Origin of the sequence: Bacillus sp. FJAT-50079, from assembly GCF_018343515.1 — a bacterium.
GTDB lineage: Bacteria > Bacillota > Bacilli > Bacillales > Bacillaceae_C > Lederbergia.
This window is the reverse complement of sequence record NZ_JAGYPD010000004.1, coordinates 461,371-519,041: the sequence shown is the minus strand read 5'-3', so window position 1 is coordinate 519,041 and position 57,671 is coordinate 461,371. Positions and strand designations below refer to the sequence as shown.

The window sequence follows — 57,671 nt, the reverse complement described above, 5'->3', positions numbered from 1 at the left end:
CGTTTCCTTTGTTTTCTTCGCAGCTATTTTTGCAATTGGAACTATCATCGAGCTGCTCGGAAAATAACAACAGAAAAAAGGAAGAAAAGGAAGTTTGCCATCGCAAGCTTCTTTTTTATTTTTTAGAGCACCTTTTTCTTTTAATCGGGCGCTTTTGTTATTATCTTACGCCATTTTGCTTTAAAGGTTCCTTTTTTCTCAATAAACTCGTAGTGAATGGCTCCATCTTTATCCGTGCGCAATACATTAACATGATGCTCCGCTAATATTGAAAGAACTTCATCATGCGGATGCCCATATCGATTATTTTCTCCGGCCGAAATGATTGCATATGCTGGCATGACTGTTTGTATAAATGGTACTGTCGTTGAGCTACGACTCCCGTGGTGGCCGGCTTTTAACACATCAGCCTTTAGCTCTTGATAAGCTTTAAGCATTTCTTCCTCTCCTTCTTTTTCTAAATCACCCGTAAATAACCATGTTAAGCCACCTAATTTCGCATATAGAACAAGTGAATCATTATTGCCTTCATATTGATCATCAAACGGATAAATCAGTTGAAATTGTCCCGACTTATTATTCCATCGTTCCCCGGCTTTTTCCTCCTTCACTTTAATCCCAAGCTCGTTAGCTCTTACGACGATTTCTTTCATGATCGGTTTTTCCCATGAATAGGGAGAGATGATGATCTCTTTCAATTTTATTTTTCCAAGCAATTCTTTGGCTGCACCGATATGGTCGACATCACTATGAGTTAAAATTAGCTTATCAATTGTAGTGATTCGTTTGCTTTTGAATAATGGCATTAAAATACGATCACCGAGCTGAAAAGGTTTACTTCGTTTTTGCCAGTCCTCAACAGGAAAGGAAAGCGTCCCGCCCGTATCAATTAAATAGATGCCACGATTGTATGGAAGGCGGATTAATATGCTATCCCCTTGTCCAACATCAATAAATATGACTTCCCCTTTTGGTGAAAAGGTTACAAATAAACAGTGGACTGTTACGATTATGATGAAAGGAAGTGTCGCAATGACATTTGATTTTCCCCGTTCACGCAGTAACCCAAACGCAAATACACCAATGATAAAACAACCGAGGGAAAGCAACGATGGCTTTCCTGTTACAATTGTCGCAAATGGAAAGGCACTCATTCGTGTAGCGATTGACTCTGAAAAGGAAATTAAATAGTGTCCGAACTCCAATAAAAGGAAAAACAATGGATGAAAAAGAAATTGAAAAATAAAAAGCAGGAACACGAGGGGGACGATAATAAGTGAATAAAAAGGAACGAAAAAGATATTCGCGATAATACTGAGTAAGGAAAATTCATAAAAATGAAAGGTAATGATTGGAACCGAAGCAAGCATGGAGACATATGAAATATTCGTTAACATTTGGATGTACGGGGTATTTTTTCTAAAAATTTGCTGCGAAGAAACGATGAGGGCAAAACTTACTGCATACGTAAGCTGAAATCCAATATGATAGATCCAATAAGGTTGAATGAACAATAAGATAAAAAAGCTGATCGAAATCGCGTCCAGCCCCGTTATTGGAAGGCGCCAACGTTGTGCAGCAAGCAAAGCGAGAGACATAAAAACCGCCCTTACGACGGGTGGATTACCGCCGCTAATAACTGCATAGATCGGTAGCGTATACACGAGCAACCAAAAAATCGTTTCCCTTTCAACCCCACTTCTTAATAATAAAAAATAAATAAAGCCAATAAGCAAACCGATGTGTAAGCCGGAAATGGCAAGCAAATGAACGACACCAATCCGCTGATAAGCAGTATACACATCATCTGTAAACGCAGTGCGATCACCAAAGATTAATGCAGATACATACGCAGCTAACGGATCTGGGATATTCGCTGCTACTTTGTTAATCCAGGCTGCCCTTAAATTTTGCAAATGAGCAATCAAGGAGTTTGTTGAAAATTGACATGCATCTAAATGATTTACTTCATACAACCAATGAACCTGCTGTCGAAAAAGATAGTTCTCATAATGAAAAGCATGTTCATTGCTGTTTCCCTTTGGCTTAATAAGCGTTCCATCAGCAACACATGACATCCCCGATTTCATATTTTCTTCTAGAAATTGTTTCTCAGCTTCACTTTGAATTCGATACGTGAGCAGCATCTTTTCCTTTTGATGATCAACGATAACTGCTTTGAGCTGATCGCCGTCAATAAGCGGAAATTCCTTAAATGTAACCGATAGCTGCACCTTACCTGCTGCATAGTTTGTTATGTTTTTCATTTCGGTATGATTCGTCCAAAAATAAGCGCCGATCGTAGCAACTATACAGATAATGAGTAATCGGCGGTTCTTTTCCGCGAATACTCTAATAAACATAAGCATTGCGATAAACAAAGTTAACAAATTGAATTCAAATGCAAGCAAGATTCCGCTTAGCGCCGCAATCGCAACAAAAAACCATTTACTTGCCATCCTTCCCTCCTTTTGAAGAAAAGCTCATGCCAGCCTCCCTTCCTTGTTATCTGACATATAAGATGCCGCAATTCCCACTTAAAGATTTGGCAATAAAAACAAACTTTAAGCGGGAAATAACGACAGCTAAATGTCCGATTAGTTCAAGCCCGAACGAAGCAGGTCACAAACGGTGTTGACGGCGTTTTTAGCCATTGATTCCTTCTTAATGTACATCTTCAGCGTCATCGAGGTCAGGACCCTACAAAAGGCATTACGCCGTTCATCCCCTACTTATCTAATTCGGGTAGAGGTTTACTTTATTGTTCTTCTGATAACTTTAGAAATATGTCCTTATCAAGCGGAACATGCTCCACCCTCACATTTGCTTGTTCGAATAGTTCAATGGCGTGTGGATGGTTTTTATAATCCTCCGCATAATAAACAGCTTTAATTCCCGCTTGAATGATTGCTTTACAGCATTGCAGACATGGGAAATGCGTTACATAAATTTCTGAGTTATCCGTTGGCACACCAAATTTTGCACATTGAATGATTGCATTCATTTCCGCATGAATCGTTCGCACGCAGTGATTATCAATAACATAGCAGCCCTCATCAATACAATGTACTCCACCAGCAATCGATCCATTATAACCGCCGGCAATGATTCGTTTGTCCCTAACAATCGTTGCCCCAACAGTCAATCTTGTACACGTACTGCGAAATGAAAGCAAATGGCTTTGCGCCATAAAATATTGATTCCATGAAATTCTTTCCATCTTTCTTTCCCCCTATCACTTTCTCCAGTGTAGCGAGATTCACTGCATGCCGTCAATCCATTTTCTATTTCACTTTAATTAAATCTTTAAATTTTTCAAATGTCTTCGCCCCAATTCCAGAAATATTTTGCATCTCTTCAATTCCCTGAAATGGACCATGCTCCTCACGGTACTGGATGATCGCCGCCGCTTTTGCTGGTCCAATACCTGGAAGTGTTTCCAGCTCGGCCGCATCTGCTTTATTAATATTGATTTTTCCAGATTCCTCCACGCTTCCTTCTTCTATGATTTCAAGCTCTTCTAAAGATTCCCCGATCTTTGGAATGTAAAGCACCATTTCATCATATACCTTTTGAGCCAGGTTCACTTGATTTTCATCTGCATCGGCAAGGAATCCCCCCGCAAGCTCAATCATTGCAAACACTCGATCTTCGGCACCTGCCTCATAAATTCCCGGCCGGTTCACTGCCCCTTTTACATCAACGAATACACGCGTATCTTCTTCAATCTCAACTTGTTCATCAGGCACGGGCATTTCGGTTGTTACACTTGCTTGGAACTCTTGATTCGACGAGTCTTTAGATTGGAAAAAGAATAGGATAACGGCCAAGATAGTGACAATAGCGGCGATACCTATCGTTTTATATTTCTCAATCCATACGTTCAAGTTCTTCACCTCTGGAATATTTCTTTGATTTGCGCATACATTTGGTAGGAGTAGGAAGTAGGGGGGAGCAGCATGAAAATCGGAATTATCGGAACTGGAAACATGGGGACAATACTCTCTGAAGCATTGCTAGATGGCAAAGCCGTTTCTCCTTCAGATATGATTGTAACGAATCGAACGAAAGACAAAGCTGAGATGCTTAAACATAAATACAAAGATGTCATCGTTACAGCAAGTCCCGCAGACGTTATTCACCATTCAGCACTGATCTTTCTTTGTGTCAAACCTCAAGACATGCATGCAGTCATCGCTCAAAATAAAGCGAGTTTAACAGCTGATAAATGCCTTGTGTCAATTACAAGCCCAATCCAAGTAAGCTGGTTAGAAAGCATGGTGAGCTGTTCTTGTGCAAGGGTTATTCCTAGCATTACAAACCGGGCATTATCTGGCGTCTCTTTAGTTACCTTTGGCAAGAAATGTAGCGCTCAATGGCGGCGGACAATCCAATCATTATTGTCGCAGATTTCTGCCCCTGTTGAAATTGAGGAAAAGATCACGCGTGTGTCCTCTGATATTGTAAGCTGCGGACCAGCATTCTTTAGTTATATAACGAGAAGATTTATTAATGCGGCCGTAGCAGAAACAAATATTGATGAAGCAACAGCTACAATATTAGCGGAACACATGTTAATTGGACTTGGTGAGCTTCTAAAAAAAGGGTATTATTCGTTACCGACATTGGAGGAAAAAGTATGTGTAAAAGGTGGAATTACCGGAGAAGGAATCAAGGTGCTGGAAGCAGAATTAGATGATGTGTTTGAAAAAGTATATCAAACGACACATAAAAAGTATGCTGATGAAGTGACACATCTAAAAGGGACATTCGGTCACTAACACCACTTATTCGCCATTTACGACAAAAATCCTCTATTATTTTAAAAATAAAAGCAGATGAAGATTTTTCTCTTCACCTGCTTTTTTCGTCAATTATTAAACTTACCTATTTTTTACATATAAAAAATAGTCGCTTCGCTTCCATGTCTGGCGCATCTTCTGTAAAATCGGCTGTCACCGATAAGATTGTAAAGCCTGCTTCTTTAAGCCAATTGGAATAATCCGCTTGTTCATATGTACGTTGCTTATGTATTTCTTCAAAACGTTCAAATTGTCCAGACGCTTCATCTAAAACAAAAAAGGTTAATTCATGTTCAACGGAATATAAATCTTCGCCTGGAAAACAATTCCATATATACGCAACGTCTTCTTCAACTAAAGCAAATGTTTCATTTTCATACACAGATTCCATTTGAAATGGTGTATGCACATCGAATAAAAATAAACCATCTTCATGTAAATGCTCGTGCACACGTAAAAATGTTTGTTTTGTTTGCTCTGGCGTTTCCAAATAATTTAACGAGTCACAAAAAATTGTAATGAGATCAAACGTACCAAGTCCATTTAATTCACACATATTTTGCTGAAATAAATTGAGCTCCACCGAGGCATGATCAGCTTTGTCTCTCGCAACCGAGAGCATTTCATCTGATAAATCAACCCCGGTGACAGCAAATCCTTCTTTCGCAAGCAAAATCGCTAACTCTCCTGTCCCACACGCTAATTCAAGCAGACGATTTCCTTGCACATGATATCGATCTTTTTGCATAAGGACATGCTGTAACCACTGTTCATATGGTACATCTTCCATTAGTAAGTCATAAACATACGCTAATTTTCCATAGCTCACTGTGCAAGCTCTCCAAGAACATCCTCGATTGGCGCATCGCCCCAAAGACGTTCAAGATTGTAATAGCTTCGTTCATCACGGTGAAAAATATGAGCGATAATATTGCCCATGTCAACAAGAACCCATTTCGCTTCATCAAAGCCTTCCATACTTTTCACTTCAATCCCTGCTTCATGTGCCGCTTCACGCAGCTCACGGGCGATCGCTTGTACTTGCTTATCTGAGTTACCGTGACAAATCATAAAATAATCAGCAATTAATGAAATACCTTCCATGTTTAATACAACAATATCTTCTGCTCTTTTATCATCCGCTGCTTTCACTACTGTCTTAAGCAATTCTTTTGTGTTCATTTGCTGCTGCCTCCTTTTTTTAAAACGATGCTGTTGTATGCCGCAAAGGTGTCGGGAAAAACGGCCGCCTGTTTTGTTAATAAAAACGTAATCGTATTGCCTAATGCCTTTAATAATGCCGCATCAAGATCAATATGCGCTAAATCTCGAACTTCCTCTACTCCCGGAAATTGACGTCCGGGCTCAATATAATCAGCAATATAAATGATTTTTTCTAATAACGACATATCCGCTCGACCGGTCGTATGGTATCGAATCGCGTGAAGTATTTCCCGATCGTGGATGTCAAATTGTTGACTTATTATATATGCGGCAGCCGGACCATGCCAAAGTTCTGGATGATAATCAAGCAAGCGAAGATCTTCTTTGCCTTTCACAATCATCTTCTGCAACTCGGCAATGGGGTGAAGTTTTGCATAATCATGAAAAAGCGCGGCGAGCTCTGTTTTCATTACGTCCACTCCATAGGTTTTCGCTAACTCAACAGCTGTTTCCGTTACACGAATTGTATGTTCATAGCGAGGTCCATTGATTTGCCGCTTCACAATCGCCAACGCTTGTTCACGCTTCATATAATCCCGACTCCTTTATATACTCAATGACACGATCAGGCAATAAATATTTCACTGAATCACCATGCTTCAGTCGACTGCGGATGACCGTGGATGAAATATCAATTTGAGGGATACTCACTTCAGTTACCGAATAGGCGCTTTTCATCGCATAGCCTGGCCTTCTTACACCTATGAAATCAATCATGTGAATTAACTCATCAATCCCATACCAATTCGGTAAGTATTCAACCATATCCGCCCCAATAATAAAATGATACTGATGATTCGGGTGCATTTCTTGTAAAATTTTGATCGTGTCGATCGTGTAAGACGGACCTGTTCGATTGAGTTCCAATGTTTCGATAAAAAACTGATCGTTTCCCGCAATGGCTCTTTCTAACATCGCAACGCGTTCTTTTGCTGTTGTTCCAGAAACCCGCTCTTTATGAGGTGGCTCTTGATTCGGCATAAAATGGATTTCATCTAGTTGAAGTTTATGCATTACTTCATTTGCAATAATTAAATGCCCTAGATGTGGCGGATCAAACGTCCCACCTAAAATCCCGATGTTTTTTTTCATGCTCATCAACCTTTATAAGCGTGTTTAAAAAGTTCGGTAAAAATGACACATCGAATGGTTAAAAGCGCCCAACCGGGAAGTTCGTACATCCTGTACAAACCCGCTGCTCAATGCTGCGCCGCCTCGAACTTCTTTGTCCTTTTTATCCTCGTTTTCAAACACGTATTTTATGGTAAAATAATTGTTTTCTTTTCAACGGACTCTTTATAAAGTACGATAATTTTTCCAATTACTTGCACAAGCTCTGCGCCTGTTCCTTCGACTAAGGAAGCAGCCACAGTCTCTTTATCCTCTTCACAGTTTTGCAAGATACTCACTTTAATAAGCTCTCTTGCCTCTAATACATCCTCAATTTGTTTGATCATATTTTCGTTCACTCCACCTTTACCGACTTGAAAAATCGGGTCAAGATGATGAGCTTTTGAACGTAAAAATCGTTTTTGTTTTCCTGTTAACATAATTCGCCTCCAAGTTGCTTTGTTACAATCTTTGTCATTCTATCGACATCAGGTTTCATATTCGTCCATTTTTCAAAAGCTAGCGCACCTTGATGGATGAACATACCAAGTCCATTTTGTGTATGCGCTCCACGTTTTTTCGCTTCTTTTAAAATTGCTGTTTCAAACGGATTATAAATAATATCGGAAACAAAAGTGTCCACAGATAAATTTTCCATCGACATCGGGCTGTCAGAAATATCAGGATACATGCCAATCGAAGTCGTTTGAATGATTAGCGTATAATTAGCTAATCTTTCTTCGGCATCGTCAAGGGTTAAAGCTTTGGACACCCCATTATACGGACATTCCGCGATCATCTTTTCTGCGTTCGCCACGGAACGATTACAAATATCGACGTTTACAACGTCTCTTGCTAATAAAGAATAGTAAATCGCCCTAGCCGCACCGCCAGCACCAATAATTAACACTCGCTCATTAGAAAGGTCTTCCTTCCAAGCGGTTTGAAGTGCCTCAATAAATCCATACCCGTCCGTATTATACCCCCAAAAGCCGCCACTCTCTCGAACAACCGTATTCACCGCCCCAATCGCTTGCGCAAGCGGATCAATCCCGTCTAAAAACGGCATGATCGTTGTTTTATGTGGAGCCGTCACATTAAATCCTTCGATTCCGATTGCTTTCATTCCTTCTACCGCCGTTTTCAAATCCTGATGGATGATATGAAAAGGTTGATAATGCGCATCAACTTTCAATTGTTTAAACTCTTCATTATGCATAATCGGCGACATCGACTGCGCAATCGGGTCACCAATCACCCCATATAATTTCATCATTCTTCCTCACCCTACCCCCGATTGAATTATGTCTATATGAGCGATGGACGCAACATGACTGTAACGCCTTTTGGGACGTACGCAGCCACTTTTGCCCCTGGCTCATTAATGGTTACCCAACCTAGGCCTGAAAAAACAATATCCGTTTTTCCTTCCTTAATCATAAACTCATGACGAACAAGCTTTGGAAACTGATCGAGTTCATCTTGCCTTGGCGGAAAAAGCATTTCTCCCACATGATTTTCATATAGGGAGCTGGCATTTTCCATTTTTGTTCGATGGATCGTTAACTCATTTGATACATGGCAAACTAATGAACGGCGCCCCCCACTTATATAATCAAGTCGAGCTAAACCACCAAAGAAAAGTGTTTGTTCTTCATTTAATTGAAAAACTTTCGGTTTAATCTCTTTTTTCGGGGTAATGATTTTTAAATCATTTTTACTCACGAAATGCGCCATTTGATGATGATTAATAATCCCCGGTGTATCAATCAATGCCTTCCCGTCATCAAGTGGAATTTCTATCATATCAAGCGTCGTCCCTGGAAAATGCGAAGTTGTGATCACATCTGTCCCACCAGCAACTTCTTTTATAATTCGATTGATGAACGTCGACTTACCGACATTTGTACATCCAACAACATAGACATCCTTCCCATGACGAAGCTGATCAATTTGTTGAAGTGCTTCTTGGATATGAAAACCTTTTGTCGCACTCACCAATAATACATCAATTGGCTGAAGACCAAGCTCCTTGGCCTGCTTTTTCATCCATTGAATAAGACGATTTCTTTTCGTTGATTTCGGTAGAAGATCTGCTTTATTTCCAACTAACAAGATTGGATTTTTCCCAACAAAGCGATGTAAGCCCGGTAGCCAACTACCATTAAAATCAAAAATATCGATGATTTTCACGATTAAACTGTCAGTGTTACCAAGTTGGTTTAAAATGTTGAGAAAATCTTGATCTGTTAAAGAAACATCTTGAACTTCATTATAATGTTTTAGCCGGAAGCACCGTTGACAAATGACTTCCTCTTTTTCTAACTGAGACGATGGCGCATAACCAATTTCAGTTGGATCTTCCGTTTGTATTGTCACTCCGCATCCTATGCAGCTAATTACTTGCTTGCTCACTTTTCATCCTCCCATTTTATCAAGCCTTTTCGTTTAAAACGAGCCATAATTCTTCTTTCAATCATTCTGTTGAATTTTGTAAAAAAACCATCCGATGATGCGACTGGAACGACCAGAATCGTGTAAAATTGCGCACGGTTCCCCCCAAGAATATCCGTTAAAAGCTGATCACCAATAATGACTGTATTTTCATTATTCGTTCCCATTATTTTCGTTGCTTTTTTAAATGCTGCACTAAGCGGTTTACGCGCTTGATGAATAAACGGAATTCCGAGCGGATCAGAGAAAGCTTTTACCCGCTGCTCATTATTATTCGAAACAATCGTTACTTTAATATCATGTTCCTTCATATCCGCAAACCATTTAATAATATTAGGAGTTGCTTCTGGCCTGTCCCACTCCACAAGCGTATTATCCAAATCAGTAATAATTGCTTTTATTCCTTTTTCAACAAGCGCTTTTGGATGAATATCAAAAACACTTTTTACATATTCATTTGGCAAAAAATTTGTTAACACGTATATTACACCTCATTACAATGTCATTGTTTTATTTTAACCAATCTTCCATTCTTACGCATCTTTTTCCCCTTTTATAAACGGTAAAAAGATGAATAGGAATTACACTTTATTTCATTGAAATGCGAAAAAGATTTCGACATATTTTTCATTTTCACATTTTGTGGATAACTTTATAAACAAGTATATGCATGTCAAACACTATATTTCTATGCCCGAAAGATTATTTACCCACAAGTTATCCACGTGACACTGTGGATAACGGAACGCTTGTTCCACAGCACTTAATCTGTTAAGGTATGAGTAGACAAAGGATAAATGAATAGTTTATGCATCAAAAACAGTATTTAGAACTCGATTTACTGGAGGTGAAGCTGATGAGAAAGTTATCTGATGAATTATTGATCGAATCCTATTATAAAGCAAAGCAACTCCATTTAAGTACTGAATTTATCCAATTGATCGAGTCAGAGCTTCAGCGACGATCATTAGCAAAGCACATTCAAGTGAAAGTTATGAATGGATAACGAATATCAAAATAAATATATTTTCAAAGCGCCTGATAATAGGGCGCTTTTTCTTGCTTTAAGAGCGTGTGATTACAGCTTTGTCTCCTTTTCCCATGTAAATCCATTCATTTGCCTTTGACAAGAGTTTTTCGGCGACTTGGAAAATCATTCAACCTTCCATTTACCCTCGGCATCGATTTTTCGGTGATTCGAGTAATCGAAACTCAATATGCGCAGTATTACGATTAAGATGATTGTAATCGACCGATTATTTCTCCTATTCGAATATTAGCTGGAACTTCGAGCTTCTCATTTATTCGAAATAAGTCTTTTTCAAATAATAAGACGACGGTTGATCCGAACGAAAAGTAAGCGACCTCTTCGCCTTTTTCCCATTCCTGCTTATGATTAAGCATTTTAACAGAATTGATAAACATTGCTCCAACTTTTACCATCGCCATCGCATGTTGTTTATGTGTTAACTCCGTAACCGTTCGAAAGTTTTTTGCTAGAGGAGCATCACCATATTTTAAGCCCATTCGATTAACTGGGTATGACTTTTTGCCAAGTGTGTACGTGCGGATCACTTTCGCTTGAAGTGGTGAATGGATGCGATGATAGTGGGACGGGCTTAAATAAAGGATTAAATATGTTCCTCCCGAGTACTTCGCTGCTTCATCCACTCCACCGAGCATTTCAGAAATCGAATAAACTTTATTTTTCACAATGATTTCGCGATCTGGCGTAATTTCTCCCCAATCCTCTAATACCCCATCGACGGGGCTTATGACAGAATCCTCCATCATATCTACGGAACGAATGCCATCCTTTAGCTTTCGAGTAAAAAATTCATGTAGGTTTTCATATGTTTCAATGTCTTCAAGCGCTTCTTCTAGGTTTATTTTATAAACTCGTGCATATGGTTTAATAAGGGGTTTACTAAGACGCGAATGGGCAAATGCATATAGCGCCTTCGCAATCATAGGCCCATTTAACAAGCACATAACGAGCCGATACATCCTTCGTCTCAAAATTTGGAACCTCCTCTGGCATTTTCCTCTTAACTTTCACATTAAAAAAGCATATAATTAAGTAATTACAAGTTCATAATCGTAACGGATAAGGGGGAGTAAACGTGTTATTATCCGATGTCTTCGACAACACCGTGAGAAAGATTAAAACGCAAACGGCAAATGTATTAACACTCGCAAATCTAGGATTAGGTGGATTTGCTATTATCGTAGGAATACAGGGCCAACTGCATCTTAGTCTCATGCTCATCTTTATCGCTGCACTAGCTGACCGTTTTGACGGAATGGCTGCAAGAAAATTGCAAGTTGAATCAGAGCTTGGTAAACAGCTTGATTCGATGAGCGACATTATTTCATTTGGCGTCGCACCGGCATTGTTATTATACCAAGGAATTTTACATTTGTTCGGTTATCCAGGTGCATTTTTTACAATTCTTTATATCGGATGCGGTGCATTTCGTTTAGCTCGGTTTAATATAGCAGAAAATAACGGTTACTTTACTGGGCTTCCTATTACTGCTGCCGGCTGCCTATTAACACTTAGCTATCTTGCGATTCCATTTATTCCAGCGTACTCATTTATTTTTATTATTTTATCCTTATCACTTTTAATGATTAGTACCTTTACATTAAAAAAGGTATGACGGCTTTCTTCATTAGAAAAGACGCCTGCAGTTGCAGGCGTCTTTTGCGTTTGCGGCGAAAGACCACATGTTCACATCATGTGTGCAATTAAGCAATGTCAGTCGACTTATGCAAATCAGCTCATCGCTTTTTAAATATAGCATGAATGGAGGCGGTTGGCTATCATTAATTTTCAAATCGCTTCGTTTTTTCTCCGTCAATAACCAATGTCCATATTCCTTGTTTCGGGAAAGTGATGGTTCCGTCAAATGTATACAGCGGCTTTAATGTAGCTGTATCGGTAAATTCTCCACTTCTATGAAAAGTTTGCTGCTCTACAATTCGACCTAGACGGTCCTTTAATTGAACGTCTATCTCCCTTTTATCCTCACCAATGCTTTCAATAACCACCTCCGACTTTTCTCCAACTTTTATTTCTTTCGGTGACGTCCTTAATGTATAATGCTCCGTTTTTGGAAAAGGAGGCAAAACGTTAAGAGTGAATTCTTCGAATAAAGCATCGTTCACATAAAAAGAAAGCTGCCATTCTCCTGCTTCCGGGAAAGGGGAAAACTGTGTCAATAGATGAGCGTCTTCATTATAAAGCCCACCATGCTCAATCGTTCCTTCGGATAATATTATTTTTTCATTATGTCGATTCATTGCCTCAATTCGATAATCTTTCCAAATAAATGTATCTGGATCATCCCAGAAATAAATCATCAACTTACTTCCTCTTCTTTCATCCTCGGCAACGAAATGATTAAAAACATTTAAAATACCAACCTTTCCTTCAATTCCAATCAACTCTTGGTTCGTATCTGTATGAATAAATGCAATTCCCGCCTTTGCTGTTAATTCGATTTGTGGTTGTTTCGTTTGAAACTCTGATAAAACAAGGAAAACCAAGATCATTCCTAACCCTACGATTGCAATCAGCGGCTTGAATGAACGCTTATTTCTTGTATTCCGTTTTCGTAATTGAAATAGAATTTGTTGTTTTTGCTCTTCAGCCAATGAATATTTTGGAAGGTCTTTAAGTGATTCTTCGATCAAATTTGTTTCCTTCAATAGATGTTCCCTCCTGTTCTAATTGTTCTTTTAATTTTTTTAGCGCGCGATGATACGTAACATTCACTTTATTTTGGTTCCATCCCAATACATCGCCCACTTCTAGAGGCGAGAGTTCTAAAATCCCTCTTAAAATGACGACTTCCTTATATGGGGGAGTGAGTTGATGAATCGCTTGATGCAATTCAAGCTGCTCGGAATGTCTTACCATCCGCTCCTCTAATTCGTTACTAAGCGGTTGCTTAGGAGTAAGCAGATGCCGAATTCGTTGCCAAATTTTTCTTCGTCGAAAGTCATCGTTAACAAGATTTCTCGCAATCGAAATTAACCAAGTTTTCGGATGTGACTCAGCCCGAAAGCGCGACAAATTTTTAAATGCAAGCAGAAACGTTTCTTGTACAATATCTTCCACATCGATCATCCCAGTATAATAAACGAGGAAACTAGTTACGTCTCGTTCGTATTGATGAAACCACTCTTCAATCACATGTTCTTTCACATGATCCCCCCTCTCTTACTAATTAGACGATTATGTATTCATTAAATTACAGCCGTTCGAAATTCTTTACTTAAATCAGCATTTATCCTTTCAAAATTCTATAAGTGGCGGGATAAAATTAGTGTTGAGACTCAAAAACTGGATGCAATATCGCTAAAGAAAAAAAGGCAGTGTATGAACACTCCCTTTACATTATTATGAAGTAATACATGAGGACGGCTACGACAATATTTGGAATTGCTATAAGCAATAGCTGCGCACTGCTTTTTAATCTGACACGCTTCTCTCCTCTTATTTCCGTATTCAAATCAATTCTTGTTCGCTCTCCGTCTGCCAATGCACCCACTGATAAAGCACTAAGAGCCAATGAAATGAGACCTGCTATGCCACAAATTTTATACATCATCTTCCAATCATTCATGGATAAAGAAACAACGATCGCAATAACGATGATGATCAGCCCTACATAGAATGCCCTCATTCTCACTCCCCCTTAATGATAGTATACAATAAGAAAAAGCCTCGGCGCTAAAACATACTAACCCGAGACTTTCATCGTTCCATCATTCATTTTTCTTCATTTTTTCTTTCTCTGCTCGATAAAATTCATGGAACATTTTCATCAATGCTCTTTTTTCAATGCGTGATACGTAGCTTCTTGAAATGCCTAGCTCTTTGGCAATTTCCCTTTGGGTTCGTTCTTTTTCTAGGTTTAAGCCGAAGCGTCCAATAATGACTTCCTTTTCACGTCCATCAAGTACATCGATGTACTCCTTCACTCGTTCCAATTCCATATTTAATTGAATTGTATCAAAAACATCTTCGACTTCTGATTTTAGAACATCGATTAATGAAATTTCATTCCCTTCCTTGTCTTGCCCGATCGGATCATGCAGGGAAACGTCTTTTTTCGTCTTTTTTAACGCCCTTAAATGCATGAGGATTTCGTTTTCTATACAGCGAGCTGCGTACGTGGCAAGCTTTGTTCCTTTTCCAAACGAATAGCTTTCAATTCCTTTGATCAGTCCAATTGTTCCAATCGAAATTAAATCTTCGGGGTCTTCTCCCGTATTTTCAAATTTTTTCACGATATGAGCAACGAGTCGCAAATTATGTTCAATTAAAAGATTCCGAGCATTTTCATCTCCCTTAGCCATGAGCCGTAAATATTTTTGTTCGTCTTCAGGTGATAGCGGCTGCGGGAATGCGTTGTTTTTTACATAGGAAACAAGAAAAACAAGTTCCTTTAATACATAGCCGATTGCCGTTAAAATACCGGACAACTCCTCACCTCCAGCGATTTTGGCTTTATTCATATATATGCTTGTCGCAAGCTAGTCATTACCGATACTACGGCGTAAAAAAAGTAGGAAAGTTTCCATTTGTCCCTTATAATGGAACTAGATTGAAATGGAGGAGGGGTTTATTTGGCAACAAATACATATGATTTGACTTGGGATCTTGATGTGTTTTTTGAAGGAGGCAGTGCTTCCCACGCATTCACAGAACATCTGGAAAATGTGAAGAAGCAATTGGATGCATTTGAATCGGTTGTTGAGACTTGGAGCATCCCATCCGCATCTGATGATCAATCCCTAACAGAACTTTTGCAGTTTTTTCAAACGACTGCACAAAATATTCGACAAGCAGGAGCGTTTGTCAGCTGCTTGCAGGCTCAAGATACGTCCGATACGAGAGCAAATGAATTGCGTGGCATGGTAACAACATTAAGTTCCAAATTAAGCACCATTTTAACTGGCTTCGATGAGAAACTTTCGAGCATTGATGAGCATACTTGGAATGGACTACTAGAACAAGAAGCATTAAAGGAACTTCACTTCATATTAAATGAACGCCGTAAAAATGCAGCAGAGAAGCTTCCAAAAGAGCAAGAAGCGTTAATTAATGCATTAAGCATTGACGGTTATCATGGCTGGGGAGAAATGTATGACACGATTGTCTCGCAAGTGAAGATACCATTTGAAGATGCGTTGTTGTCCGTTGGCCAAGCAGAAAATAAATTTTCCAGCCCCGACCGGAAAGTAAGAAAAGAGATTTTCGCAGAATGGAAAAAGGCATGGGATCAGCATTCCGATACACTCGCAGCGACATTAAACCATCTGTCCGGTTTTCGTTTATCTGTTTATAAGCAACGAGGCTGGGATCATATTCTTAAAGAAGCACTGACATATAACAGAATGAAGCAGGAAACACTCGACGTCATGTGGGAAGTGATTTCCGATCATAAACAACCGTTTGCTGACTTCTTGAAAAAGAAAGCAGAGCTGCTCGGTGTAGAAAAATTAAGCTGGGCGGATTTAGACGCTCCAGTTGGCAATGTCGAAACGACATACAACTATCAAGAGGGCGCACAGTTCATTTTAAAACATTTTGAACAATTTGGTGATGAGCTGACGAGTTTTACAAAAAAATCATTCGAAGACCGCTGGATTGAAGCCGAGGACCGTCCTGGAAAGCGCCCCGGCGGATTTTGCACATCGTTCCCAGTGAGCAAGCAATCAAGAATTTTTATGACCTATTCGGGAACCCCATCGAATGTGTCAACACTTGCACATGAACTAGGCCATGCATTCCACTCTTTTGCAATGAAAGATACGCACCCATTGAACAGAAGCTATGCGATGAACGTCGCAGAAACAGCATCCACTTTTGCGGAAATGATTGTATCTGATGCCGCTGTGAACAATGCAGAGAACGAGGAAGAAAAACTCGCCTTACTCGAAGATAAAATTCAGCGTTCTGTTGCTTTATTTATGAACATACATGCCCGCTATTTATTTGAAACCCGCTTTTACGAGGAAAGAAAAAATGGCATGGTCAGCAAGGCGCGGCTGAATGAGCTAATGGAATCTGCGCAACGTGAAGCGTATGCCGATTCCTTATCCGAATACCATCCTCTATTTTGGGGATCTAAGCTCCATTTCTTTATTACCGGTGTGCCATTTTATAATTTCCCATACACTTTCGGCTATCTTTTCTCGCTTGGCATTTATGCACAAGCAGTTAAAGAAGGCAAAGGCTATGAGAAAAAATATATGGCGATGCTTGAAGATACAGGTTCCATGATGGTAGAGGATCTTGCTATGAAACATCTTGGCGTCGACTTAACGAAGCGCGAATTTTGGGAAGAAGGCGTCAAGCTTTGTATAAAAGATGTGGAAGAGTTTATGGAGATGGTTGGGAAATAATAAGTTTGAACACTTTGTAACAGGGGGCTGTTCAAGGTCAGTCTTCAACTGACCTTGAACAGCCCCTCTTTATTATTTGAATCATTTGTGATTGACGTTCGATCAACTATTTTCATTATTAAGGGCATTCGAACCACATCCGATTTACCCTCGACCACAAATTATCGTCTTTGTGGTCAATCGGAGCGCATTCGATTGACGTTTGATCACTAATTATCATTTCTACGGTCATTCGAACCACGCTCGATTTACCTTCAATCATAAATTTTCACCCTTATAGGCATTCGAATGAACAATGCTTCAACAGATAGCCTTACCAATTCCAAAAATCCACTTCATCCACCTGAATGTAACTGATGAATGGATCATCTTTTAATGCTAAGATTTCTTTTGTCGGACCTGTTACAACGATTCCATAATGATTGATTCCATTCTTTTCAACGTAGTTTAGGCGCTCTTCCAAATGCAGCCGATATCCGTGATACAATTTTTCCGCTTTCTTTTCATGTTGTTCGAGAAAGCTTAATGTTTTTAAAAACTGCTTATGAAGAACGGTACTATCCCCTTCTTCGTAATCAGGGGAAGAAAAACTTTGTGAAACGATTTTTCCGAACAAAAAGCCTTTTTGTTCATCGCGTGGTCCCGCAATCATATCGTTGTCATGCCAGAGAGGGAATTCAGGAAAACCAATCGGATTGAATACCGTTCCATGATCCCACTCTTCTTTTCCTTCGACACCTGTGTCGACCGCAAACCAAATGATATCTAAATCCTTTTCACCAAATTGATCAAATACTGCGCTTGTTTCCATTAATTGATCGAAGGAAATATAAGCAGAAACAACCGTTCCTTCAGGCAGTTGCTCTAATTTATCCCATTCGGACATGTCGGGGTCAGCAAAACCCGGGTATATGAAATGCGGCTGGTTTTGCGATATTTTCCCTGTGTAATTGCGTTCTGGATAACCCATAAGTGAAAAAAGAAAGTCTACTTTTAGGTCCCCTACTTTTTCACGCTCTCTCCCAATTCTTTTATTCAGGTCCCTCGTCATTTCCACCTTGAAAAATGGTTTTGCATTTGTGCTTGTGTGTCCAAAACCTTCATCATATGGTTCTGTGACCGCTAACGTATAATCAATTACATCCGCGAAAACTTCACTGCGGTCGGGTTCACCCCATGAGTAGTAAACAGCCGTCAGGATCGATGATACGATTGTAAACAGAATAAGGATCACGACCGCTGTCGCAGCCGTTTGAAAACGCGCCTTCCACTTACTTGTTCTAAGCATCCGTTTTTGTTTTTTTTCATTCATGGGCGCATCGTCTTGTTTATTTTCTTCAAGATATTCTTGGTATTGTTCCAGCTTTGCTAATTCTTCTTCAAAAGTTGTTAACTCATCACCGTCTAATTGACCATTTTCATATGCTTCAAGTTTTCTTTTAAATTCATCACTCATTACCAGATTCACCTTTCTTTCTACGAATCGCTTGCCTGCCGCGATATAAAATGACTTTGAAATTCGCTAAGGAAATATTCATTACCGAAGCCGCTTCGGCATAACTCAATTCATGAAAATCATGTAATAGCACCGCATATTTTTGTTTTTCCGGCAACCCTTCTATATGTTGAATGACCGCTTGAATATCTTCATGAATGACAACCGCTTCCTCGGGCGTTTTTCTTTTATCAAATATTCTTGAAAAAAAGTTCTGCTTTTTCAATTCGATTCGTTTTTGTTTACGATAATGATCAATGAAAGCATGATGAGCGACTGTGAAAAGCCATGATTTAATGCTCACATTTTCATAATCATCTACATGCAAATATGCCCGCAAAAACGTTTCCTGCACCAAATCCTCCGCTGTATGATGATTTTGGCATAGTGAGAGGAGGAAACGATATATATCATGAAAATATTCATTATAAACTGACTCGATGGACTCCTTCATTTCCTCCTCCTTTCACTAATAGCACGAACGAAATACGAAAAGGTTACAGTTTTTCATTTAAATTTAAAGCATCCCATAAAAAAATGCTCAAGTTTATTGAGCGTCATACTGAATCATTGTGTTTTTTTAGATTGGATGAGCTTAATTACTAAATAGAAGATCAGCATATTCACTACTAATCCCGATCCTAAGTTTACCCCTTCATTCCCTGTGAATAATTAAGTAATCAACCAGTTCGTACACATGTCCATATATACACCTATATATTTGTACGGAAAGCCATAGGAATTTTGACAAAGATGATTAAATTGAGTTGGTTGTAAGTCGGGATAATAACGGTAAGCAAGATGGTTAATAATAGCGCCGTTTTTATCATAACTTTTTTTGTCAAAAACTCCATCTCCCCAATTACTTAAGTTAGCGATTAATCATATTGTATTGCATTCCTAAGTTTGTCTTATATTTCTTTCCTTTTCGTAAAGACTCCTATTGCAGTGATAACGATGCCATTCAATAAAAATAATGCTGTATATAAAATAGAGTACATCGCCGTTCCAAATCCACCGGTATCATAAGGAATAACGATTGAAAATGTAGCAAAGAAAAGAACTGGTGCTAAAAAAAGAATCAATACCCCCATGAAAATTCTTTTATGTCTTGTTTTGGAAAATTTAAAAGCAATAATATTCAGAAATAATAATCCCATTAAGATGAACAACAGAAATGATATCCACATAATTATTTACTCCCTTTCTAGTTTTCCCCCACCCATAAAAGATGACGCTCATTCATAATATTTCGTTTCGTATTAGGCCTAGAAATAAAGGTTTGGAGGCAGTTTTCCTCATAGCCTTTAATGTGACAATTACTTTAGCAATGATTTCATTTCATCTATGATCTATTCAATCTCCCTAGTCACTCGATCGGCCTTGTGGAACTCGCTTCAATCATCGCACAGAACTGTTCAAACTGATGATTTCCTGTCTTCTATATCTGTTTTACCGTAATTCTTTGTTGTCCTGTTTTGAACTCTTTCCAAAAAGGTATGTAATGGAGCGGATTAATAGATGATTTCATTAAAATATGAGTGAACTTCCCTTGATTAGAAACCCAGCGATGAATCAAACTCCTAATACTTATTTCATCCCATATCCATCCAGCCTCGTCTGCTTTATATTTATATTAATTTTACTGATACACAAAACGAACGATCAGATTTACTATCTTTGCAAATAAATCAAGCGCCGAAATTATTGTCACATGATCCTTCCTCCCCATAACTCCTCCTTTCAAATATACCAGTTTTTACATATAATTATAGGTAATGTTGCCAACTTTCTGAGGAGGGGTGTACGATCGAAGATTTAGATCGGATCTTATACAAACTAAATACTGCGATTACCGCTGAACAATTGTCAATGTTATTCAAATCATCCGGAATTAAAAGGCCTAGTGAAGATTTGAACCGATTGCAAAAAATGATTGTTCACGCCGATCTAACATTGACTGCGTGGGACGAAACACAGCTTATTGGCATTGCACGGGCAATTACCGATTTTAGCTACTGCTGCTATTTATCTGATTTGGCGGTGGATAAAGAATACCAACATCATGGGATTGGCAAGAAATTAATTGCCTTGCTTCAAGAACAAATCGGAGATGAGGTTGCACTCATCCTTTTATCTGCACCGTCTGCAATGGAGTACTATCCCCATATAGGATTTGAAAAAATAGAAAATGGCTTTAAAATTGCGAGAGCTAGATAAATGGAGAAGGGTTCGGAAGTATTATATTCCGAACCCTTTCCTGTTACATTGAAATACTATTTTTTTCTACTCGTTGTTGTTTCTTCGCTTTTCTAAAATGAAATAATTCGTAGACGACCGGGATAACGACAAGTGTTAATAAGGTTGCAACAGAAAGACCACCAATCACAACAACGGCTAATCCTTTGGATACAAGACTTCCCATCTCCTCTTTTCCCATTAAGAGAGGAATCATCGCAAAGATCGTCGCAAGTGCAGTCATCATAATCGGCCGAAACCTTGTTGCTCCCGCTTCAAGTAAAGCCTCACGGATTGGCATCGTTTCTTCATTTTGTCTGACACGATCTAAAAGAACAATCGCATTTGTTACAACAATGCCGATGAGCATTAATGCCCCAATCATTGATCCGATATCGATTGGTGTTCTTGAGATTAATAATCCAAGCACGGCTCCGATGATCGCAAGTGGCAGCGTGAATAAGATGACTAACGGTGCGCGCAGCGTCTTAAACGTCAGCACCATAATTAAATAAACGAGGCCAATCGAAACCGCCATTAACTGGAATAACTCCATAAACTGATCTGTCTGTGCACTTGCAGCACCGCCTGATTGTAAGGTAACCCCGCTTGGCAGCGGAAGTTCTTCCGTTTTGACATTGATCTCATTGGCGATTTTCGATAAATTCTCCGCATCCACTTGGACACTGATCCGTACGTATTCATTTCCGTCTTTCCGCAATACATTCGTTGGTTTATTTATTTTTTCTATATGTGCGATCGTTGAAAGTGGGACAACCTCTTGATTGACTGCAATCGATATGTTTTCAAGCTCAGAATCAGAAGTTGGATGGATCGAGCTATCAAGGAATACGTGTGTATCTTTTCCATCAAGCTTAATCGTTCCAATCGGAAATGGATTTAGTAGCAGTTGTATTTGCCTTGCTACCTCCTCTGGATTGGCCTTTTCTTGATCGATGATGATGTCATATATCGATTTTAATTCATTTTGATTGCTCGTTACCTTTTCTACACCTTCAATCTCTTGTACATGATCGATCACTTGATTGGATACGTCAATCAATTGTACTGTATCTTTGCCAACGACATCCAATGTGATCGTTGAATCACTAAAGCTCATGAACGTAGAAAGTTCGACATCGATTTCCGCATCAGCATACTTCTCTTTCTCCTGTTCAATCCGTTTAATTAATTTTTCCGTGTCAGCACCGCTTTTCGTCACAACAAAAAATTGTCCTGTATTTTGTGAGTTCACTTGGCTAAACTGCGCATCTTCTGGATTTGAACCAAGGAAAAGGATGACTTCTTCTACATCCGCCTGTTCTTGTAAATATGCCTCTAATTGAAGGACTTCGTCTTTTACTTTTGTAAATGGCACTTCATCGGGGTATGTCAATGAGATGGACACGTCATTATCCGCGGCATCCGTCGCCCCCTTTGGCATGACGGCATACATACCGAGCGCCCCTACAAAAATAATGAAAGACAATACAATTGGCACCCACTTATGTTGTAAACACCAATTCAAAATTCTCACATACTGCTGTGGTTTTTTGTGTAATGGTAATTTTCCTTTTTTCAATAATCCCGAGCTCATGAGCGGAACGACGATTAAAGCAACGAGAAGCGACGATAATAACGCATATGTGATCGTTAATGCGAATGGCAATAACAATTCTTGCAGTGATTTTACAAGCCCCATTGGCAAAAACACAGCTACCGTTGTTAATGTCGAGGATGTAATCGCCGCAGCCACTTCTTTTGTCGCTTTTACAATCACGTCTTTTGAAAAATCACCGTCTTGCGCTTTTCGGAAAATATTTTCAATCACGACGATGCTATCGTCCACTAAACGTCCTACTGCAACAGCTACCGCACCAATCGTTAACACATTCAAAGTGATTCCTGACTGCGAAAGCAAGAATAATGTAAAAGCAAGTGATAGCGGGATGCTAATGATCGTAATCATTGTCATGCGTAAATCGCGCAAAAACACGAAAATAATAATCGTAGCAAACAATGCCCCCAATAGAACAGACTCCATCATACTATCAACAGAATGAACGATAAATTCCGAATAGGATATGAGCATCGTCGTCACAATATTAGGATTAAACTGCTCATTTGCTTGTTTCATCGTTTCATTTACCTTTTTCCCAATGGAAACGGCATTGGCATTCGATTCTTTAAAAAGCAATAAGGCAACGGCGTCCTCCCCATTTACACGGGTGAAAAATGTTGAACTCGAATCGGCAACTTCAATAGTTGCAATCTCTTTCAATTGCAAATCGGGGGTGATTTGTAATTTTTCCAGCGCTTCAATCCCTTCCATTTGCCCGATTACTTTTAAATTTGTCTTTTTATCATTCATCGTTTCTTCACCGACGGCAACAGCAAGGTTTTTTCCTTGGAGAATCCCCATTAATGCTTGGATCGGTATTTGATTGGCAGTGAGCTTTTCTTTGTCCACTTTCACGGTAACTTGCGTTTGCTGGCCACCATAAACAGAGACATTGGCCACTCCGGACACGCCTTGAAACATTGGAACGATTTCATTTTCAATCTTTTCCATGTCCTCCCTTTGGATGCCGTTTGGAAAAGATAAACCAATTTGCCATAGCGGGATCATATCTAAGTTCAATTGTGAGATTATTGGCTTTGAGTATCCTTCCGGCAACTGCAATCCATCCATCGCCTCTTGCACTTGCACTTTGGCTTCTTTTACATCAATCGCTGAATCAAGAGTTATATCTACGGATGTATAGCCATCAGCTGATGTAGAAAAAACATGTTTTTTCCCTTTCACTGATCCGATTGCTTTTTCAATCGGCTTTGTTACTTGTTCTGACATTGTATCCGCATCTGTTCCTTGTCCGATGACAATGACAGTGACGACAGGATTATTTGCTGAAGGCATAAATTCTTTAGGAAGCGTAAAGTAACTAAGCACGCCTAAACCTAATGTCAAAACAATCATTAAAATGACTGCTGCCTTGTTTCTTAACCCCCATTTCGTTATTCCAATCATTACTCCACCTCTTTATTCTGAATTTTTCAAACCCTCATCCTAGATTAATCAATTTATGAAAATGGATTAAGGGGCTTGAGATTGAAACGGTGTCAGTCTTAAGGCTGATTCTTGATCCAGTACTTACGAAGTGCTGATTGCAATGTATGTCACGTCGTGATATAGTCGAGGTGTGACATAATGAAGGAGGTGTGACATGTCCTTTGAAAAAATAAAGAAAGCGTATCTGCCAATGACTGAAACGGCTTTTTATATTTTGCTTTCATTAACAGAACCACGGCACGGTTACGGGATCATTAAGCATGTCGAAGAAATAACGGACGGTCGCTTAATACTAGGTTCTGGAACCATTTATGGGACGCTCACGAAGATGCAGCGTGATGACATTATTACTGTCTATGCAGATGAAAAAAGAAAAAAGATTTATGAAATAACGAGCAGCGGAAAAATGCTTATGCGCGAGGAAATAAAGCGTTTAAGCGAATTACATAAAAACGCAAAAGAAGTGGAGGGATATTTTGCATGACTAAAAAAATAATCAGGCCATTTTGGAGCTATGAAATCGATAAAACGGAGGCATGGCTAAATAAAATGGCTCTTGATGGATTTGTTTTTACACAACTATGCCGTAAAAAGAGACAATTCACTTTCAAAAAACAAAAATCAACAAATATGAGCTTTAGCATCGCTTATAATGAATCACCATCCTTACCCTCTCCCCTTGCACAAGACAATTGGACTGTCTACGGACAATATGGGGAATGGACAATTTTAGCCAATGAAAAAGAACCCGATTTGATTCGAACATATCCTGCAAGGGATCGTTTGTACAAAAGAAATCGACTTCATTATTATGGATTTGGCACATTTTTATTCCTTTGTGGCACATCGCTTTTTATGCAATTTTTATTTTTGCTGCTAACATTTTTTATCGTCCCGGATAAGAACATAACGATCGTAGCCAGTCCACTCTGGATATTAACAGCTATTTTTGGAGTATGTGTACTGTCAATCATTGTCACTTCGATCATCTCTATGAGAAAAATCCGCGCATTTGAAAAGAAAAATAGTATGGTTCTTCCGATTCCCCATGACGTGAAAATCTTTAAGAAGCATCGTTTTGCTTGGGTCTATTCCCCGGATCGTTTGGAAGCATGGCTGGAGAAAATGGCTTTAGATGGGAAACATCTTGTAAAAGTAGGAAGATTCGGAGGAAATTTTCATTTTATTCATGGAAAACCAAAAAGAATGGCTTATGTGGCGGACTATCAGTTATCTTCAGATCCCGATTATTTTCCTTTCCATCAAGATAATGGTTGGATTCATATTTTCTCAACCAATGCATCCATTACGAAATGGACGATTTGGGCAAAGGAATATGCAGAGAGCGAGGAGAAGCCACAATTATATTACGATCGACAACATCTTTTAGCACACGCGAAGAAAGTGTTTTATTATAATAGTGCTCTTATTCTTTTTCTATTTGCTGTGAATACGTTTAATATGATCACGCTATTTAATCCATTAAATGAATTTACACCTCTTACAATGTTCTCAACATTTTGCATGCTGCTTTCAAATATTTTGGTCATTATTATGGGGGTAAAGTCTGGCTTATACTATGCAAGGATGAATCAACATTAAGAAAGCTGTCACGCTTATATGTGACAGCTTTTAATCATTAACCAATACGATAAGTTAGATTGCTTTGATCATTCCAAGTACTAAATTGGCTGAATTCACTGCCGCCGTTTCAAGGAATTGATCAAACGAAAGATGCGACTCTTTACCCGCAATATCTGATAATGAACGAATAACAACAAATGGAACATTGTACTGATGTGCTACTTGTGCGATGGCAGCACCTTCCATTTCCACCGCTTGAAGATCCGTGAATTTGCCACGTACGAACTCCACTCGATCGGCGTCGTTCATAAATGAATCACCTGTTGCAATTAGACCTTGTACTGCTTGTATGTTTTCAAACGTGCTTGCTGCTTTCAATGCAACCTCAATCAAGCCGTGATCGGCTTTAAACGCCGCTGGCAATTGTGGCACTTGTCCATATTCATAGCCGAAAATTGTCACATCTACATCATGATGACGGACTTCAGTAGAGATAACAAGATCACCTACTTTTAGCTCCGGATTATAGCCGCCTGCTGATCCAGTGTTAATAATGACGTCCGGATTGTATCTTTCCATTAATATTGTAGTCGACATTGCCGCGTTCACCTTACCAATACCTGAACGAAGTAAAATGACTTCTTTTTCGCCAATCGAACCAGCAATCATTTCACAACCTGCAATTGTTTCAGTTTGTTTATTTTTAATTTGTTCACGTAAAAGAGCAACTTCTTCCTCCATCGCTCCGATGATTGCAATTTTCAACACGGATACCCCTTTTCAGTTGACTATGATTTTCGATCGTTTTCAATTAATTTTTTCACAACGGTCGGTTTCCAGCCTTCACCGTCTACCCACTCAATATGCACTCGATACACATCCGATCCAGCACCTCTTGAAGATACCGTCGCAATGGCCTGATTTTCTGGATCGTCGCCACGCTCAAGCCACCATAACGTCATTTGGTCTACCGGAATGTTGACAGCATAAGATACGGCTGCTACTTTTTCATTCCAATCAGCTGATCCTTGCTGAGAAGACGGCTCATGGCCTGCTGTTTGTTGTGTCCCAATCGGCTGCCAATTTGGATTAATGATTACTTTTTCGACGTTTGGTTCATCGCCTTCTTCTTCAATGAGCCCTGATGATTCTTCACTTGATTGCTGATCATCATTTTCTGATTTTGACTCTTCCGCTTGCCCATCTTTTCCAGCCGATTCCTTCGAATCCTTTGGTTTATTTTTATGATTTCCTTCTATTTTTTCTGTATTTGCCTGAGTCGCTGCTTTCTCTTTATTCGTATCGCCAGCAATAAATATATTGTAAGCAACAATAAATATTAAAATAATAACGATCGCAATTAATGTATTTAATATAATATTTGTTTTTCTACGTTTTGCCCGGCGCTCATAACGTTGGCCAGAATGATTAAATTCGCTTGGCATATAAATCCCCTCCATCTTTTTTATCATATCATGGAAAAAGGAAAACATAAATAAGAAAACATGCCTGACTTTAGCAACTTGATTTTTCATTCAATCTCTCCTATGTCTATGGCGATAAACAAGGAGATAATCGTCAAATTCCGTAAAAAATAAAGGTTCAAATCAAAAAGATTTGAACCTTTATTGCGCTTAACTAATTGTAAGTAGTCTTACTCTCATTTCGCCGCCAGGTGTTTGAACATTTACTTCTTGCCCAACCTTGTGACCGAGCAGACTTTTAGCGATTGGTGAATCATTGGAAATTTTCCCCTCAAATGGATCCGCTTCAGCGCTTCCAACAATTGTGTATGTTTCCTCATCTCCGTCTGGAAGCTCAATGAACGTTACCGTTTTTCCAAGGGTAACCGTATCCGAATTTAATTCATCTTCTTTAATAATTTTCGCATTGCGAATCATATTTTCCAGAGTTGTAATTCTTCCCTCCACAAACGCTTGCTCTTCTTTTGCAGAATCATATTCAGAGTTTTCCGATAGGTCTCCAAAACTTCTTGCAATTTTAATTCTTTCTACTACTTCTTTTCTTTTCACCGATTTTAAATGCTCAAGCTCCTGTTCAAGCTTTGCTTTTCCGGCTTCTGTCATTGGAAATACTTTTTCCGTTGCCAAATCCCTTCACTCCTTATTCATTCACCATCCGACAAGCGGATGTTTTTGTAGATGTTGTTCAAAAAGTACTATAAAAAATGACACGTCGAATTTCTTCGTTGGCTTGCTTTTTCGCCCCTTGGAAAAGAAAATCACTTTCCCTACGTGCAAGTACGTTATACAGCGAGAGCGGGACTTCCGTTAAAACCTCCCACATCCTATGGGCAACATGGAAGTCAGTACATCCTGTACAAGTCTGCTGCAAAAAGCTGCGCCGCCTTGAACTTCTTGGTCCTTTTTATCCTCCATTTTGAACACTCACTTGTATGTAATACATGATAACGCGCCCTATGATAGGCGCGCCTCCGATTCATGCCAATACATATATTAGTTATCTATGCTATCGTATTACAAAAATGCCTTTTGTTCAAGAATAGTTTGTATCTTTGTTGTCAGTAAGTCAATAGCAACATGATTTTGCCCACCTTCTGGAATGATGACATCTGCATATCGCTTCGTCGGTTCAATGAATTGGTTATGCATTGGCCTCACAACATTCACATACTGTGTAACGACAGAATCAATTGATCTGCCTCGCTCTTTTATGTCGCGAAGCAAACGGCGGATGATTCGTAAATCCGAGTCTGTATCGACATAAAGCTTAATATCCATTAAGTTGCGCAATCTTACATCTTCTAATACTAAAATTCCTTCAAGAATGATCACATCTTTTGGTTCTACATGAATCGTTTCTGCTGATCGTGTATGCATCGCATAGTCGTACACAGGCTTTTCAATTGCTTCGTAATCAATTAATTTTTCAAGCTGTTCGATTAATAAATCATTATCAAAGGCAAATGGATGATCGTAATTCGTCTTCAATCGTTCTTCGAATGGAAGATGTGATTGATCCCTATAATAATAATCTTGCTCGATTACGAGAATGGAATGTCCTTTAAAATTTTCGTAAATTGATTTTGTCACACTCGTTTTTCCCGAGCCAGAGCCGCCCGCGACTCCAATTATAACGGGTTTCCGCTTCATCTATACGACCTCACTTTTCATCCAACTGCTTTTTTGTGCTAATCGCTAAACCATCACCAGCTGGAATAATTGCCGTCTCATAGTCAGGATGATCCATTAACCATTGATTAAACGTCCGGATTTTTTCAGCAATTTTTAGCCATCGTTTATTTTCCGTTTGTTGATGGGCAACGATTCCTTTGAAAAGAACATTATCAGTATACACACATCCGCGATCTGTTAGTAACTGACAATACATTTCGAAGAATTTCGTGTACTGCCCTTTTGCCGCATCGATAAAAATCGCATCAAACCGTCCTTGTTGCGCGACTTCCTCATAAAGGTCAAGAGCATTCCCTTTGAGTACAGTTATTCGACCCTCCATGTTTGCCCGAGAAATATTTGCGATTGCCTGTTCATATCTGCTTTCATCTAATTCGATCGTCACAATTTTTGAATTAGGTAAGGCCGTAGCGATTCTTAACGCAGAGTAGCCGATCGCTGTCCCGATTTCTAAAATCATCTTTGGTTGCTGTATTCGCAATAGTTGCAGCAGCACTTCAATTCCGGCCGGCTCCATAATCGGCACTCGATGTTCAGCCGCAAACTGCTCAAGCTCTTGAAAAAAATCACTCCTTTTCGGAACGAGTTGTTCAAGATAATCGTTGATTCGCTCATTCATCTTACGATTCACCTGCTTCGTTTCTTTTATTCGTAATATACTTTTCTTTTAGAGCGTTATGTTCTTCAAGCGTTTTTGAATAATGGACCTCTCCCGATCCATACTCTGCTAAAAAGTATAAATAATCGCTATCAGCCGGATTAAGTGCAGCCTCGATTGAAGACTCGCCAGCATTAGCAATTGGCCCTGGCGGTAAACCTTTATTGGCATACGTATTATACGGTGAATCGATTTCTAAATGCTCGTACAATGTCCGCTCCAAATGTTTTCCATGTGCATAAGCGACAGTTGGGTCAGTTTGGAGGGGCATTTCACTTTTAATTCTATTATAAAATACGCTAGAAATCATATGGCGATCGGCTTTGGCCGTTGCTTCCTTTTCGATTAAAGATGCCATTGTAAGCACTTCATGAACCGATTTTTGTTCTTCTTCAATCAACTCTGTGTATTTCGCTATCACTTTCTCTGTCTGTTTTAACATTTCATTAATAATAAAATCAAGGGATGGCTTCTCCTCGTAAAATGGATAGGTTGCCGGGAAAAGATACCCTTCAAGCGGGTGCATCACTTGCTCATTCAACATATCGGCTGTTAATATATCGGGATATTTTTCAATTAAAGTTTGCAAATATTCCGGATCGTCCAGTTGTTTCGTAATTTCTTCGGGAGTCATATCAATTTGTTTGGCAATGCTCTCCGCAATTTGTGCTAAATTAAGCCCTTCCGGAATTGTTATTTTAAATAACGCTTCTCTCACGAGTGTGCCCGATTGCAAGGTTTGACTAATTTCTTCTAATGTCATCGAAGGAGTCATTGCGTAATTCCCCGCTTGAAACCCAGAAATATTATTAAATTTAACATAATACTTAAAAATCGTACCGTTTTTTATAATGCCCTGCTTCTCCAGTAGTTTTCCGATTGATGTCGAAGAAGATCCGATTGGCACTTCAATATCGATTGGTTTATTGTTATTAGCGTCTAATGGCTGTAATGCAGATTTAATATATATATACCCACCAATTCCTACACCAGCAGCGCTTAAAATAAAAATAAGTGCAATAATCGCTACTATTTTTCTAATGATTTTCGCCTCATTTCGTCTCTCGAGCAAATTATTTCTCATGATTGCCTTTATATCTTTTTCTTGTTTTTCCTCATTCCCCACGGAGGTTACCCCCTCAATTCATAGATTCTATCGATACACTTTGTCCATTATACTATATTTTTTGGCGAATTCATTCGAAATATGAACAAAAACGGGCTCGTGAATCGGAATCACAGGAGAATCAAGGGTTAACGATGACATTTTGTTAGTTGGGTTTCCTTTGGAAGCTAGCTATACAAAAGCGGGCCCTAAAAAACGATCCCAGAGAAAAAGTCTATTGAATCAGATTACGCTAGAACGGTGGATTTCCGTTCCGATCGGAAGTTAGGAAATGTTGGACACGAAGCTGTTGTGGCCGACTTAAAAAAGCTTTTGCGGGGGAGTTGTCGCACTCCATCACCCGAACTCACGCATATAAAGTGGAAAATATCATCGTGGAATAGATCACTATCTTATGTAGCTTATAAGTAAGTCTATTTGACATAAAAAAAACAAGATACAACTATGATGCTCGTAGTAAAGTAAATGATAATCTTATGAATTGAATAAGATCAAAAAGGGAGTCGATTCGTTCAAATTTGAACGGACCGACTCCTTCTTAACTTTACTTACACTTGAATTTTTCAACTGCCTCAAAAAAACGGCCCGTTTTTTTTATTCTTCCTCTTCTGCAAGAAATGTGTTTAACATTTCTTCGATCAAATCCCACTCTTCATCCGTTTCGATCGGCTGTAAGCTTCCTTCTTCGCCTTCTTCATTTTGAACATATGCAGAAGCATGGATTTCGATTTCTTCATTTTCATCTTCTTCCGCACCTACTGGATAATAAAGCACATATGATTTTTCAAATTCATCCGAATCAAACGTGAAGAGGATTTCGTGTAATTCCTCGTTGCCATCTTCATTTATTACTGTAATATATTTTTCAGCGTTTTCCATTTTTTCACCTCATTAAGATTGACTATCTAAAAATCCTTGCAAAATCATTGATGCTGCCATTTTATCAATGACTTTCTTCCGCTTTTTTCTACTAACATCCGCCTCAAGCAAGACCCGTTCTGCTGCCATTGTGCTTAAGCGTTCATCCCATAAGATGACTGGTAGCTGAAATTGTTCTTCCAACTGTTCGGCATACTGTTGTGAAGCTTCTCCCCTTGGCCCAATTGTATTATTCATGTTTTTCGGGAGTCCGACAATGATTTTGCTTACACTATATTCTTTAATAATTTCACCAATTCGTTCGAATCCAAACCTTTTTCTATTCTCATCGATGGCAATTGTTTCGAGGCCTTGAGCCGTCCAGCCCATTTCGTCACTAATTGCTACGCCAACTGTTTTGGATCCAACATCAAGGCCCATCACTCTCATTCATTATCCCTCACGATGCTGTTTTAGATACGATTTCACTAATTCTTCGATGATTTCATCACGTTCTAGTTTTCTCATAATATTACGCGCATCTTGATGTCTCGGGATATACGCCGGATCTCCTGATAATAAATAACCTACAATTTGATTGATTGGATGATAGCCCTTTTCTTGAAGAGCTCTATGAACATGCAGCAGTACCTCTTTGACATCATGTTCGATCGGATCTTCTTGAAAATCAAAACGCATCGTTTTATCAAAAGAGCTCATTTACAACACCTCTCTTACGACATACCATTGATAGATAGGTCAGATTAACATTCCTTCTTCCATTGTACATGATTCGGGCGACGAATCAAACGGATTTTATCCATTCTGTTACATATGAAAGAGCTTCTTCCAATTGCTCAGGTTTTTTCCCTCCAGCTTGCGCCATATCCGGACGGCCGCCACCACCGCCGCCGCAACGTGATGCGACTTCTTTCACAAGTTTCCCGGCATGGTAGCCTTTATCAATTAAATCTTTTGTCACCGCAGCGATGATGTTCACTTTATCACCTTGTGCCGAACCAAGGACGACGACACCAGAGCCCAGTTTTTGTTTTAAATCGTCTGCCATATTGCGAAGTGTGTTCATATCAGCAGCTTGAACTTGATTTGCAATGACGTTTACCCCATCTACTTCTTGTATATGATCCAATATGCTTCCTGCTTCAATATTTGCTAATTTTGCCGTCAACGATTCATTTTCACGTTGAAGCTCCTTCATTTCACTAAGCAAAGCTTCAGCACGATGGACGATTTCTTTTGGCTTCGCTTTTAAAAGCTGAGCAACTTGTTGAAGTCTTGCAATTTCTTCATTCATTAAATGAAATGCCCCTTCACCTGTTACAGCCTCAATTCTTCTTGTTCCTGCACCAATCCCACCTTCGGACACGATTTTAAACAAACCGATCGCTGAAGTATTGGTCACATGACAGCCACCACATAATTCAAGGCTATAATCCCCAATGGAAACGACCCGAACGATGCTACCATATTTTTCGCCAAATAAAGCCATTGCTCCCATCGCTTTTGCTTCGTCAAGGCTTTTATATTGTGTGTCAACAGCAATATTAGCCCAAATTCTCCCATTTACGATTTGTTCAATCCGTTCAAGCTCTTCAGGCTGAACCTGACCAAAATGTGAGAAGTCAAAACGAAGTCTTTCTGGACCAACGAGAGATCCTGCTTGGTTAACGTGAACGCCAAGAACATCCTTCAATGCTTGATGAAGTAAATGTGTTGCCGTATGGTTCTTAATAACATTTCTACGCTTCTCTTCATCAACTTCGGCGTTCACTTTCATACCCGTTTGTACAGTGCCCTCTTTAACAATGGCTGAATGGAGATTTTGCCCATTTGGTGCCTTTTGGACTTCCGTCACTTCAATGAGCAAGCCCTCTGCTTTTAATATACCTTTGTCAGCTATTTGTCCGCCACTTTCAGCATAGAATGGAGTTTTCTCCAAAATAAATTGAATTTCATCCCCTTGCTGAGCCTCTTCGACAAGCTCGTCATTCTTCACCATTGCACTAATTGTCGTTTCAACAGCTAGTTGATCATAACCAATAAATTCGCTCGGCATTTTTAATTCACCGAGAATTCCACCTTGCACTTGCATCGAGCCAGTATCTTGACGAGCTGCACGCGCACGCTCTCTTTGTTCAGCCATTGCTTTCTCAAAGCCTTCATGATCCAAAATCATCTGTTCATCTTCCGCATACTCTTCTGTTAATTCGACAGGGAAGCCATACGTATCATAAAGCTTAAATACTTCGGAGCCCGCAATGACATTGCTTCTTTCCGCTTTCGCTTTTTGAATGACGGCCGCTAAAATCTCAAGCCCATCATGTAATGTTTCGTGGAAACGTTCTTCCTCGTTTTTAATGACACGTTGCACAAATTCTGTTTTTTCAACGACATTCGGATAATAATCTTTCATCACATCGCCTACAACAGGTACGAGCTGATACATAAACGGTTGATCAATGTTAATTGTTTTCGCAAACCGTACAGCACGGCGCAGCAAACGTCTTAACACATAGCCACGTCCTTCATTGGATGGCAATGCTCCATCAGCAACAGCAAATGCAACCGTACGAATATGGTCAGCGATCACTTTAAATGCAGTATCTGTTTCTTCACCCTTACCGTACTGAACACCCGATATTTTTTCTGTTGCATGGATAATTGGTAAAAATAAATCTGTGTCGAAATTCGTCGGAACATTTTGCACAACCGATGCCATTCGCTCTAAGCCCATCCCTGTATCAATATTTTTCTTTGGCAGCGGTGTATAGGTGCCGTCTGGATTATGATTAAATTGAGAAAAGACGAGATTCCAAATTTCTAAATAGCGTTCATTTTCTCCACCAGGAAATAATTCTGGATCATTCGGATCATCGCCAAATTCAGGTCCACGATCATAGAAGATTTCTGTATTCGGGCCGCTTGGACCTTCACCAATATCCCAGAAGTTCTCCTCAAGGCGAATGATTCGCTCTTTTGGCAAGCCAATTTTTTTATTCCATAACTCAAATGCTTCTTCATCTTCCGGGTGGATCGTCACTGAAAGCTTTTCTTCCTCAAATCCGATCCACTTCGGACTTATTAAAAATTCCCATGCCCATTCAATCGCTTCTTCCTTAAAATAATCCCCGATTGAGAAATTACCGAGCATTTCAAAAAACGTATGATGTCTTGCTGTTTTCCCGACATTTTCAATATCATTCGTTCTAATTGATTTTTGCGCATTTACGATCCGTGGATTTTCAGGAATCTCCCGTCCATCAAAGTATTTCTTTAATGTTGCTACTCCACTATTAATCCATAATAAGGTTGGATCATCGTGGGGAACGAGTGATGCACTTGGTTCAACTTGATGCCCTTTTTCTTTAAAAAAGTCTAAGTACATTTGACGAATTTGAGAACCAGTTAATTTTTTCATTTCTTTCAAACCTCCATTTAATTAGTGTGTTCAAAAAGGAGGATAAAAAGGACCGAGAAGTTCAAGGCGGCGTAGCTTTGAGCAGCGGAAAAGCAAGCCAACGAAGAAATTCGATGTGTCATTTTTACCGGACTTTTTGAACATCCTCTTTAAGAAAACAAAAAAAGCTTCTCCCCTTGAACAGGGGCGAAACTTTTAGATCGCGGTACCACCCTGATTTAACAAAAGGAAAAACTTTTGTATCTCAGAACCTTAACGCGGTTAACGGCAGGGATTAGCTGCTCTCTGGATTAGCGAATGTTAGCCAGTATCTAGAATTTCTTTCAGCCAAGGAAATTCCTCTCTTGCGCATCGATGTGCTCAGATCGTTTCTAACATTATGGATCCTTCATTGAGTTAATTATTATAGTTCATTAATAACTTAATGTGATACTAATATAGTCAAATTATAGAAATGAATGATCATCTTGTCAATGTTAAGATGATTTTGTCGAAATCATATGGTCACGCATATGAACAATTGCAATCTTTATGACGGCAATAATCGGAACAGCGATAATCATGCCAAGCACACCAGCTACTTCTCCGCCGATGATTAATCCGGCGAAGATAAATAATGGGTGCATCGCTAATGACTTCCCAACAATATATGGAGATAAAATATTTCCTTCGATGAATTGTAAAATAAACACAATGATCGTTGCAAAGATCGCTTGTTTGACAGAGGAAAGCAGAGCTATCGCGAGCACCGGAATCAGACCAATAAAGGCACCGAAATAAGGAATGACATTCGTCACTGCAATAATAAATCCAAGAATAATCGGATAATCAATTCGAATGATCAGAAATGCAATGGATGATGCAACACCAACGATCACACAAATAAGGAATTGCCCTCGTACATAACTGCCAAGAGAAAGATAAACGGCCCCGATAAATTCTCCTGCTTTCGCCCGCCATTTTTTTGGCGTCATATACCAAGCCGCTTTTTTTACAAGTTCAATATCTTTAAGTAAGTAAAAAGAAATAAATGGAATAATTAAAAGCACGAACATAAAATTGACTAAACCAATGAGTGATTCCATGCTTTTTTCCAGAAACTTATTCATCCAAAGCTCAAATTTTGTAATTCGCTCATCGATTTGTACTTGAATGCCATCAGGCCATCTTGATGCAGATGCTTGAATCCCTTGTATCCATTCTTTGTACTGCTCAACAAGAATCGGCAGTCGCTGAGAAAAATCGTTAAGCTGCTCGATTAGAAAGGGAATACCTAAATAAATCCCATAGCCAGCACCACCAAAAAACAGCGTATAGATCGTCATAATCGCCCACCCGCGCGACAAACCGAGCAATTGAATCTTCTCAACGAGTGGGTGCAATAAAAATGCGATAAACGCACTGATGAAGAAAGGGATAGCCGCAACAAACATAATATGTAAAATTGGTTTCCATAATGGTTTTAATAATAGTAAGCAATACAATGTAATTAAAATCAATAAGATGATCCCAATTCGGTAAAAAATGCGAAACCGTTGCTGTTGCATCGTATCCCTCCTAATAAAAAGCCGCCAATGGCAGCTTTTTACTTTCATCAACTCAATTTTCTTGTTTGCTCATCAAAGAGATCATCAAGTGAGCTTAAAGAACCATCCTCTTCAACTTGATGTGTATGAATCATTTTTCCACCTACGGTCAATTCGATAAAACAACTCCAACAATAATATTGATTGATGCCTATTTTACCTAGGTCCTTACTTTGGCAATTCGGACATTTCATCATTACTCTTGCCACCTCGCAGCTTGTTTACTGACACGATCATGGCATCTTTTCCAATCTTCGGTGGGATGGGAGTCCGAATTACTCGCTTTCCTTCTGTGATGTCAGAAAAGAAACCATCAGTCAGCTCATAGCCTACGATTGTTCCCATTTCTTCAAGAAAATATACATCATCAAGCAAGCCAAGCTGCTTCCCTTCTTTGGAAAGCGTCATTTTTTTCGAAATTGGCTGAGCATGATGCATCGTATATTCAGAATGGACTTCCTTATAAGCGAGCAAAACATCTTGGTTTGAAATCATAATCCCATTTTCACCAAATGAAAGGATGTGATGAATCGATAACCTGCTTTTCTTGCCGATTAGACCTTTTTGTTGGAGCAAAACATCCGACACATACCCGTTCTCCTGAATGCAAATATCGCAAACTTCCCCAAGCATTTCTCCCTTTTCGTCATAAACTGGCATCCCTTTCAAAAGAGAAAATGTCCGCAAAGCACACCCCACCTTTCCGAACATTTCTAGTTTGGCTCAAGATAACTAAAATCATGAACTGAAATATTTTCCTTGAATTGTGTGTATTGACAATCAGATCGCAGGAAATTCCATATTTTATTATGAATCAACCGAATGATTTGGAGGTGAAAATACAAATGAAGCATCATCGAATGAATGGTAAGAGCAGTGCAAAAAAAGCAATCGATAAAAGTGATCAATTAGTAAATAGTAGAAATAAAATAGAATGTAATCCGCATATTGAAGTAAATCCTACCATTATTGGATTTGCTCCACTTAATGTTTCAGACATTCAAATCATTCCGATTGTGAAACGCCACTTCTATATTCCCCAAAATACGCTCTCTTTAGTAGAGGGAGCAAATTTTCCAGCTAATTTTTTTACAAATGATCGTGGAGAGCAGGTGGATGAATTTACTACATTTAGCCCAAATGGATATGTGAATCTATTCATTAACGGTGTTATGCAAGAGGGCAGTTTATATGTAGTCGGTCGTAATTTCTTATCCATTCATCCGGTTGAACAGTCGATTACAGCAGGAACACCGATCATTGTTGAGTCCATTGGCTTCACAGCGAAAATAACCGTATAAAAATAATACAATTGGATGATATCGTCAGCCCTATCATTACGATTGGTTTTGAATAATTATAAGATAAAGGAGGTGAACAATGTGGCGTTATCCCTTATGAACATTCATGTAAATGTTACAGGAACCTCTACGCGATTTTTCAATGTATTAGCAGATGCACTAGTAATAACTGATGGAACAACCGTCCCTGCTACCGACTTTTTTGACGATACGGGTACAGCTGCAACAGAATTTCCAATCGTAACAAACGGATACTATAATCTGTATGTGAATGGTGTCCTTCAAGAAGGCGGTGCATATTCTGTCGATGCAGATGAAATTACCTTCAACACAATTACTGGTACCATTAGCGCTGGAACTCCTATCATTTTAGAAGCGGTTGATTTAGTAACCGTTGTCTAATCGCTAAACAGAAGAAAGGCTGCCCTTTTTTTGGGACAGCCTTAGCTTATTTCACGTTCCATGAAATCATAAGGTGAAATATTTTCCATGCCGATCATTGGATCAATCAGTTGAATCGTCTCTTCTGTAAGTACGAGTGCTTCTTCATTTTGGCCGTTTTCAACTGACGATGGGAAGGATAATGTTAGTTTTTCTAAAAGAGAAGTTTTCCTTTTTTGATCATCCTCTCTTTCAATCCCCATCCGAAAAGCACTTTCTTCCCCACATATAATTAAAAACTGCCTGCTTCTTGTTATCGCTGTGTACAATAAATTTCTTCGCAGCATTCTGTAATAACTTTTAACAACGGGGAGAATGACAATTGGAAATTCACTCCCTTGTGACTTATGGATGGAACAGCAAAATGCGTGGGTAATTTGATTTAAATCCGCCCTCGTGTACGTAACCTCAATCCCTTCAAACGAAACAATGACCATGTCTTGTTTTTCCGTGTTTTCCTTAGCATAAAAGATTGAGACAATTTCTCCCATGTCACCGTTAAATACATTTTGTTCGGGCTGATTGACAAGCTGTAATACTTTGTCGCCAATCCGATACGTTACATCACCGAACTTCAATTCCTTGCGGGTTCCATCTTGATTGGGATTAAATATTTCCTGAAGTACGAGATTTAATTGATCAATGCCGGCGGGTCCGCGATACATCGGCGCTAACACTTGAATATCCTTCGCCGCATATCCTTTTTTCTTTGCGTTTAAAACGACCTTTTCAACCGCTTCAGCAATTTGCGAAGTTTGACAGCGAATGAATGAACGGTCTTGCTGTGGCTTTGTTACATCTGCTGGCAATTGCCCCTTTTTGATTTCATGTGCGAGTTCGATAATCGATGAGCCCTCTGCCTGTCGATATATATCCGTCAATTGAACGGTCGGAATTTTTTCAGATTTAAGCAAATCTTTTAGTACTTGTCCCGGTCCAACCGATGGCAATTGATCTTCGTCACCGACAAAAATGACTTGAATATGCTGGGGCAACGCTCTAAGCAGTTGATGGGCAAGCCATGTATCGACCATCGACATTTCATCGACAATAAGCAGCTTCCCTTCGATTTCTCGCTCTTCTTCACTATCAAGATTGTCTTGAGCATTCATCCCGAGCAATCGATGAATCGTCATCGCTGGCAGACCTGTCGATTCGGCCATCCGTTTCGCAGCTCGTCCCGTTGGAGCGGCTAATAAAATCGGGAATGGCTCTTCTTTTTTATATGAATACGGATCAAGGGAGCATCCGTGCAACTCCGCATAAAGCTCAACAATCCCTTTGATGACTGTTGTTTTCCCAGTTCCCGGACCTCCGGTTAAAATCATCATCGGATTCATTAACGCCATTTGAATCGCTTCTTTTTGTGATGGCGCATAATGAACACCTAAGCGATCTTCTAAATCCCCAAGCGCTAAAAGAAATTCCGATTCAGGGAATTGATCCGTATACTCCGTCTGCTCCATAATCCGTTGAAGATTCGTTACGATTCCTTTCTCGGAAAAATAAAGTGAAGGCATGTACACTCGTTTATTTTCGCCAACAACCTTTCCTTCTTCTTCTAGCTTAATTAATTCTTGAGAAATGTCTTGAAAAGGAATGTCAATTGGCTGACTAGCTTCCAATAATTGTTTGACGTTTTCTAACATATCGACCGCATCGACATACACATGACCATTTTGCATACATTCTTGCTCCAGTACGTAAAGGCAGCCAGCTTTAATCCGATCAGGATGATTTCCTTTTATCCCCATTTGCGAGCCGAGTTCATCCGCTCTGCCAAAGCCGATTCCCTCGACATTCTCGATTAGCTTATACGGATTCGTCTGTATAACCGTTAATGTTTCCTCTTTATATGCCTGATAGATTTTCAATGCCATTTGCGAACCAAATCCATACTCGCTAAGTCGAATCATCACTTGCTCAAGCCCTTGATGTTCGAGTAATGATTCGTATAATTCTTTCGCCGTTTCTGCACCCAGCCGTGGAACACTGTCTAATAAAGATGGCTGCTCAAGAATTTTACTTATTGCATTTTCTCCAAGCACCTCGACAATTCGTTCGGCTGTTTTTTTTCCAACACCTTTAAACAACCCACTTGATAAATAGGTTGCAACACCTTGCTTTGTTTGTGGCATTTCCTTTTTAAAATGCTTGGCATGAAATTGCAGCCCAAACCTTGGGTGTTCTTTAAAATCCCCATAAAATAAATACGATTCTTCTTCATGTATTTTAGGGAAATGGCCTGTAATAACCGCCTCTTTATCTGAATACGTATCATTTGTTTCTTCGACCCTCACACGGATGACCGAATAGAAATTTTGTTCATTATGGAAAATCGTCACGAGATGGCGGCCTTTTATATATTTTTCATGTTCAGAAAACAGGTCAAGTGAATCTTGCTCTTCCATGACTGACCTCCCATTCCTTCGTTATTACTCTTTACCTTCAGTAAGCGCGGATTCCATTAGTTTCTTTCCATTGGCAGCGAGCGCATGGGTCGGTTGAATCGCTAATACTTGATTAAATGCTTCAAGAGCTTTTTCCGCATCTTCAAAATGAGCAGCATACGCAACCCCAAGATTATACAATGCATCCGCATGATCAGGTTCGAGCTCGATTACTTTCTCTAATTGCTTAATTGCTTCATCATACACTTCCGTTCGTGCCAATGCTAAGCCAAATTGAAACGTTGCTTCTGCATCTTTTTCATTCAATTCAACACTTCTCTGCAAATAAGGAAGTGCCATTTCGACTCGATTTAAATTTACGAGCGTCATTCCAAGCATATAAAGAAGATCATTCGACTCAGGGCCGATTAATAAGGCTTTTCCATACATCCCTGATGCCTCTTCATACTTCTCCTGATTATAAAAAAGATTCCCATAACTGTAATAGGCGGCCGATGCTTGATCATCGACTTCAATTGCCCGCTTTAAAAATTCCTCAGCTCTTGCTATATCTCCAAGCGAAATGAATACATTGGCAAAATTGACATAGGCAACGGGATCTGTCGGATTTTCTTCGATTGCCTCTGTAAACATTTGCACCGCTTTTTCGTATTTTCCTTGTTGTAAATATTCAATTCCTTGTAAATTCTTGTCCATCTTTCACACTCCGAACTTCATTAATAAGGGAATTATACCATATTAATTGCCAGTGCATGTAACGTTAGCGGCCAATTCCTCTTCGCGATTTATTTTTCTGCAAGACAACTATCTATATAAGCAATACTTATTAAAAAGTATAATAAATCTGCATTTCACTTATTATACTTTAAGCTTTAAAATAGTAAGTAATCCTAACTTTTTTCATAATTACAGGGATAGAACATTTTAATTGTGTTCATTGATAAAGGAGTGGTTATATGATTCTTGGCTTGCATCACGCCCAAATTACAATTCCAAAAGGCGCTGAAGAAGAGGGGAGAAAATTCTATTGCCAAATACTCGGTTTACCCGAGAAAGAACAACCTGAAGCATTGAAAAAACTTGGGGGATTTTGGTTGGAGGTCGGAAATAGGGAAGTTCATGTAGGGACAGAAGATGGATTTGATCGATTAACAACAAAAGCCCATTTGGCATATCAAGTCGATGATATATCATATTGGAGGAAAGTATTGGAACTAAATAACATCCAGATCACTGAAGCAATCAAAATACCAGGGGTTGAACGTTTTGAGTTCAGAGATCCATTCGGAAACAGAGTGGAAATGACTCAAGTAATTTAATTTGTTTCATCAAAGAGCTTAGAAGCCCTAAGCTCTTGTTATAACCTTATTATTCATGTTCTTACTACGGTTAGCTCTTATCAATCATAAATTCAAGCGCAAGTCCTTAATTTGTTTTAACGACAATTCCGTTAGCTTTGCGATATTCATCTGAAAATTCTTCTTGAATTAATTTCAATGCGAGGTTTTTTAGCTTCAATCATACCTTTCTCTATTCCTTTTTCTTCTGAATAATCACCTTAAATAGTTCCTGTTGCGAAAATTCAGGGCTATTAAAATCAATGTCTCCATATAAATCTTCAGTAAAAAACAAGACAAATTCTTCAAACAGCTCATCAATCAATGTCAACATGATGATAACTAGACGGCTTTTCTAGCACGAGATTTTCTATCATAATCGAAACATAACTATATATATTGATCAAAAAAAGCCGCTCATCATCAATATGAGCAGCTCCACTTTAGCCTACATACGTAAGCATTTCGTTGTTTTTATAAATTTTATCAATCGTTCCCCCGCCAAGGCACTCGTCACCATCATAAAAGACGACCGCTTGTCCAGGAGTGACCGCTCTGACCGGTTGAGCAAATTGGACGTTTACTTCACCATTCGGTAGAAGTTGAACCGTTACCTTTTCATCCGGCTGACGATAACGGAATTTTGCTGTGCATTCAAATTGCTGCGGTTTTTCCTTATCAGACACCCAGCTGACATTGACTGCTTTAATCGAGTCAGAATATAAGGCTGGATGATCGAAGCCTTGCTCTACATAAAGAACATTACGCTCTAAATCTTTTCCGGCAACAAACCACGGATCTCCTGCTCCACCGATGCCAAGGCCATGACGTTGACCAATTGTATAATACATGAGCCCATCATGCTTGCCGACCTTTTTACCGTCAAGAGTTTCCATAACTCCTTTTTGTGCTGGTAAATAGCCGCTTAAAAACTCTTTAAAATTGCGCTCACCGATAAAGCAGATGCCTGTACTATCCTTTTTCGTCGCAGTTGCAAGCCCTGCCTCTTTGGCAATTTCCCGAACCCGCTTTTTATCAATTCCACCGAGTGGAAACATCACTTTTTCAAGCTGATCTTGTGTGAGCTGATTTAAAAAATATGTTTGATCTTTATTATTGTCAACGCCTCTAAGCATTTTCACTTCGCCGTCCAGTTGTTCAACTCGGGCATAGTGTCCGGTAGCCAAATAATCTGCACCTAGCTTTAATGCATGCTCAAGAAACGCTTTAAATTTAATTTCCTTATTGCACATGACATCCGGGTTTGGTGTGCGTCCCGCTTTGTATTCATCAAGGAAATACGTAAACACTTTATCCCAATATTGTTTTTCAAAATTGACGGCGTAATAGGGAATGCCAATTTGGTTACATACCCGAATGACATCATTATAATCTTCCGTCGCTGTACATACGCCATTCTCATCTGTGTCATCCCAATTTTTCATAAAAATTCCAATCACATCATAGCCTTGCTCTTTTAATAAAAGCGCGGCAACAGAAGAATCCACTCCCCCTGACATGCCGATGACGACGCGTGTATCTTTTGGTGCTTTATTCATTTCGCTCATCTTCCTTTCAATTCCTGAGCCTTTCAATAATGTTTGCTGTCTCAGTTGCAGCTTTTCTAATCTCATCTTCTTCGTTTGCTAATCCAAAACTAAAGCGGATTGAGTTACGAATTCGTTCCGACTCTGTTCCAAACATCGCTACAAGCACATGGGATGGATCGATCGATCCTGCCGTACATGCTGATCCGCTAGAAGCCGCAATTCCAACCATATCAAGATTGACTAGCATGGACTCCACATCTGTTCCAGGAAAACTCAGATTAAGAATATGTGGTAACGATTGATCGGTTGCTCCATTCACAAAGAATTCTATTTGTTTTTCTTGTAATGTCTCTATAAAAATTCGTTTAAACGATTCATATGTTTGCTGTTTCTTTTCAATCGTTGAAGCGGCAATTTGAACAGCCTCGGCAAACCCGACGATCGCGGGAACATTTTCCGTACCAGCGCGCCGCTTCGTTTCTTGCTCACCGCCAAATGTAGCTGGATGAATCGTCGTTCCGTTTTTTATATATAGAAAGCCAATCCCTTTTGGGCCGTTGATTTTATGTGCAGATACAGATAATAAGTCTACACCTAATGTTGTGACATCAAGTTCAATCGCTCCAAACGCTTGAACAGCATCGGTATGAAAGATTGCTTCATGTGCAGAAAGCAATTCACCAATCTCACGAATCGGCTGAATTGAGCCGACTTCGTTGTTTCCATACATGATCGTGACAAGAATCGTGTCATCGCGCAATGCGTTTTTTACTGCTTCAACCGTGACGATGCCTTGTTCATTTGGAGATAGATACGTGACATCAAATCCTTCCTTCTCAAGAAACTGACAACTATGAAGGACTGCATGATGCTCGATTTCAGTTGTAATAATATGATTTCCTTTATGACGGTTCGCTCTGGCGGTACCGAGAATCGCTAAATTATCCGCCTCCGTACCTCCACTTGTAAACACGATTTCCGAATAGTTCGCATTGATTGTCTTAGCAATAGCTGTTCGAGCCTCATCTAATTCTTTTCGTGCTTCCCGACCAAATGAATGAATGCTCGATGGGTTTCCAAATGTCGTATTCATTGTCGTGATCATCTTATCGATGACTACGGGATGGAGAGGAGATGTTGCTGCATGATCTAAATAAATTTTTGTCATCTTTGTCACCTGTTTTCGGGATTAAATATAAAACATATACGGTTCTGATTGACCATCATCCGTATGATTTGCCAAATCTTCCACGGTTGTATTATCCAATACATCCTTTACCGCATCGCGAATTCTCATCCATAGCTCTCGCTTTGCCGGTTCTTCATCTTCAATCCCTTCGACAGGGCTAATCGGTCCTTCGAGAACACGAATAATATCACCAGCCGTAATCTTCGATGGTTCGTCAGCCAGCACATAGCCGCCGTATGCCCCTCTTATGCTACGAACAAGTCCTGCATTCCGCAAAGGACCTGCTAATTGCTCTAAATAATGTTCTGAAAGATTATGAGCTTTCGCAATCGCTTTTAATGAAGTCGGCCCTTCTCCATGTCTTTTTCCTAATTCAATCATGATCGTAAGACCGTATCTTCCTTTTGTCGAGATTTTCATCCATTTGCACTCCGTTCTATTTGTTTCTTTTCATAATTAGCTTTGTTTAATATTTTATCTGTGATTTTTTTACAATGAGGCAATGCCATGCCAATAAAGGTTCCAACTGCAACGCTGAACACAATCGTCCCGATAAAAACAGGACCACCAAGAAGCCAGCCGATAATAAGCACCGTGATTTCCATCACTCGCCGTGAATTGGAAATTTTCCACCCGGTTCGTTCTTGCAATGCAATCATAAAGCTGTCACGAGGACCTGATCCGAGCTCAGCAGACAAGTAAATTCCCATTCCGTAAGCATAAAGGATCATTCCAATCGTAAACATAATGACTTTTCCAAGCCAACTCGCCGGCTCCGTTAAAAATGGGATCAGCATATACATATCAATAAATATTCCAATTAATATCATATTTAAATAGGCTCCGAATTGAGGCCATTCTTTCATCATTAGTGCTGAGCTTCCTAGAATAATAATGCCAACAATAATCGACCACGTTCCAATTGTCAACCCGAGCTGATAATACAGTCCGACGTGTAGGACATCCCACGGGGATACGCCGAAATCAGAAATAATCATAAGGACAATTCCAAGTGACATGATCAGTAGTCCGATCGTAAATATAAGTAATCTTGCCTGTATATGATCTGTTTTTCTCATCGTTCCATACTCCTTTGCATTTGTCCATTATAACATAATGACCTTCTTATATGCATATATACGCCTTGTTTGATATGATAGAGTCAAAACCATGTGGAACGTCAGTTTGGAGTGAATTCTATGAAAAATCAACCGTTAGCTTATCGAATGCGTCCACAATCGATTGAGGAAGTGGCTGGTCAAGAACATTTAGTCGGCGAAGGAAAGATCATTGCAAGAATGGTAAAAGCACGACAGCTCTCTTCCATGATTTTATATGGACCGCCCGGCATTGGGAAAACCTCGATTGCCAGTGCGATTGCTGGAAGCACAAAATATGCGTTTCGAACATTGAATGCTGTAACCAATAATAAAAAGGACTTAGAAATTGTCGCAGCCGAAGGGAAAATGAGCGGAAAGGTAATCCTATTGCTCGATGAAATTCATCGGCTCGATCGCGGCAAGCAAGATTTCTTACTTCCCCATCTAGAAAGCGGCATGATTATTTTAATTGGGGCTACAACAAGTAATCCATACCATGCAATTAATCCCGCGATTCGAAGCCGTTGTCAAATCTTTGAGCTCTTTCCATTAACAGAGGATGATATGAAGCAAACATTGCGAAGAGCTTTGGAAGATCCTGAACGCGGTCTAGGCAATTACTCAATTTCCATCGAAGATACCGCGTTTGAACATTTAGCAAATGCAAGCAATGGCGATGCAAGAAGCGCCTTAAACGCACTAGAACTAGCCGTTTTGTCAACAGAGCCGGATGAAAATGGAACGATCCATATTACGACAACTGTCGCAGAGGAATGTTTACAGAAAAAAAGCCTCGCTCACGATAAAGGCGGTGATGCTCATTATGATGTACTTAGCGGATTTCAAAAGTCGATTCGAGGAAGCGATGCGAATGCTGCCCTTCATTATTTAGGTCGCTTAATCGAAGCAGGTGATTTACCGAGCATTTCAAGACGTTTGCTCGTCATTGCCTATGAGGATATCGGTCTTGCCAATCCACAGGCAGGTCCTCGAACACTTGCGGCCATTCAAACCGCTGAAAAAATTGGATTTCCTGAAGCTCGAATTCCACTTGCGAACGCCGTCATTGAGCTTTGCCTATCTCCCAAATCGAATTCGGCGAATGTCGCGATTGATGAAGCATTAGCGGATATCCGTGCAGGAAAAAGCGGTGAAGTGCCGCTTCACTTAAAAGACGCTCATTATAAAGGAGCCGCGGAGCTTGGAAGAGGGATTGATTATAAATATCCGCATGACTACGAAAGCGGTTGGGTGAAACAGCAATATTTACCTGATAAGCTTAAAAATCGCCAATACTACAAACCCAAACGGACGGGAAAATTTGAACAAGCGCTCGCAGCGATCTATGAAAAAATAATGAGAGGCTAGTAATTAGCCTCTCAGTTTTTTTCGTCTTTCACTCGTTGAATATGGATTCCTTGTAAAATTTCCTTGACGACATGGCTTGCCATAATCAATCCCGCTGCTGAAGGTACGAAAGCATTTGACGATGGCGGCATTTTCGCTTTCCGAATATCGGAGTCTTGTTTTCCGACTTCCTTTCTTACTTCTTCGCGGATCACAATTGGACTTTCATCAGAGAAAACGACAGGCACTCCCTTTTTATATCCTTCTTTACGCAATCTCGTGCGAATCACTTTCGCGATTGGATCTGTATGTGTTTTAAAAATATCTTTAATCATAAATCGGGTCGGGTCCATTTTATTTGCCGCACCCATCGATGAAATCATTGGAATATTTCTTCTTAAACATTCTTTGATTAAATGGATTTTATAAGCAATCGTATCTGATGCATCGACAACAAAATCTGGTTGATGCTCAAAAAATTGTTCATACGTTTCTTCTGTATAAAACATTTTCAATGCAATGACTTCACATTCAGGATTAATATCCTTAATACGTTCTTTCATTAAATCCGCTTTTGGCTGGCCGACCGTCGATAATAGGGCAATAATCTGCCTGTTCACATTCGTAATATCAACGACATCTTTATCGACCAAAATCAATTTTCCAACACCTGATCTCGCCAACGCTTCCGCCGCAAACGTCCCTACTCCTCCAATACCAAGAATCGCAACCGTACTATTTTTTAACCGATCAAGCCCTTCTTGACCGATTGCCAACTCATTTCTAGAAAACTGGTGTAGCATCCCTATCAACTCCAAAGTTTTATCTATCCTGAAATAGAATAATGGAAATGAGGGGTTAGATGCAAGCTTTTTCAAGGTTAAATCTTAAATATATGGGCATTTAGGTAAGGTTTGAACGTTTCTATGCTATACTACATTCTTTTTATAAAACGAAAAAAGCAACTAGCTCATCTGCCAGTTGCTTGGTTTTGTAAATTAGTGAAAAGTCCCAATCGTGCCGTCCCAGTAAATCCTATGTTTTGATACCCGCACTTAGCAGGTGGGTGTTCTGCTCCAGACTTCACGCGTCCTCTCGGGGAGGCTTGCTATTCAGACTAGAAACTCCAAACTCCCGAAGGTAAAGATTGTAGGTCAAAACGTAAAGGTGTTAAGACGAACACATCAGGACTTTTCTTATTGAATAAATAGTATCACACTATCTTTTTTATTTCAATCTTTCTACCTGAAAATGCTTTCACGCGTTTTCTACTTTTTCTTTTTTTGCATCATTTACAGTTAAATTAAGCTCTTTTAATTGTGCATCGCTAACGAAATCAGGTGCTTTCATTAATAGATCACTCGCGCTTGCCGTCTTAGGGAAGGCAATCGTATCACGAAGACTTGAACGACCTGCAAGCAGCATCACCATTCGATCGAGTCCAAGTGCGATTCCTCCATGTGGAGGTGTGCCGTATTCAAATGCTTCTAGCAAGAAACCAAATTGTTCCCTTGCTTCCTCTTCTGTAAATCCAAGTGCTTTGAACATTTTCTCTTGAATATCTCGTTCAAATATACGTAAAGATCCACCGCCAAGCTCGAAACCATTTAATACAAGATCATATGCTTGCGCCCGCACATTTGCCGGATCTGACTCTAATTTATCTAAGTCCTCTCTAGCTGGCATCGTAAATGGATGATGTGCTGCAAAATAGCGATCAGCTTCCTCGTCATACTCTAGCAGCGGCCAATCTGTTACCCATAAGAAGTTGAATTGATTTTCATCGATCAATCCTAGCTCTTTACCAAGCTTGAGACGAAGAGCACCGAGTGCATCTGCAACGACTTGCTTTCGATCGGCAACAAATAGTAATAGGTCGCCTGCCTCTGCTCGTAACACTTCGGCTAACGTTGCTTGCTCGTCTTCCGAGAAGAACTTAGCGATCGGTCCTTTCATTCCTTCTGCATCGACTTTAAGCCAAGCTAAGCCTTTCGCTCCATAAATCGCCGCATATTCTCCAAGACCGTCAATATCTTTACGTGAATATTTATCGGCGTTGCCTTTCACAACAATCGCCTTCACTTGACCGCCAGATGCAACTGCATTGGCAAACACTTTAAATCCAGAATGTTCAACAAGCTCTGAAATATCTTGAAGCTCCATACCAAATCTTGTGTCTGGCTTATCAGAACCGAATCTGCTCATTGCGTCATCGTAGGACATAATTGGAAATGCTTCTTCGATTTCAATTCCTTTCGTTTCCTTCATTACTTGCTTCATCATTCGCTCCGCTAGATCACGAATGTCTTCTTGACTCATGAAGCTTGTTTCAATATCGATTTGTGTGAATTCAGGCTGGCGGTCCGCCCGTAAATCTTCATCACGGAAACAGCGTGCGATTTGGTAATATCGGTCAAAACCGCCTACCATCAATAACTGTTTAAAAATTTGCGGCGATTGCGGCAAAGCAAAAAATTCGCCTGGATGTACTCTGCTCGGCACTAAATAGTCGCGAGCTCCCTCCGGTGTACTTTTCGTCAACATCGGTGTTTCGATATCTAGAAACCCTTCCGCATCTAAAAAATTACGAACTGTTTTCGTCACATCATGACGCAACTTAAAGACTTCAAACATTTCCTGTCTTCGTAAATCTAAATAACGATATTTCAAACGAATATCTTCCGCCGCTTCTGCTTTGTTTTCAATCATAAACGGCGGTGTCTTCGCTTCGTTAATGATCGTTACTGCTTCAACACTGATTTCAATTCTTCCCGTTTTTAAGTTGTCATTAAACGTGTTTGGATCACGTGCAACCACCTTGCCACGAACATCTAAAACATATTCATTTCGGATTTTTTCTGCTGTTTCTAATGCCTCTTTTGAAAAATCGGGATTAAAAACAATTTGTACGATTCCCGATCGGTCACGTAAATCGATAAAGATAAGTCCGCCGAGGTCACGTCTTCGCTGAACCCATCCTTTTAAAACAACCGATTCTCCAATTGCCTGCTCTGATACTTCCCCACAATAATACGTTCTTCCAAACATGCTTTAATCCTCCCTTAACAGCAAAGTGATGTAAATTCTTCAATGAATCCTTGAAGAGCCAATTCTCTTTGCTCACCATTCTCTAAATTTTTGACAGCGACAACGCCATTGTTTAACTCGTCTTCACCAATGATAACCGCGTACTTCGCTCCAAGGCGTTCGGCCGCTTTAAATTGTGCTTTTAATTTCCGCCCCATATAATCTCGTTCAGCGGAAAAGCCTGCACGGCGTAGATTTTGTAAAAGAGAAACAGAATAATCTTGCGCTGCTTCACCAAGCGCAACCAAATAGCAATCAATTGATTGATCAGCTGCAATATTCATTCCTTCTACTTTTAACGCGCTTAAAAGCCGTTCTACACTTAAAGCAAAGCCAATTCCTGGTGTTGCTGGTCCTCCCATTTCTTCCACAAGACCATTGTAACGGCCACCGCCACAGAGGGTTGTAATCGCTCCAAATCCTTCCGCCTCACTCATAATTTCAAACGCCGTATGATTGTAATAATCAAGACCTCGTACAAGCGTCGGATCAACAACATATTCAATGTCCATTAAGTCTAAATATTGTTTAACTTTTTCAAAATACGCCATCGACTCGTCATTTAAGTAATCCAAAATCGATGGTGCTTGCCCCATTAGTTCATGGTCTGCATCTTTTTTACAGTCAAGAATCCGCAACGGATTTTTCTCTAAACGATTTTGACAGTCATCGCAAAACTCTTCAATTCTTGGCGCGAAATGATTGATCAATGCTTGGCGATGTGCTTTTCTACTTTCACTATCACCTAAGCTATTTATAACCAAGCGAAGTTTCTTTAAGCCCAATTGTTTATAAAGCTCCATCGCAATCGAAATGACCTCCGCATCAATAGCAGGATCATTGCTGCCAAGTGCTTCAATACCAAATTGAACGAATTGACGGAATCTGCCTGCCTGTGGTCGCTCATAGCGGAACATTGGTCCTACATAATATAGCTTGACAGGCTGATTCGGATAGCCATACATTTTATTTTCGGTAAACGAACGAACGACAGATGCCGTTCCTTCAGGTCGCAATGTTAAATTACGGCCGCCCCGATCATCAAATGAATACATTTCTTTTTGTACAATATCAGTCGTATCACCAACGCCGCGCTGAAAAAGCTCCGTATGTTCAAAAATCGGTGTTCTAATTTCTTTGTATTGATATTTGTGGCAAATCTCTCTAGCCGTTTGCTCGATCAACTGCCATTTTTCTACTTCACCAGGTAAAATATCCTGTGTGCCTCTTGGTATCTGGATAGACATCCGATAAGCCCCCTTCTAGTCAAAATAAAAAAACCCTCAATCCCTTGTTCCGAAAAACAAGGGACGAGAGTTTTTCCCGCGGTGCCACCCTTTTTGAAGCGACATCCGTTCGCTTCCACTTCATCAGTTAACGCCTGAACACGTCCGGCCTCTACTATGTATTACGTTTCGAAGCGGAACCTACGGAGTGTCTTTCATCGAGGTGATTTGTAAAAATGCTTTCAGCCGCGGCATTTCTTCTCTGTTCAATTCAACATCTCAATTACTTTCTCCATCACTGGATATATACAATATAATCATTAATAATACGTTTGAATCTGATTTTTGTCAATTTAATTAGCTGATTTTTTTTACGACTTTTCCAAATACTTTTTTAATGAGCGTATATCGGCTGGTGCAACACCGTATTCACCAGCTACTTCAGCAGCAATTGCATATTTTTCCGTTTCTAATTGATGTTTAAAATCCAAGCCCGCCATCTCAACTTGATACGAAGTCATTTTAATATTTGTATTAATTCGCATTGCTATCCTCCTGAACGTAAACTTTAGTTTCATTATGCCCATTTACACATTTATTAAAAATATTGAAAGGATTATTGTATTTTTTCACGAATATAGTACACTGAATGACGACTATATATTTTTTTACAAAAGGCGGTGCTCGATTGGGAAGGAAATTATTTTCTATTATCGCCATTTCATTCGTCTTCATTGCTGCCATTATCTATGTCCCATTCGCACTGGCCGCAAATGCTGAGAAAGTGGTCATTACTGGTGACGTAGTAAATGTTCGAGAATTCCCTGGTACATCTAATAATGTAATTACCCAAGTTAGGGAAGGGGAAACGTACACACTCGAAAAACATGAAGATGGCTGGTACCAAATCAAGCTCTCCTCAGGTAAAACTGGTTGGATTGCGGATTGGTTGGCGGATAAAGAGGCGGTAACAACAGGAAGTAAAGCACAGGCAACAAAGGGAACGGTGACAGTCGATCGCCTAAATGTTCGGACAAGCCCTGGTCTCTCAGGTGACATCGTTGGTCAACTACATACGGGAGATAGTGTCGAAGTATTAGAAAATGGAAACGAGTGGAGCCGAATTGCCTATGCGAAAGGCGAGGCTTGGGTGAGCAGCCAATATATTCAAAGTGAATCTAATCACCAAGCAACTTCGGCATCAACAACAGCTGAAGGAGCTACAACAAACGCGCTTACCATTTTGCATGATGGGACGAACATTCGCCAAAAGCCTTCGATTAAATCAAAAATTGTTAGTCGAGCTTCATCAGGTGATGTATTTAACGTAGTCGGCAAAAATGGCGATTGGTATGAAATTGAATATAAAACCGGAGCGAGCGGTTTTGTCGCAAGCTGGATTGTTTCCCAGTCCAATCAAATTGCCACGAAAGGAACCGGGGGTCTTAAAGGAAAAACGATTGTACTTGACCCTGGCCATGGCGGACGTGATCAAGGTGCTGAAGGAGCCAACGGCACGCTAGAAAAAGAGTTGACATTAAAAACGGCCGATATGCTCGCAAGGAAACTTCATAAAGCAGGAGCGAAGGTAATCGTCACACGGGATATTGACGAGTACGTAAGCTTGAATGACCGAGCATATCTTGCCGCTCGACATCAAGCGGACGCCTTTATAAGCTTGCATTACGACAGCATCAAAGATAAACAAGTAAATGGCCACACGACGTATTATTACCATTCTTATGAAAAAGAATTAGCAAAAGCAATCAATCAGCAAATTGAGCATGCTGTCTCACTAAAAAATCGTGGGACACGACATGGAAACTATTACGTCATACGAGAAAACTCACAACCATCCGTTCTTCTCGAACTAGGATATTTAAGCAATCCTTCTGAAGAGAAAGTCATTTCTACAAAAAAATTCCAAAACGCTGTAACAGACGGAATTGTAAAAGGTTTGCAGGAGTATTTTTCAAAATAAAAAGCCCAGTGCAGGTGGCGCCCCCTAAAAGTTAGAGTTATTACTCTAACTTTCGGGGGTCAGTACCGTATTGGGCTTTTTGTTTTTTTGTGAGGGATTTAATAAAAGCATATCAGTTAAACCAGACGAAAAATTTGTGAGATTCTTATGCAATTTGCAAATAACAAGCCAATAATCTTTGCTGCTATGAGTCTATTAGCACTTATTCAGTTTTATAAGCCAGTTCCTCGAGTTTACAAGCCACTCTAACAATTTTACAAGCCAGTTCCCTGAGTTTACAAGCCACTTATACAGTTTTACAAGCCAGTCTCCCGAGTTTATAAGCTACTCAATCTCTAGGCCATATTATCTACGGGCAAATGCTTAATTGATAGCGAAAAAGCCGGTGAGGAATCATGTTCTTCACCGGCTACAACAATTTATTTTTCCAACATTAATGTGACTGGGCCATCATTGATGAGTGAAACATCCATCATTGCTCCAAATATCCCCGTCTCGACCGGAACGCCCTTTTCAAGAAGTATTTCGTTAAAACGATTGTACAATGCTTCTGCATGGACAGGCTTGGCTGCACCCATGAAGTTTGGACGCCTTCCTTTTGTACAATCTCCATACAACGTAAACTGTGAGATTGATAAAATCGCTCCTTTTTCTTCCAAAAGAGAATGATTCATCTTCCCCTCTTCGTCTTCAAACACACGCAAGTTAACAATTTTTTCTGCAAGCCATTCACATTCTGCTTCCGTATCTTCGTGTGTAATTCCGACGAGTAAAACAAAGCCTTGATCAATGCGACCAACCTCTTTTTCTTCCACAGTCACACTTGCTTTTTTACATCTTTGTAACACAACGCGCATATTTCAAAAAAACTCCTTTAAAAGGATATTCATAAGTTGCATAAATCGCTCCTTTTAAACACCCATTAATTCATAATTCTCCGCACGGCATATATATCTGGAATCTGCTTAATTTTATCGACAACCAGATGAAGATGACTCGTGTTTTTAATCGAGATGGACATCATTATAATTGCCACTTTATTCCGATCCGAACGTCCAGATACAGCGGTAATATTTGTTTTTGTCCCGCTTACGACTTCAAGCACTTCGTTTAAAAGTCCGCGGCGATCATAGCCGTTAATTTCGATGTCAACATTATATTCCTTCACATAATTAACGCCCATTTGCCACTCAACAGGAATAAGCCGATCCTTCGTTTCACTTGTCTTCATATTCGGGCAGTCTGCGCGATGAACAGATACACCGCGCCCTCTCGTAATAAATCCGACAATTTCATCACCTGGGACTGGGCTGCAACATCTTGACAGACGAATAAGCAAATTGTCTGCTCCCGCTACCTTTACGCCTGCTTCAGAGCGTCCGTTACGAACAACTGGTTTCGGTTCTGTCGGAATGTCTTTAATGATCTCCTCTTTATCGCGTTCTCGTCGCCATTTTTCCGTAAGACGATTAGCCACTTGAATCGCTGAAATCCCGTTATAGCCAACAGCCGCATACATATCATCTTCATGTGAAAAATTAAATTTATCCGTTACTTTTTTTAAGTTATCTGGAACGAGAATTTCTTTTAAATCGAATTCCATTTCCTTGATTTCTTTTTCAACGAGTTCTCGTCCTTTGACGATGTTTTCTTCCTTACGTTGACGTTTAAAAAATTGTTTAATTTTATTTTTCGCTTGTGATGTTTGCGCTAATTTTAACCAATCTTGACTTGGCCCATATGAATGTTTAGATGTTAATACTTCAATGATATCGCCCGTTTTTAATTTATAATCAAGCGTCACCATCTTTCCATTCACCTTTGCCCCGATCGTTTTATTGCCGATTTCGGAGTGAATCCGATAAGCAAAATCAATCGGAACAGAACCAGCTGGCAACTCAATGACATCACCTTTTGGCGTGAAAACAAACACCATGTCGGAAAATAAATCGATTTTCAATGATTCCATAAATTCTTCTGCATTTTCTGATTCATTTTGGTATTCAAGTATTTCACGGAACCATGATAATTTCTTCTCAAATGATGCTTGCTGGCTCATTTCTTTGCCTTCTTTATACGCCCAGTGCGCCGCAACACCATATTCAGAAATTCGGTGCATTTCGATCGTACGGATTTGTACCTCTAGCGGGTCACCTTTTGGACCGATCACGGTCGTATGCAGTGATTGATACATATTTGGCTTTGGCATGGCGATATAATCTTTAAATCGACCAGGCATTGGTTTCCAGCAAGTATGGATAATCCCAAGGACAGCGTAGCAATCCTTAATACTATTAACGACGATTCGTATCGCAAGTAAATCATAAATTTCATTAAATTGCTTATGCTGTTGGACCATCTTTCGATAAATTGAATAAATATGTTTAGGTCGTCCGGATACCTCGGCTTTTATATCCATATCGGAGAGGCGTTCATCCATCTGTTCCATGACATCATCCAAATATTGTTCACGCTCATCGCGTTTTCGCTTCATTAAATTAACGATCCGGTAATATTGCTGCGGGTTTAAATAGCGTAAAGATGTATCTTCGAGCTCCCACTTGATTTTTGAAATTCCAAGCCGATGTGCAAGCGGTGCAAAAATTTCAAGTGTTTCGTTTGCGATTCTCCTCTGCTTTTCCGCCGGTAAATGTTTGAGCGTGCGCATATTATGAAGCCTGTCAGCTAACTTTATTAATATGACCCTAATATCCCGTGCCATCGCCACGAACATTTTTCGATGATTTTCCGCCTGCTGCTCTTCATGCGATTTATATTTAATTTTTCCTAGTTTTGTTACACCATCAACGAGCATGGCTACTTCACTGCCAAATTCCTCTGAAATATCAGCAATCGTGACAGAGGTGTCTTCTACAACATCATGAAGAAAACCAGCCGATACGGTCGCTGGGTCCATTTCTAAATCAGCCAAAATTCCTGCTACTTGAATCGGATGGATAATGTAAGGCTCTCCCGATTTGCGAAATTGTTCTTTATGAGCTTCACGCGCGTATTCAAAGGCTTTCCTCACAAACAGCACATGTTTTTCATTTAAATATTTACTTGTTCGATTTATTACTTCTTCAGCTGTTAAGACTCGATCTTTTGCCACAGGGATCACCTTTTTATTTTTTCTTTAATAAAAGCGTAAGCGCCCGTTTAGCGACATGCAAACTGCGGTCCTTCTGACGAGTTTAATGGAACAACGGCTAAATTCGCCACGTCCTATGGCAACGCCGTTGTACCTGCGTCAAGCAGGCCTGAACACGTGAGCCTTAAAGGCGAGCCGATGTTGACTTATCGTAGGAAGATGCATGAAGTTTGCTTGTCGCTGGGCGGCTGAGCTAGACATAAATACCTATCTTAGAAATGAATCCATACATTCTTATCTTCTTTTCAAAAGCATCAGTTAAAAAAGAGTATAATATCTATTATCGTGAATGAAGCAGCACTTGTAAAGATATTGATCTTTTTTTCAAGTAAAAAGATTGGTTTTTGTCAAAAAACAACCTTTTTTGTTGTATTCTTTATATATAAAAAGCACTCGCAGTGAGTGCTTTTACGATATTAGTATTTCATTAAAGAAAGGACATCATATCCTTGTAGTTTGGAGCGACCTTCTAAATACGTTAGCTCAATGAGAAAAGCGATACCAACGACAACCCCGCCTAATTTTTCGACAAGCTCAATTGTCGCTTCAATTGTGCCTCCCGTTGCAAGTAGGTCATCAGTAATTAATACTCTTTGTCCTGGTTTGATCGCATCTTTATGAATCGTCAATGCATCTTTCCCATATTCTTTCCCATATTCTGCTTTGATTGTTTCACGCGGTAGCTTTCCTTCTTTTCTCACAGGTGCAAAGCCACATCCGAGCGCATAAGCAACTGGACAACCAATGATAAACCCTCTCGCTTCCGGCCCGACAATGAGATCAATTTCTTTTTGTCGCGCATATTCAACGATTTGATCTGTGGCATAATGAAATGCTTCGCCATTATCCATTAAAGTTGTAATATCTTTGAACTTAATTCCTTTTGTCGGCCAATCAGGAACGATCGTTACGTATTGTTTTAAATCCATTGTTTTAGTTCCTCCTCTTTGCAAGTATTCATAGCCATTCGATCATCAAACCATTGTTTTAATTGATCATAAGATGAATATAGCAAATCTTTTTCCAATTTTAGCTGCTCCTGTTTCCTTTGATACGTCGGTGATTCAGCTAAATCTTTTTTTGTTTTCGTTAAATTTATTGAAATCATGCCGCCATCTATTGTAACAAAATCTAATTCAAAAAACACGTTTGACATGAATTCAATTGTTGCTTGTGACCAACCTTTATATGCTGCAAGATCATTTCCGTACCGTTTCAAATCAAAGTGCTTTCGCTTCATTAAAAACGCATAATACCATTTAAAATGTTCTCTCGTCGGTAATGTACTGAAAAAATGGTCTTCTTTTT

General features: G+C 39.6%; 59 protein-coding genes, 1 other RNA gene, 1 pseudogene and 1 other annotated feature (2 of these 62 only partly in view). Of the genes and pseudogenes, 13 read left to right on the top strand and 48 right to left on the bottom strand.

Annotated elements, in window-relative coordinates; all coding sequences use genetic code 11:
• Window positions 1-67 carry the end of a YqzM family protein gene (locus KHA95_RS13395; RefSeq protein WP_213138008.1) on the top strand. Its footprint begins 68 nt before the window's first position, so only the last 67 of its 135 coding nucleotides appear in the window; its start codon lies beyond the left edge, outside the window; it ends in the stop codon at window positions 65-67.
• A gap of 73 nt (window positions 68-140) precedes the next feature.
• On the opposite strand, the gene KHA95_RS13390 is transcribed toward KHA95_RS13395, so the two are convergent.
• The 3 genes and pseudogenes from KHA95_RS13390 to KHA95_RS13380 form a co-directional block, all read right to left on the bottom strand.
• A complete protein-coding gene (locus tag KHA95_RS13390; protein ID WP_213138007.1) occupies window positions 141-2,459 on the bottom strand; it encodes a DNA internalization-related competence protein ComEC/Rec2 in 2,319 nt (772 codons plus the stop codon).
• A 326-nt stretch (window positions 2,460-2,785) separates the two neighbouring features.
• A pseudogene (locus KHA95_RS13385) lies at window positions 2,786-3,220 on the bottom strand (ComE operon protein 2); the annotation flags it as partial.
• A 64-nt stretch (window positions 3,221-3,284) separates the two neighbouring features.
• A complete protein-coding gene (locus tag KHA95_RS13380) occupies window positions 3,285-3,887 on the bottom strand; it encodes a helix-hairpin-helix domain-containing protein (protein WP_213138005.1) in 603 nt (200 codons plus the stop codon).
• Window positions 3,888-3,959: 72 nt separating this feature from the next.
• Between KHA95_RS13380 and comER the strand changes: the two genes are divergently transcribed.
• Window positions 3,960-4,781, top strand: a complete 822-nt coding sequence (comER, locus tag KHA95_RS13375; RefSeq protein WP_213138004.1) for a late competence protein ComER — start codon at window positions 3,960-3,962, stop codon at window positions 4,779-4,781.
• 106 nt (window positions 4,782-4,887) lie between these two features.
• Here comER and KHA95_RS13370 read toward each other — a convergent pair whose 3' ends face one another.
• The 8 genes from KHA95_RS13370 to KHA95_RS13335 form a co-directional block, all read right to left on the bottom strand.
• Entirely contained in the window at window positions 4,888-5,631 is a 744-nt protein-coding gene (locus KHA95_RS13370) for a class I SAM-dependent DNA methyltransferase (protein WP_213138003.1), read from the bottom strand.
• The gene (gene rsfS / locus KHA95_RS13365; protein WP_213138002.1) at window positions 5,628-5,984 is read right to left on the bottom strand and encodes a ribosome silencing factor; all 357 of its coding nucleotides are present in this window, start codon (window positions 5,982-5,984) and stop codon (window positions 5,628-5,630) included. The genes KHA95_RS13370 and rsfS overlap by 4 nt, the downstream gene beginning before the upstream one ends.
• The gene (gene yqeK / locus KHA95_RS13360; RefSeq protein ID WP_213138001.1) at window positions 5,981-6,556 is read right to left on the bottom strand and encodes a bis(5'-nucleosyl)-tetraphosphatase (symmetrical) YqeK; all 576 of its coding nucleotides are present in this window, start codon (window positions 6,554-6,556) and stop codon (window positions 5,981-5,983) included. Before yqeK ends, rsfS begins: the two co-directional genes overlap by 4 nt.
• Window positions 6,546-7,118 carry a nicotinate-nucleotide adenylyltransferase gene (locus tag KHA95_RS13355; RefSeq protein WP_213138000.1) on the bottom strand — a complete coding sequence of 191 codons (573 nt, stop codon included), beginning with the start codon at window positions 7,116-7,118 and terminating at the stop codon, window positions 6,546-6,548. The genes yqeK and KHA95_RS13355 overlap by 11 nt, the downstream gene beginning before the upstream one ends.
• Window positions 7,119-7,285: 167 nt before the next feature.
• Entirely contained in the window at window positions 7,286-7,576 is a 291-nt protein-coding gene (gene yhbY, locus KHA95_RS13350; protein WP_213137999.1) for a ribosome assembly RNA-binding protein YhbY, read from the bottom strand.
• Window positions 7,570-8,412, bottom strand: coding sequence for a shikimate dehydrogenase (gene aroE, locus KHA95_RS13345; RefSeq protein ID WP_213137998.1), 843 nt, complete (start codon window positions 8,410-8,412; stop codon window positions 7,570-7,572). Before aroE ends, yhbY begins: the two co-directional genes overlap by 7 nt.
• 32 nt (window positions 8,413-8,444) lie before the next feature.
• Window positions 8,445-9,551: a ribosome biogenesis GTPase YqeH gene (gene yqeH, locus KHA95_RS13340; protein WP_213137997.1), complete on the bottom strand. Its 1,107-nt coding sequence runs from the start codon at window positions 9,549-9,551 to the stop codon at window positions 8,445-8,447.
• Complete coding sequence (locus tag KHA95_RS13335) at window positions 9,548-10,069, bottom strand: YqeG family HAD IIIA-type phosphatase (protein ID WP_213137996.1); 522 nt, start codon at window positions 10,067-10,069, stop codon at window positions 9,548-9,550. Before KHA95_RS13335 ends, yqeH begins: the two co-directional genes overlap by 4 nt.
• Before the next feature lie 377 nt (window positions 10,070-10,446).
• Between KHA95_RS13335 and KHA95_RS13330 the strand changes: the two genes are divergently transcribed.
• Window positions 10,447-10,596 carry a sporulation histidine kinase inhibitor Sda gene (locus tag KHA95_RS13330; protein ID WP_213137995.1) on the top strand — a complete coding sequence of 50 codons (150 nt, stop codon included), beginning with the start codon at window positions 10,447-10,449 and terminating at the stop codon, window positions 10,594-10,596.
• A 227-nt stretch (window positions 10,597-10,823) separates the two neighbouring features.
• Here KHA95_RS13330 and KHA95_RS13325 read toward each other — a convergent pair whose 3' ends face one another.
• Entirely contained in the window at window positions 10,824-11,609 is a 786-nt protein-coding gene (locus tag KHA95_RS13325) for a phosphatidylserine decarboxylase (protein ID WP_213137994.1), read from the bottom strand.
• A 104-nt stretch (window positions 11,610-11,713) separates the two neighbouring features.
• Between KHA95_RS13325 and pssA the strand changes: the two genes are divergently transcribed.
• Window positions 11,714-12,253 (top strand): CDP-diacylglycerol--serine O-phosphatidyltransferase, encoded by a 540-nt coding sequence (pssA, locus tag KHA95_RS13320; RefSeq protein WP_213137993.1) that lies wholly within the window; start codon window positions 11,714-11,716, stop codon window positions 12,251-12,253.
• Window positions 12,254-12,419: 166 nt separating this feature from the next.
• Here the strand turns inward: pssA and KHA95_RS13315 are convergent, their stop codons facing one another.
• The 4 genes from KHA95_RS13315 to sigK form a co-directional block, all read right to left on the bottom strand.
• On the bottom strand, window positions 12,420-13,304 hold the full coding sequence (locus tag KHA95_RS13315) for a hypothetical protein (RefSeq protein WP_213137992.1): 885 nt from the start codon (window positions 13,302-13,304) through the stop codon (window positions 12,420-12,422).
• Window positions 13,270-13,803 (bottom strand): RNA polymerase sigma factor, encoded by a 534-nt coding sequence (locus KHA95_RS13310; protein ID WP_213137991.1) that lies wholly within the window; start codon window positions 13,801-13,803, stop codon window positions 13,270-13,272. The genes KHA95_RS13315 and KHA95_RS13310 overlap by 35 nt, the downstream gene beginning before the upstream one ends.
• Before the next feature lie 187 nt (window positions 13,804-13,990).
• Window positions 13,991-14,284 (bottom strand): DUF5316 domain-containing protein, encoded by a 294-nt coding sequence (locus tag KHA95_RS13305; RefSeq protein ID WP_213137990.1) that lies wholly within the window; start codon window positions 14,282-14,284, stop codon window positions 13,991-13,993.
• A gap of 82 nt (window positions 14,285-14,366) precedes the next feature.
• Window positions 14,367-15,086, bottom strand: coding sequence for an RNA polymerase sporulation sigma factor SigK (gene sigK / locus KHA95_RS13300; RefSeq protein ID WP_213137989.1), 720 nt, complete (start codon window positions 15,084-15,086; stop codon window positions 14,367-14,369).
• A gap of 144 nt (window positions 15,087-15,230) precedes the next feature.
• On the opposite strand from sigK, the gene KHA95_RS13295 reads away from it, so the two are divergent.
• Window positions 15,231-17,012, top strand: a complete 1,782-nt coding sequence (locus KHA95_RS13295) for a M3 family oligoendopeptidase (protein WP_213137988.1) — start codon at window positions 15,231-15,233, stop codon at window positions 17,010-17,012.
• A 313-nt stretch (window positions 17,013-17,325) separates the two neighbouring features.
• Here the strand turns inward: KHA95_RS13295 and KHA95_RS13290 are convergent, their stop codons facing one another.
• The 3 genes from KHA95_RS13290 to KHA95_RS13280 form a co-directional block, all read right to left on the bottom strand.
• The gene (locus KHA95_RS13290; protein ID WP_213137987.1) at window positions 17,326-18,468 is read right to left on the bottom strand and encodes an anti-sigma factor; all 1,143 of its coding nucleotides are present in this window, start codon (window positions 18,466-18,468) and stop codon (window positions 17,326-17,328) included.
• Complete coding sequence (locus tag KHA95_RS13285; RefSeq protein WP_213137986.1) at window positions 18,461-18,961, bottom strand: RNA polymerase sigma factor; 501 nt, start codon at window positions 18,959-18,961, stop codon at window positions 18,461-18,463. Before KHA95_RS13285 ends, KHA95_RS13290 begins: the two co-directional genes overlap by 8 nt.
• Window positions 18,962-19,418: 457 nt before the next feature.
• On the bottom strand, window positions 19,419-19,697 hold the full coding sequence (locus tag KHA95_RS13280; protein WP_213137985.1) for a hypothetical protein: 279 nt from the start codon (window positions 19,695-19,697) through the stop codon (window positions 19,419-19,421).
• 682 nt (window positions 19,698-20,379) lie between these two features.
• On the opposite strand from KHA95_RS13280, the gene KHA95_RS13275 reads away from it, so the two are divergent.
• Complete coding sequence (locus KHA95_RS13275) at window positions 20,380-20,727, top strand: GNAT family N-acetyltransferase (protein ID WP_213137984.1); 348 nt, start codon at window positions 20,380-20,382, stop codon at window positions 20,725-20,727.
• 43 nt (window positions 20,728-20,770) lie between these two features.
• Here the strand turns inward: KHA95_RS13275 and KHA95_RS13270 are convergent, their stop codons facing one another.
• The gene (locus tag KHA95_RS13270) at window positions 20,771-23,773 is read right to left on the bottom strand and encodes an efflux RND transporter permease subunit (protein ID WP_213137983.1); all 3,003 of its coding nucleotides are present in this window, start codon (window positions 23,771-23,773) and stop codon (window positions 20,771-20,773) included.
• A gap of 196 nt (window positions 23,774-23,969) precedes the next feature.
• On the opposite strand from KHA95_RS13270, the gene KHA95_RS13265 reads away from it, so the two are divergent.
• Both KHA95_RS13265 and KHA95_RS13260 read left to right on the top strand, forming a co-directional pair.
• Window positions 23,970-24,299: a PadR family transcriptional regulator gene (locus tag KHA95_RS13265; RefSeq protein WP_213137982.1), complete on the top strand. Its 330-nt coding sequence runs from the start codon at window positions 23,970-23,972 to the stop codon at window positions 24,297-24,299.
• Entirely contained in the window at window positions 24,296-25,417 is a 1,122-nt protein-coding gene (locus KHA95_RS13260) for a DUF2812 domain-containing protein (RefSeq protein WP_213137981.1), read from the top strand. Before KHA95_RS13265 ends, KHA95_RS13260 begins: the two co-directional genes overlap by 4 nt.
• A 54-nt stretch (window positions 25,418-25,471) precedes the next feature.
• Here the strand turns inward: KHA95_RS13260 and mtnN are convergent, their stop codons facing one another.
• From mtnN to KHA95_RS13195, 13 genes are all read right to left on the bottom strand, one after another.
• Entirely contained in the window at window positions 25,472-26,164 is a 693-nt protein-coding gene (gene mtnN / locus KHA95_RS13255; RefSeq protein ID WP_213137980.1) for a 5'-methylthioadenosine/S-adenosylhomocysteine nucleosidase, read from the bottom strand.
• A 23-nt stretch (window positions 26,165-26,187) separates the two neighbouring features.
• Window positions 26,188-26,934, bottom strand: a complete 747-nt coding sequence (locus tag KHA95_RS13250) for a YrrS family protein (RefSeq protein ID WP_213137979.1) — start codon at window positions 26,932-26,934, stop codon at window positions 26,188-26,190.
• A 99-nt stretch (window positions 26,935-27,033) separates the two neighbouring features.
• Window positions 27,034-27,510, bottom strand: coding sequence for a transcription elongation factor GreA (gene greA, locus KHA95_RS13245; RefSeq protein WP_213137978.1), 477 nt, complete (start codon window positions 27,508-27,510; stop codon window positions 27,034-27,036).
• A gap of 387 nt (window positions 27,511-27,897) precedes the next feature.
• Complete coding sequence (udk, locus tag KHA95_RS13240; protein WP_213137977.1) at window positions 27,898-28,533, bottom strand: uridine kinase; 636 nt, start codon at window positions 28,531-28,533, stop codon at window positions 27,898-27,900.
• Window positions 28,534-28,543: 10 nt separating this feature from the next.
• Window positions 28,544-29,194, bottom strand: a complete 651-nt coding sequence (locus KHA95_RS13235; protein ID WP_213137976.1) for an O-methyltransferase — start codon at window positions 29,192-29,194, stop codon at window positions 28,544-28,546.
• Window position 29,195: 1 nt separating this feature from the next.
• Window positions 29,196-30,359, bottom strand: a complete 1,164-nt coding sequence (gene mltG, locus KHA95_RS13230) for an endolytic transglycosylase MltG (protein ID WP_213137975.1) — start codon at window positions 30,357-30,359, stop codon at window positions 29,196-29,198.
• A gap of 594 nt (window positions 30,360-30,953) precedes the next feature.
• Window positions 30,954-31,238, bottom strand: coding sequence for a DUF1292 domain-containing protein (locus tag KHA95_RS13225; protein WP_213137974.1), 285 nt, complete (start codon window positions 31,236-31,238; stop codon window positions 30,954-30,956).
• Window positions 31,239-31,250: 12 nt separating this feature from the next.
• Window positions 31,251-31,667, bottom strand: coding sequence for a Holliday junction resolvase RuvX (gene ruvX / locus KHA95_RS13220; protein WP_213137973.1), 417 nt, complete (start codon window positions 31,665-31,667; stop codon window positions 31,251-31,253).
• Between the two features lie 3 nt (window positions 31,668-31,670).
• Window positions 31,671-31,937 (bottom strand): IreB family regulatory phosphoprotein, encoded by a 267-nt coding sequence (locus KHA95_RS13215; RefSeq protein ID WP_213137972.1) that lies wholly within the window; start codon window positions 31,935-31,937, stop codon window positions 31,671-31,673.
• A gap of 85 nt (window positions 31,938-32,022) precedes the next feature.
• Window positions 32,023-34,656, bottom strand: coding sequence for an alanine--tRNA ligase (gene alaS, locus KHA95_RS13210; protein ID WP_213137971.1), 2,634 nt, complete (start codon window positions 34,654-34,656; stop codon window positions 32,023-32,025).
• Between the two features lie 476 nt (window positions 34,657-35,132).
• Entirely contained in the window at window positions 35,133-36,203 is a 1,071-nt protein-coding gene (locus KHA95_RS13205) for an AI-2E family transporter (protein WP_213137970.1), read from the bottom strand.
• A gap of 47 nt (window positions 36,204-36,250) precedes the next feature.
• Window positions 36,251-36,439, bottom strand: coding sequence for a hypothetical protein (locus KHA95_RS13200; protein ID WP_213137969.1), 189 nt, complete (start codon window positions 36,437-36,439; stop codon window positions 36,251-36,253).
• On the bottom strand, window positions 36,411-36,929 hold the full coding sequence (locus tag KHA95_RS13195) for a PRC-barrel domain-containing protein (RefSeq protein ID WP_213137968.1): 519 nt from the start codon (window positions 36,927-36,929) through the stop codon (window positions 36,411-36,413). The genes KHA95_RS13200 and KHA95_RS13195 overlap by 29 nt, the downstream gene beginning before the upstream one ends.
• Window positions 36,930-37,087: 158 nt before the next feature.
• Between KHA95_RS13195 and KHA95_RS13190 the strand changes: the two genes are divergently transcribed.
• Complete coding sequence (locus KHA95_RS13190) at window positions 37,088-37,543, top strand: DUF4183 domain-containing protein (protein WP_213137967.1); 456 nt, start codon at window positions 37,088-37,090, stop codon at window positions 37,541-37,543.
• An 81-nt stretch (window positions 37,544-37,624) separates the two neighbouring features.
• Window positions 37,625-37,945, top strand: coding sequence for a DUF4183 domain-containing protein (locus KHA95_RS13185; RefSeq protein WP_213137966.1), 321 nt, complete (start codon window positions 37,625-37,627; stop codon window positions 37,943-37,945).
• A 41-nt stretch (window positions 37,946-37,986) separates the two neighbouring features.
• Here KHA95_RS13185 and recD2 read toward each other — a convergent pair whose 3' ends face one another.
• A complete protein-coding gene (recD2, locus tag KHA95_RS13180) occupies window positions 37,987-40,395 on the bottom strand; it encodes an SF1B family DNA helicase RecD2 (RefSeq protein ID WP_213137965.1) in 2,409 nt (802 codons plus the stop codon).
• 24 nt (window positions 40,396-40,419) lie between these two features.
• Complete coding sequence (locus KHA95_RS13175) at window positions 40,420-41,091, bottom strand: tetratricopeptide repeat protein (protein WP_213137964.1); 672 nt, start codon at window positions 41,089-41,091, stop codon at window positions 40,420-40,422.
• Window positions 41,092-41,351: 260 nt separating this feature from the next.
• Between KHA95_RS13175 and KHA95_RS13170 the strand changes: the two genes are divergently transcribed.
• Window positions 41,352-41,714: a VOC family protein gene (locus KHA95_RS13170; RefSeq protein WP_213137963.1), complete on the top strand. Its 363-nt coding sequence runs from the start codon at window positions 41,352-41,354 to the stop codon at window positions 41,712-41,714.
• 461 nt (window positions 41,715-42,175) lie between these two features.
• Here KHA95_RS13170 and mnmA read toward each other — a convergent pair whose 3' ends face one another.
• Genes mnmA through KHA95_RS13150 form a run of 4 tightly spaced genes read right to left on the bottom strand, consistent with a single transcriptional unit; the run spans window position 42,176 to window position 45,550 of the window.
• On the bottom strand, window positions 42,176-43,291 hold the full coding sequence (mnmA, locus tag KHA95_RS13165) for a tRNA 2-thiouridine(34) synthase MnmA (protein WP_213137962.1): 1,116 nt from the start codon (window positions 43,289-43,291) through the stop codon (window positions 42,176-42,178).
• A gap of 16 nt (window positions 43,292-43,307) precedes the next feature.
• Window positions 43,308-44,450: a cysteine desulfurase family protein gene (locus KHA95_RS13160; protein WP_213137961.1), complete on the bottom strand. Its 1,143-nt coding sequence runs from the start codon at window positions 44,448-44,450 to the stop codon at window positions 43,308-43,310.
• Window positions 44,451-44,471: 21 nt separating this feature from the next.
• Window positions 44,472-44,891: a cysteine metabolism transcriptional regulator CymR gene (gene cymR, locus KHA95_RS13155; protein ID WP_213137960.1), complete on the bottom strand. Its 420-nt coding sequence runs from the start codon at window positions 44,889-44,891 to the stop codon at window positions 44,472-44,474.
• Window positions 44,888-45,550: a YczE/YyaS/YitT family protein gene (locus tag KHA95_RS13150; RefSeq protein WP_213137959.1), complete on the bottom strand. Its 663-nt coding sequence runs from the start codon at window positions 45,548-45,550 to the stop codon at window positions 44,888-44,890. The genes cymR and KHA95_RS13150 overlap by 4 nt, the downstream gene beginning before the upstream one ends.
• A 120-nt stretch (window positions 45,551-45,670) precedes the next feature.
• Between KHA95_RS13150 and KHA95_RS13145 the strand changes: the two genes are divergently transcribed.
• Window positions 45,671-46,939, top strand: coding sequence for a replication-associated recombination protein A (locus KHA95_RS13145; protein ID WP_213137958.1), 1,269 nt, complete (start codon window positions 45,671-45,673; stop codon window positions 46,937-46,939).
• Window positions 46,940-46,950: 11 nt separating this feature from the next.
• On the opposite strand, the gene KHA95_RS13140 is transcribed toward KHA95_RS13145, so the two are convergent.
• From KHA95_RS13140 to KHA95_RS13120, 5 genes are all read right to left on the bottom strand, one after another.
• Window positions 46,951-47,721, bottom strand: a complete 771-nt coding sequence (locus KHA95_RS13140) for a tRNA threonylcarbamoyladenosine dehydratase (RefSeq protein ID WP_213137957.1) — start codon at window positions 47,719-47,721, stop codon at window positions 46,951-46,953.
• Window positions 47,722-47,922: 201 nt separating this feature from the next.
• Window positions 47,923-48,112: non-coding RNA, 6S RNA (gene ssrS, locus KHA95_RS13135), on the bottom strand.
• Window positions 48,113-48,175: 63 nt separating this feature from the next.
• Window positions 48,176-49,966 (bottom strand): aspartate--tRNA ligase, encoded by a 1,791-nt coding sequence (gene aspS / locus KHA95_RS13130; RefSeq protein ID WP_213137956.1) that lies wholly within the window; start codon window positions 49,964-49,966, stop codon window positions 48,176-48,178.
• A gap of 14 nt (window positions 49,967-49,980) precedes the next feature.
• Complete coding sequence (hisS, locus tag KHA95_RS13125) at window positions 49,981-51,252, bottom strand: histidine--tRNA ligase (RefSeq protein ID WP_213137955.1); 1,272 nt, start codon at window positions 51,250-51,252, stop codon at window positions 49,981-49,983.
• A gap of 56 nt (window positions 51,253-51,308) precedes the next feature.
• Window positions 51,309-51,539, bottom strand: a binding site (T-box leader).
• 63 nt (window positions 51,540-51,602) lie between these two features.
• Window positions 51,603-51,776 (bottom strand): hypothetical protein, encoded by a 174-nt coding sequence (locus KHA95_RS13120; RefSeq protein ID WP_213137954.1) that lies wholly within the window; start codon window positions 51,774-51,776, stop codon window positions 51,603-51,605.
• 143 nt (window positions 51,777-51,919) lie between these two features.
• On the opposite strand from KHA95_RS13120, the gene KHA95_RS13115 reads away from it, so the two are divergent.
• Complete coding sequence (locus tag KHA95_RS13115; protein WP_213137953.1) at window positions 51,920-53,212, top strand: N-acetylmuramoyl-L-alanine amidase family protein; 1,293 nt, start codon at window positions 51,920-51,922, stop codon at window positions 53,210-53,212.
• Between the two features lie 419 nt (window positions 53,213-53,631).
• Here the strand turns inward: KHA95_RS13115 and dtd are convergent, their stop codons facing one another.
• The 4 genes from dtd to recJ all read right to left on the bottom strand — a co-directional run.
• Window positions 53,632-54,069, bottom strand: coding sequence for a D-aminoacyl-tRNA deacylase (gene dtd / locus KHA95_RS13110; protein ID WP_213137952.1), 438 nt, complete (start codon window positions 54,067-54,069; stop codon window positions 53,632-53,634).
• 65 nt (window positions 54,070-54,134) lie between these two features.
• A complete protein-coding gene (locus KHA95_RS13105) occupies window positions 54,135-56,324 on the bottom strand; it encodes a RelA/SpoT family protein (RefSeq protein ID WP_213137951.1) in 2,190 nt (729 codons plus the stop codon).
• A gap of 455 nt (window positions 56,325-56,779) precedes the next feature.
• The gene (locus tag KHA95_RS13100; RefSeq protein WP_213137950.1) at window positions 56,780-57,292 is read right to left on the bottom strand and encodes an adenine phosphoribosyltransferase; all 513 of its coding nucleotides are present in this window, start codon (window positions 57,290-57,292) and stop codon (window positions 56,780-56,782) included.
• Window positions 57,283-57,671, bottom strand: the end of a protein-coding gene (gene recJ / locus KHA95_RS13095) for a single-stranded-DNA-specific exonuclease RecJ (RefSeq protein ID WP_213137949.1). 1,981 nt of this gene lie beyond the right edge of the window; 389 of the gene's 2,370 nt are visible here — the last part of the coding sequence; its start codon lies beyond the right edge, outside the window; its stop codon occupies window positions 57,283-57,285. The genes KHA95_RS13100 and recJ overlap by 10 nt, the downstream gene beginning before the upstream one ends.

Bases quoted from the DNA above. Each gene is read 5' to 3' on its own strand.
- rsfS (WP_213138002.1), bottom strand. From the start codon at position 5,984: ATGAACACAAAAGAATTGCTTAAGACAGTAGTGAAAGCAGCGGATGAT.
- KHA95_RS13235 (WP_213137976.1), bottom strand. From the start codon at position 29,194: ATGAATGAGCGAATCAACGATTATCTTGAACAACTCGTTCCGAAAAGG.
- KHA95_RS13265 (WP_213137982.1), top strand. From the start codon at position 23,970: ATGTCCTTTGAAAAAATAAAGAAAGCGTATCTGCCAATGACTGAAACG.
- KHA95_RS13225 (WP_213137974.1), bottom strand. From the start codon at position 31,238: ATGGAAAACGCTGAAAAATATATTACAGTAATAAATGAAGATGGCAAC.
- KHA95_RS13150 (WP_213137959.1), bottom strand. From the start codon at position 45,550: ATGAGAAAAACAGATCATATACAGGCAAGATTACTTATATTTACGATC.
- KHA95_RS13290 (WP_213137987.1), bottom strand. From the start codon at position 18,468: ATGAGTGATGAATTTAAAAGAAAACTTGAAGCATATGAAAATGGTCAA.
- comER (WP_213138004.1), top strand. From the start codon at position 3,960: ATGAAAATCGGAATTATCGGAACTGGAAACATGGGGACAATACTCTCT.
- KHA95_RS13160 (WP_213137961.1), bottom strand. From the start codon at position 44,450: ATGACAAAAATTTATTTAGATCATGCAGCAACATCTCCTCTCCATCCC.
- KHA95_RS13275 (WP_213137984.1), top strand. From the start codon at position 20,380: ATGTTATTCAAATCATCCGGAATTAAAAGGCCTAGTGAAGATTTGAAC.
- KHA95_RS13330 (WP_213137995.1), top strand. From the start codon at position 10,447: ATGAGAAAGTTATCTGATGAATTATTGATCGAATCCTATTATAAAGCA.
- KHA95_RS13250 (WP_213137979.1), bottom strand. From the start codon at position 26,934: ATGAAAAATCAAGTTGCTAAAGTCAGGCATGTTTTCTTATTTATGTTT.
- KHA95_RS13280 (WP_213137985.1), bottom strand. From the start codon at position 19,697: ATGTGGATATCATTTCTGTTGTTCATCTTAATGGGATTATTATTTCTG.
- KHA95_RS13100 (WP_213137950.1), bottom strand. From the start codon at position 57,292: ATGGATTTAAAACAATACGTAACGATCGTTCCTGATTGGCCGACAAAA.
- KHA95_RS13205 (WP_213137970.1), bottom strand. From the start codon at position 36,203: ATGCAACAGCAACGGTTTCGCATTTTTTACCGAATTGGGATCATCTTA.
- hisS (WP_213137955.1), bottom strand. From the start codon at position 51,252: ATGTCTATCCAGATACCAAGAGGCACACAGGATATTTTACCTGGTGAA.
- KHA95_RS13305 (WP_213137990.1), bottom strand. From the start codon at position 14,284: ATGAGGGCATTCTATGTAGGGCTGATCATCATCGTTATTGCGATCGTT.
- KHA95_RS13140 (WP_213137957.1), bottom strand. From the start codon at position 47,721: ATGCTACACCAGTTTTCTAGAAATGAGTTGGCAATCGGTCAAGAAGGG.
- alaS (WP_213137971.1), bottom strand. From the start codon at position 34,656: ATGAAAAAATTAACTGGTTCTCAAATTCGTCAAATGTACTTAGACTTT.
- yqeK (WP_213138001.1), bottom strand. From the start codon at position 6,556: ATGAAGCGTGAACAAGCGTTGGCGATTGTGAAGCGGCAAATCAATGGA.
- udk (WP_213137977.1), bottom strand. From the start codon at position 28,533: ATGAAGCGGAAACCCGTTATAATTGGAGTCGCGGGCGGCTCTGGCTCG.
- KHA95_RS13355 (WP_213138000.1), bottom strand. From the start codon at position 7,118: ATGAAAAAAAACATCGGGATTTTAGGTGGGACGTTTGATCCGCCACAT.
- KHA95_RS13120 (WP_213137954.1), bottom strand. From the start codon at position 51,776: ATGCGAATTAATACAAATATTAAAATGACTTCGTATCAAGTTGAGATG.
- KHA95_RS13200 (WP_213137969.1), bottom strand. From the start codon at position 36,439: ATGATGAAATGTCCGAATTGCCAAAGTAAGGACCTAGGTAAAATAGGC.
- aroE (WP_213137998.1), bottom strand. From the start codon at position 8,412: ATGATGAAATTATATGGGGTGATTGGTGACCCGATTGCGCAGTCGATG.
- cymR (WP_213137960.1), bottom strand. From the start codon at position 44,891: ATGAAAATCTCGACAAAAGGAAGATACGGTCTTACGATCATGATTGAA.
- recD2 (WP_213137965.1), bottom strand. From the start codon at position 40,395: ATGGAAGAGCAAGATTCACTTGACCTGTTTTCTGAACATGAAAAATAT.
- KHA95_RS13270 (WP_213137983.1), bottom strand. From the start codon at position 23,773: ATGATTGGAATAACGAAATGGGGGTTAAGAAACAAGGCAGCAGTCATT.
- KHA95_RS13170 (WP_213137963.1), top strand. From the start codon at position 41,352: ATGATTCTTGGCTTGCATCACGCCCAAATTACAATTCCAAAAGGCGCT.
- ruvX (WP_213137973.1), bottom strand. From the start codon at position 31,667: ATGAGAGTGATGGGCCTTGATGTTGGATCCAAAACAGTTGGCGTAGCA.
- KHA95_RS13390 (WP_213138007.1), bottom strand. From the start codon at position 2,459: ATGGCAAGTAAATGGTTTTTTGTTGCGATTGCGGCGCTAAGCGGAATC.
- aspS (WP_213137956.1), bottom strand. From the start codon at position 49,966: ATGTTTGGAAGAACGTATTATTGTGGGGAAGTATCAGAGCAGGCAATT.
- KHA95_RS13175 (WP_213137964.1), bottom strand. From the start codon at position 41,091: ATGGACAAGAATTTACAAGGAATTGAATATTTACAACAAGGAAAATAC.
- KHA95_RS13215 (WP_213137972.1), bottom strand. From the start codon at position 31,937: ATGAGCTCTTTTGATAAAACGATGCGTTTTGATTTTCAAGAAGATCCG.
- mnmA (WP_213137962.1), bottom strand. From the start codon at position 43,291: ATGAATAAAGCACCAAAAGATACACGCGTCGTCATCGGCATGTCAGGG.
- KHA95_RS13260 (WP_213137981.1), top strand. From the start codon at position 24,296: ATGACTAAAAAAATAATCAGGCCATTTTGGAGCTATGAAATCGATAAA.
- KHA95_RS13285 (WP_213137986.1), bottom strand. From the start codon at position 18,961: ATGAAGGAGTCCATCGAGTCAGTTTATAATGAATATTTTCATGATATA.
- KHA95_RS13190 (WP_213137967.1), top strand. From the start codon at position 37,088: ATGAAGCATCATCGAATGAATGGTAAGAGCAGTGCAAAAAAAGCAATC.
- dtd (WP_213137952.1), bottom strand. From the start codon at position 54,069: ATGCGCGTTGTGTTACAAAGATGTAAAAAAGCAAGTGTGACTGTGGAA.
- KHA95_RS13145 (WP_213137958.1), top strand. From the start codon at position 45,671: ATGAAAAATCAACCGTTAGCTTATCGAATGCGTCCACAATCGATTGAG.
- yhbY (WP_213137999.1), bottom strand. From the start codon at position 7,576: ATGTTAACAGGAAAACAAAAACGATTTTTACGTTCAAAAGCTCATCAT.